At 74.7% G+C, this 55,328-nt stretch carries 51 protein-coding genes (2 of these 51 only partly in view); 20 read left to right on the plus strand and 31 right to left on the minus strand.

Annotated elements, in window-relative coordinates; genetic code table 11:
- Together ACIRD3_RS25140 and ACIRD3_RS25145 are read right to left on the minus strand one after the other, a co-directional pair.
- A protein-coding gene (locus ACIRD3_RS25140; RefSeq protein WP_402220635.1) for a carbohydrate binding domain-containing protein crosses the window boundary here: on the minus strand, positions 1 to 382 show its 5' portion. 1,157 nt of this gene lie to the left of the window's left edge; the window shows 382 of its 1,539 coding nt (coding positions 1-382); its start codon is at positions 380 to 382; its stop codon lies beyond the left edge, outside the window.
- A gap of 230 nt (positions 383 to 612) precedes the next feature.
- Positions 613 to 1,212 (minus strand): choice-of-anchor C family protein, encoded by a 600-nt coding sequence (locus ACIRD3_RS25145; protein ID WP_402220636.1) that lies wholly within the window; start codon positions 1,210 to 1,212, stop codon positions 613 to 615.
- A 277-nt stretch (positions 1,213 to 1,489) separates the two neighbouring features.
- Here ACIRD3_RS25145 and ACIRD3_RS25150 point away from each other — a divergent pair, with 277 nt between their 5' ends.
- A complete protein-coding gene (locus tag ACIRD3_RS25150) occupies positions 1,490 to 2,200 on the plus strand; it encodes a GDSL-type esterase/lipase family protein (protein WP_402220639.1) in 711 nt (236 codons plus the stop codon).
- Between the two features lie 71 nt (positions 2,201 to 2,271).
- A complete protein-coding gene (locus tag ACIRD3_RS25155) occupies positions 2,272 to 3,225 on the plus strand; it encodes an aldo/keto reductase (RefSeq protein WP_402220642.1) in 954 nt (317 codons plus the stop codon).
- Between the two features lie 105 nt (positions 3,226 to 3,330).
- Here ACIRD3_RS25155 and ACIRD3_RS25160 read toward each other — a convergent pair whose 3' ends face one another.
- From ACIRD3_RS25160 to ACIRD3_RS25175, 4 genes are all read right to left on the minus strand, one after another.
- Entirely contained in the window at positions 3,331 to 4,119 is a 789-nt protein-coding gene (locus ACIRD3_RS25160; RefSeq protein ID WP_402220645.1) for a GNAT family N-acetyltransferase, read from the minus strand.
- A gap of 113 nt (positions 4,120 to 4,232) precedes the next feature.
- On the minus strand, positions 4,233 to 4,931 hold the full coding sequence (locus tag ACIRD3_RS25165; protein ID WP_402220646.1) for a nitroreductase family protein: 699 nt from the start codon (positions 4,929 to 4,931) through the stop codon (positions 4,233 to 4,235).
- A 90-nt stretch (positions 4,932 to 5,021) separates the two neighbouring features.
- A complete protein-coding gene (locus ACIRD3_RS25170; protein WP_402220648.1) occupies positions 5,022 to 6,659 on the minus strand; it encodes an ABC-F family ATP-binding cassette domain-containing protein in 1,638 nt (545 codons plus the stop codon).
- Between the two features lie 105 nt (positions 6,660 to 6,764).
- Positions 6,765 to 7,982, minus strand: coding sequence for a hypothetical protein (locus ACIRD3_RS25175; RefSeq protein ID WP_402220650.1), 1,218 nt, complete (start codon positions 7,980 to 7,982; stop codon positions 6,765 to 6,767).
- Between the two features lie 490 nt (positions 7,983 to 8,472).
- On the opposite strand from ACIRD3_RS25175, the gene ACIRD3_RS25180 reads away from it, so the two are divergent.
- Together ACIRD3_RS25180 and ACIRD3_RS25185 are read left to right on the plus strand one after the other, a co-directional pair.
- The gene (locus tag ACIRD3_RS25180; protein ID WP_402220653.1) at positions 8,473 to 10,083 is read left to right on the plus strand and encodes an ABC-F family ATP-binding cassette domain-containing protein; all 1,611 of its coding nucleotides are present in this window, start codon (positions 8,473 to 8,475) and stop codon (positions 10,081 to 10,083) included.
- Between the two features lie 299 nt (positions 10,084 to 10,382).
- On the plus strand, positions 10,383 to 10,595 hold the full coding sequence (locus ACIRD3_RS25185; protein WP_402220655.1) for a hypothetical protein: 213 nt from the start codon (positions 10,383 to 10,385) through the stop codon (positions 10,593 to 10,595).
- Between the two features lie 56 nt (positions 10,596 to 10,651).
- On the opposite strand, the gene ACIRD3_RS25190 is transcribed toward ACIRD3_RS25185, so the two are convergent.
- From ACIRD3_RS25190 to ACIRD3_RS25210, 5 genes are all read right to left on the minus strand, one after another.
- Complete coding sequence (locus ACIRD3_RS25190) at positions 10,652 to 11,302, minus strand: Pr6Pr family membrane protein (protein ID WP_402220657.1); 651 nt, start codon at positions 11,300 to 11,302, stop codon at positions 10,652 to 10,654.
- A gap of 186 nt (positions 11,303 to 11,488) precedes the next feature.
- On the minus strand, positions 11,489 to 12,145 hold the full coding sequence (locus ACIRD3_RS25195; RefSeq protein WP_402220865.1) for a response regulator: 657 nt from the start codon (positions 12,143 to 12,145) through the stop codon (positions 11,489 to 11,491).
- 131 nt (positions 12,146 to 12,276) lie between these two features.
- A complete protein-coding gene (locus ACIRD3_RS25200; RefSeq protein WP_402220659.1) occupies positions 12,277 to 13,548 on the minus strand; it encodes a sensor histidine kinase in 1,272 nt (423 codons plus the stop codon).
- Positions 13,545 to 14,525, minus strand: a complete 981-nt coding sequence (locus ACIRD3_RS25205; RefSeq protein WP_402220662.1) for a hypothetical protein — start codon at positions 14,523 to 14,525, stop codon at positions 13,545 to 13,547. Before ACIRD3_RS25205 ends, ACIRD3_RS25200 begins: the two co-directional genes overlap by 4 nt.
- Positions 14,526 to 14,755: 230 nt before the next feature.
- On the minus strand, positions 14,756 to 15,292 hold the full coding sequence (locus ACIRD3_RS25210; protein WP_402220665.1) for a GNAT family N-acetyltransferase: 537 nt from the start codon (positions 15,290 to 15,292) through the stop codon (positions 14,756 to 14,758).
- A gap of 194 nt (positions 15,293 to 15,486) precedes the next feature.
- Here ACIRD3_RS25210 and ACIRD3_RS25215 point away from each other — a divergent pair, with 194 nt between their 5' ends.
- From ACIRD3_RS25215 to ACIRD3_RS25230, 4 genes are read left to right on the plus strand one after another with little or no spacing between them, the layout of a single operon-like run.
- Positions 15,487 to 16,827, plus strand: a complete 1,341-nt coding sequence (locus ACIRD3_RS25215; protein WP_402220668.1) for a CoA transferase — start codon at positions 15,487 to 15,489, stop codon at positions 16,825 to 16,827.
- Positions 16,828 to 16,829: 2 nt separating this feature from the next.
- Entirely contained in the window at positions 16,830 to 17,972 is a 1,143-nt protein-coding gene (locus ACIRD3_RS25220; protein WP_402220671.1) for an acyl-CoA dehydrogenase family protein, read from the plus strand.
- A 37-nt stretch (positions 17,973 to 18,009) separates the two neighbouring features.
- Positions 18,010 to 19,224: an acetyl-CoA C-acetyltransferase gene (locus tag ACIRD3_RS25225; protein WP_402220673.1), complete on the plus strand. Its 1,215-nt coding sequence runs from the start codon at positions 18,010 to 18,012 to the stop codon at positions 19,222 to 19,224.
- Positions 19,225 to 19,263: 39 nt separating this feature from the next.
- Positions 19,264 to 21,444 carry a 3-hydroxyacyl-CoA dehydrogenase NAD-binding domain-containing protein gene (locus ACIRD3_RS25230; RefSeq protein ID WP_402220676.1) on the plus strand — a complete coding sequence of 727 codons (2,181 nt, stop codon included), beginning with the start codon at positions 19,264 to 19,266 and terminating at the stop codon, positions 21,442 to 21,444.
- A gap of 34 nt (positions 21,445 to 21,478) precedes the next feature.
- Here the strand turns inward: ACIRD3_RS25230 and ACIRD3_RS25235 are convergent, their stop codons facing one another.
- The 4 genes from ACIRD3_RS25235 to ACIRD3_RS25250 all read right to left on the minus strand — a co-directional run bounded on the left by ACIRD3_RS25235 (position 21,479) and on the right by ACIRD3_RS25250 (position 26,263).
- Positions 21,479 to 22,345: a MerR family transcriptional regulator gene (locus tag ACIRD3_RS25235; protein WP_402220678.1), complete on the minus strand. Its 867-nt coding sequence runs from the start codon at positions 22,343 to 22,345 to the stop codon at positions 21,479 to 21,481.
- A 270-nt stretch (positions 22,346 to 22,615) separates the two neighbouring features.
- A complete protein-coding gene (locus ACIRD3_RS25240) occupies positions 22,616 to 23,671 on the minus strand; it encodes an isopenicillin N synthase family dioxygenase (protein WP_402220680.1) in 1,056 nt (351 codons plus the stop codon).
- Positions 23,672 to 24,176: 505 nt separating this feature from the next.
- Entirely contained in the window at positions 24,177 to 24,824 is a 648-nt protein-coding gene (locus tag ACIRD3_RS25245; protein WP_402220682.1) for a response regulator, read from the minus strand.
- Positions 24,776 to 26,263, minus strand: coding sequence for a histidine kinase (locus ACIRD3_RS25250; protein ID WP_402220684.1), 1,488 nt, complete (start codon positions 26,261 to 26,263; stop codon positions 24,776 to 24,778). Before ACIRD3_RS25250 ends, ACIRD3_RS25245 begins: the two co-directional genes overlap by 49 nt.
- Before the next feature lie 276 nt (positions 26,264 to 26,539).
- Between ACIRD3_RS25250 and ACIRD3_RS25255 the strand changes: the two genes are divergently transcribed.
- Both ACIRD3_RS25255 and ACIRD3_RS25260 read left to right on the plus strand, forming a co-directional pair.
- Entirely contained in the window at positions 26,540 to 27,253 is a 714-nt protein-coding gene (locus tag ACIRD3_RS25255; RefSeq protein WP_402220687.1) for an ABC transporter ATP-binding protein, read from the plus strand.
- The gene (locus tag ACIRD3_RS25260; RefSeq protein ID WP_402220690.1) at positions 27,250 to 29,670 is read left to right on the plus strand and encodes an FtsX-like permease family protein; all 2,421 of its coding nucleotides are present in this window, start codon (positions 27,250 to 27,252) and stop codon (positions 29,668 to 29,670) included. Before ACIRD3_RS25255 ends, ACIRD3_RS25260 begins: the two co-directional genes overlap by 4 nt.
- 150 nt (positions 29,671 to 29,820) lie before the next feature.
- Here the strand turns inward: ACIRD3_RS25260 and ACIRD3_RS25265 are convergent, their stop codons facing one another.
- The 4 genes from ACIRD3_RS25265 to ACIRD3_RS25280 all read right to left on the minus strand — a co-directional run bounded on the left by ACIRD3_RS25265 (position 29,821) and on the right by ACIRD3_RS25280 (position 34,246).
- Positions 29,821 to 30,579, minus strand: coding sequence for a MerR family transcriptional regulator (locus ACIRD3_RS25265; RefSeq protein ID WP_402220693.1), 759 nt, complete (start codon positions 30,577 to 30,579; stop codon positions 29,821 to 29,823).
- A 226-nt stretch (positions 30,580 to 30,805) separates the two neighbouring features.
- Positions 30,806 to 31,900: a DUF2332 domain-containing protein gene (locus ACIRD3_RS25270; RefSeq protein ID WP_402220695.1), complete on the minus strand. Its 1,095-nt coding sequence runs from the start codon at positions 31,898 to 31,900 to the stop codon at positions 30,806 to 30,808.
- An 83-nt stretch (positions 31,901 to 31,983) separates the two neighbouring features.
- Positions 31,984 to 33,105, minus strand: coding sequence for an SUKH-4 family immunity protein (locus ACIRD3_RS25275; protein WP_402220698.1), 1,122 nt, complete (start codon positions 33,103 to 33,105; stop codon positions 31,984 to 31,986).
- Positions 33,106 to 33,298: 193 nt separating this feature from the next.
- Positions 33,299 to 34,246 (minus strand): hypothetical protein, encoded by a 948-nt coding sequence (locus ACIRD3_RS25280; protein WP_402220700.1) that lies wholly within the window; start codon positions 34,244 to 34,246, stop codon positions 33,299 to 33,301.
- Between the two features lie 210 nt (positions 34,247 to 34,456).
- Here ACIRD3_RS25280 and ACIRD3_RS25285 point away from each other — a divergent pair, with 210 nt between their 5' ends.
- Complete coding sequence (locus ACIRD3_RS25285; RefSeq protein ID WP_402220703.1) at positions 34,457 to 35,416, plus strand: GNAT family N-acetyltransferase; 960 nt, start codon at positions 34,457 to 34,459, stop codon at positions 35,414 to 35,416.
- Between the two features lie 138 nt (positions 35,417 to 35,554).
- Here the strand turns inward: ACIRD3_RS25285 and ACIRD3_RS25290 are convergent, their stop codons facing one another.
- The 4 genes from ACIRD3_RS25290 to ACIRD3_RS25305 form a co-directional block, all read right to left on the minus strand.
- Positions 35,555 to 36,145 (minus strand): DinB family protein, encoded by a 591-nt coding sequence (locus tag ACIRD3_RS25290; protein WP_402220706.1) that lies wholly within the window; start codon positions 36,143 to 36,145, stop codon positions 35,555 to 35,557.
- Positions 36,146 to 36,319: 174 nt separating this feature from the next.
- On the minus strand, positions 36,320 to 36,892 hold the full coding sequence (locus tag ACIRD3_RS25295; protein WP_402220709.1) for a dihydrofolate reductase family protein: 573 nt from the start codon (positions 36,890 to 36,892) through the stop codon (positions 36,320 to 36,322).
- A gap of 64 nt (positions 36,893 to 36,956) precedes the next feature.
- Positions 36,957 to 37,694, minus strand: a complete 738-nt coding sequence (locus ACIRD3_RS25300) for an SRPBCC domain-containing protein (RefSeq protein ID WP_402220712.1) — start codon at positions 37,692 to 37,694, stop codon at positions 36,957 to 36,959.
- A complete protein-coding gene (locus ACIRD3_RS25305) occupies positions 37,691 to 38,311 on the minus strand; it encodes an ArsR/SmtB family transcription factor (RefSeq protein WP_402220715.1) in 621 nt (206 codons plus the stop codon). Before ACIRD3_RS25305 ends, ACIRD3_RS25300 begins: the two co-directional genes overlap by 4 nt.
- Before the next feature lie 246 nt (positions 38,312 to 38,557).
- Here ACIRD3_RS25305 and ACIRD3_RS25310 point away from each other — a divergent pair, with 246 nt between their 5' ends.
- The 3 genes from ACIRD3_RS25310 to ACIRD3_RS25320 are packed head-to-tail and all read left to right on the plus strand — an operon-like array spanning position 38,558 to position 44,597.
- Positions 38,558 to 39,331 carry a hypothetical protein gene (locus tag ACIRD3_RS25310; protein WP_402220718.1) on the plus strand — a complete coding sequence of 258 codons (774 nt, stop codon included), beginning with the start codon at positions 38,558 to 38,560 and terminating at the stop codon, positions 39,329 to 39,331.
- Between the two features lies 1 nt (position 39,332).
- Positions 39,333 to 41,177 carry a DNA polymerase Y family protein gene (locus ACIRD3_RS25315; protein ID WP_402220719.1) on the plus strand — a complete coding sequence of 615 codons (1,845 nt, stop codon included), beginning with the start codon at positions 39,333 to 39,335 and terminating at the stop codon, positions 41,175 to 41,177.
- Between the two features lie 57 nt (positions 41,178 to 41,234).
- Positions 41,235 to 44,597, plus strand: coding sequence for an error-prone DNA polymerase (locus ACIRD3_RS25320; RefSeq protein WP_402220722.1), 3,363 nt, complete (start codon positions 41,235 to 41,237; stop codon positions 44,595 to 44,597).
- A gap of 30 nt (positions 44,598 to 44,627) precedes the next feature.
- On the opposite strand, the gene ACIRD3_RS25325 is transcribed toward ACIRD3_RS25320, so the two are convergent.
- Entirely contained in the window at positions 44,628 to 45,185 is a 558-nt protein-coding gene (locus tag ACIRD3_RS25325; protein ID WP_402220724.1) for a Uma2 family endonuclease, read from the minus strand.
- A gap of 64 nt (positions 45,186 to 45,249) precedes the next feature.
- Entirely contained in the window at positions 45,250 to 46,098 is an 849-nt protein-coding gene (locus ACIRD3_RS25330) for a TIGR03084 family metal-binding protein (protein ID WP_402220726.1), read from the minus strand.
- A 197-nt stretch (positions 46,099 to 46,295) separates the two neighbouring features.
- On the opposite strand from ACIRD3_RS25330, the gene ACIRD3_RS25335 reads away from it, so the two are divergent.
- Positions 46,296 to 47,147, plus strand: coding sequence for a LuxR C-terminal-related transcriptional regulator (locus tag ACIRD3_RS25335; RefSeq protein ID WP_402220729.1), 852 nt, complete (start codon positions 46,296 to 46,298; stop codon positions 47,145 to 47,147).
- 29 nt (positions 47,148 to 47,176) lie between these two features.
- On the opposite strand, the gene ACIRD3_RS25340 is transcribed toward ACIRD3_RS25335, so the two are convergent.
- The 3 genes from ACIRD3_RS25340 to ACIRD3_RS25350 all read right to left on the minus strand — a co-directional run bounded on the left by ACIRD3_RS25340 (position 47,177) and on the right by ACIRD3_RS25350 (position 49,993).
- A complete protein-coding gene (locus tag ACIRD3_RS25340; RefSeq protein WP_402220732.1) occupies positions 47,177 to 48,712 on the minus strand; it encodes an AMP-binding protein in 1,536 nt (511 codons plus the stop codon).
- 51 nt (positions 48,713 to 48,763) lie between these two features.
- Positions 48,764 to 49,156: a MerR family transcriptional regulator gene (locus tag ACIRD3_RS25345; protein WP_402220868.1), complete on the minus strand. Its 393-nt coding sequence runs from the start codon at positions 49,154 to 49,156 to the stop codon at positions 48,764 to 48,766.
- Positions 49,157 to 49,228: 72 nt separating this feature from the next.
- Positions 49,229 to 49,993 (minus strand): SDR family NAD(P)-dependent oxidoreductase, encoded by a 765-nt coding sequence (locus ACIRD3_RS25350; RefSeq protein ID WP_402220735.1) that lies wholly within the window; start codon positions 49,991 to 49,993, stop codon positions 49,229 to 49,231.
- Between the two features lie 330 nt (positions 49,994 to 50,323).
- Between ACIRD3_RS25350 and ACIRD3_RS25355 the strand changes: the two genes are divergently transcribed.
- The 3 genes from ACIRD3_RS25355 to ACIRD3_RS25365 are packed head-to-tail and all read left to right on the plus strand — an operon-like array spanning position 50,324 to position 51,562.
- Positions 50,324 to 50,785 (plus strand): group II truncated hemoglobin, encoded by a 462-nt coding sequence (locus ACIRD3_RS25355; RefSeq protein ID WP_402220737.1) that lies wholly within the window; start codon positions 50,324 to 50,326, stop codon positions 50,783 to 50,785.
- A gap of 34 nt (positions 50,786 to 50,819) precedes the next feature.
- Positions 50,820 to 51,200 carry a GNAT family N-acetyltransferase gene (locus ACIRD3_RS25360; RefSeq protein WP_402220740.1) on the plus strand — a complete coding sequence of 127 codons (381 nt, stop codon included), beginning with the start codon at positions 50,820 to 50,822 and terminating at the stop codon, positions 51,198 to 51,200.
- Complete coding sequence (locus tag ACIRD3_RS25365) at positions 51,176 to 51,562, plus strand: VOC family protein (RefSeq protein ID WP_402220742.1); 387 nt, start codon at positions 51,176 to 51,178, stop codon at positions 51,560 to 51,562. The genes ACIRD3_RS25360 and ACIRD3_RS25365 overlap by 25 nt, the downstream gene beginning before the upstream one ends.
- A gap of 85 nt (positions 51,563 to 51,647) precedes the next feature.
- On the opposite strand, the gene ACIRD3_RS25370 is transcribed toward ACIRD3_RS25365, so the two are convergent.
- Positions 51,648 to 52,247, minus strand: a complete 600-nt coding sequence (locus ACIRD3_RS25370) for a maleylpyruvate isomerase N-terminal domain-containing protein (RefSeq protein WP_402220745.1) — start codon at positions 52,245 to 52,247, stop codon at positions 51,648 to 51,650.
- A 144-nt stretch (positions 52,248 to 52,391) separates the two neighbouring features.
- Between ACIRD3_RS25370 and ACIRD3_RS25375 the strand changes: the two genes are divergently transcribed.
- Positions 52,392 to 53,048, plus strand: a complete 657-nt coding sequence (locus ACIRD3_RS25375; RefSeq protein WP_402220747.1) for an NAD(P)-dependent oxidoreductase — start codon at positions 52,392 to 52,394, stop codon at positions 53,046 to 53,048.
- 68 nt (positions 53,049 to 53,116) lie between these two features.
- Here the strand turns inward: ACIRD3_RS25375 and ACIRD3_RS25380 are convergent, their stop codons facing one another.
- On the minus strand, positions 53,117 to 53,899 hold the full coding sequence (locus ACIRD3_RS25380; RefSeq protein WP_402220750.1) for a dioxygenase: 783 nt from the start codon (positions 53,897 to 53,899) through the stop codon (positions 53,117 to 53,119).
- Positions 53,900 to 54,031: 132 nt separating this feature from the next.
- On the opposite strand from ACIRD3_RS25380, the gene ACIRD3_RS25385 reads away from it, so the two are divergent.
- The gene (locus tag ACIRD3_RS25385) at positions 54,032 to 54,499 is read left to right on the plus strand and encodes a MarR family winged helix-turn-helix transcriptional regulator (RefSeq protein ID WP_402220871.1); all 468 of its coding nucleotides are present in this window, start codon (positions 54,032 to 54,034) and stop codon (positions 54,497 to 54,499) included.
- A gap of 104 nt (positions 54,500 to 54,603) precedes the next feature.
- Here ACIRD3_RS25385 and ACIRD3_RS25390 read toward each other — a convergent pair whose 3' ends face one another.
- A protein-coding gene (locus ACIRD3_RS25390) for an RNA polymerase sigma factor (protein ID WP_402220752.1) crosses the window boundary here: on the minus strand, positions 54,604 to 55,328 show its 3' portion. It continues 511 nt past the right edge of the window; 725 of the gene's 1,236 nt are visible here — the last part of the coding sequence; its start codon lies off the right edge, out of view; the stop codon is at positions 54,604 to 54,606.

Consider the following 55,328-nt stretch of genomic DNA (forward strand, 5'->3'; position numbering starts at 1 on the left):
TGACACCGCTGCCGGCGGCGCCCAGGTAGACGTACTGGCCCTGGACCCAGGCGCTGAGGCTGTACGTGGTGTCGGGCCGGACGCTGACGGTCTGGCCGCACTGCGCGGTGTCGCTGTTGCCCACCGCGCCCTTCAGGGCGTACGTCCCGCTGTGCGCGCCGGAGTCGACGACGCTGCCGGTGCCGGCGGAACAGCTCCAGGGGCCGAGGGCGCCGCTCTCCAGGCCGGCGTTGGCGAGCAGGTTGCCGTCGGCGGCCCCGGCGTTCCCGGCGAGGGTGGCCAGGCCGCCGGCGGCGAGGGCGGTGGCGGCGGCGAAGCTCAGCAGGGTGGTCCGGCGGGCGGTTCGGCGGTGTGTGGGGGTGTGCTGGGGCGCGCTGGGCATGGGGGTGCCTCTCGGGACGTGGGGGCCGCCCGGCCCGCGAGGGGGAGACGCGGGGCGGGCGGCGGCCTGGGTGGTCCGGTGCGGGGGAGCGCGGTGCTGAGCATCAAACTGGACTAGACCAGCTGTGCACGTCAAGCACTTCCCGGCACCGGACACGTCGCCGGAGGCGGGTGTGAGGAAGGGTCAGGACGGGTGGCCGCTCGCTCGGTGGCGGTGCGGGCTCCGGTCGGTCAGCCGCAGCACGGCTTGCACTCCTTGACCTGCACGTTGTCGAGCACCGGCCCGTACGCGCCCGCCACGGTGCTGGTGAAGGTCAGCGTGGTGGAGGAGTTCTGCGCGACGAAGCTGAACTGACGCCCCACGTACCCCATCGCGGCCTTGGTCTTGCCGGTGGAGTCGAAGGAGAAGTCCTGGAAGTCCTGGCCGTCGATCAGCGCCCGGCCGGTCTTCACGGCGGGCCCGCCCTCGGGGTTGGCGGCGAGCGCGTACGTCACCGAGTAGGTGGTGCCCGGCGCGGTGGTGAAGGTCTGGGCGATGGTGCCGGCGCCGCCGCCGTTGAGGTCCACCGACTGGTCGCCCTCGGCGGCCTGCCAGAAGCCGGCGCCGATCAGGTCGACGCTGCCGGCGGTGACCCGCCACGGGCCGATGGTCTGACCGGCGGCCAGACCCGTGAAGGCGTTCGCCGGGGCCTTGGGCGTCTCGAAGCTGCCGTCGTCGAAGTGGCTGAGCGCACGGTGTCCGCCGGCGGCCTGGGCCGGGACGGCGAGCACGGTGGTGGCGGTGGCCGCGAGCAGGGCGACGACGGCGGCGCGGGTGCGCGAGAGCTGCATGGGGTCCTCCCCGGTGGAATGTCTGAGGGATGAGCCGATGATCGGCTGTGCACAGAGCGTCGACCGTCGCGGCGGGCCCTGCCAAGGCCGGACGTGCGGCGCCCGGTGGTGCGGACGGGCCGTGAGCGGGCCCCCGCACGCCGGTTTGGCAGGGGGCCACCTGTGATGGCCCGGTGAAAGCTCCGAGGACGAACCACGGCGGGTCGACGGCCGGGATCCGGCGGCCCGGTGGTGAAACCGGAAGCGCACGCCCCGCTCTCACCCCTACGGTGGGCCGATGACCATACAAACCAGCTTCGACGGCCCCCGGATCTGCTTCCTCGGCGACTCCTTCACCCAGGGCCTCGGCGACCCGGAGTTCCGCGGCTGGGTCGGCCGGGTGCTGCAGGCCGCCGCCCCGGCCGCCACCGCCTTCAACCTCGGTGTCCGGCGCGACACTTCGGCGCAGGTGCGGCGTCGCTGGCGCAGCGAGGTCGAGGCGCGGACCCTCCCCGGCGCGGACAACCGGCTGGTGCTCTCCGTCGGCGCCAACGACGCGATGCCGGCGGACGGGGCCCCGGGGGAGGGCGGCGCGCCTCGCGTGGCGCACGAGGACACCCTCGCCAACCTCGCCGCCCTGCTCGGCGAGGCCCGCGCACTGGGCCTCGGGGCCCTGGTGGTGGGCCCGCCGCCGGTCGGCTGCGGGGGAGCCGTCCACCGGGAACGGCTGCGCGAGCTGGTCCCCGCCATGGCGGAGACCTGCGCAGCGCTCGGGGTCCCCTTCGTCGACGTCACCGAGGCGCTGGCGGCCGATCCGGTCTGGACGGCCGAGGCGGCGGCCGGGGACGGCGCCCACCCGGGGGCGGGTGGGTACGGGCGGCTGGCCGAGCTGGTCCTGGCGGGCGGGTTCCGGGAGTGGGTCGGTGCGGAGCGGAGTGGATCGGAAGGCAGTGGATCGGAGAGCAGCGGAGCGGACTTGACCTTGAGTGCACTCCAAGGTGAAAGCTGAACGCGTTGATCACGCAGCACCACCGGAACCGCGAAGCGGTCCACGGAACGAACCACGATGGGAGCACCGTCATGCGCAACGCCCCGTTCGGTACCAACGGCCCGGAGATCGGCGTCATCGGTCTGGGCTGCATGGGCATGACCTGGGCCTACGACGTGCAGAACCGGGACGACGAGAACTCCGTCCGGGTGATCCGGCAGGCGCTGGATCTCGGCGTCGAGCTGATCGACACCGCCGACATGTACGGCCCGTACACCAACGAGGAGGTCGTCGGCGCCGCGCTGGCCGGCCCGCACCGGGAGCGCGCCTTCCTGGCCACCAAGGTGGGCATCGTCCCGGGCGGCGGGGGCCAGCAGGAGCGGAACGGGCGGCCCGAGCACGTGCGCCGCTCGATCGACGAGAGCCTGCGCCGCCTGGGCACCGACCACGTCGACCTCTACCAGCTGCACCGGGTCGACCCGGAGGTCCCGATCGAGGAGACCTGGGGCGCGTTCGCCGAGCTCGTCGCGGCCGGCAAGGTCCGCCACATCGGCCTGTCCGAGGTGACGGTCGAGGAGATCAAGCGGGCGCAGTCGGTGCACCCGGTGGCCTCGGTGCAGAACGAGCTCTCGCTGTGGACCCGGGACGCGCTGGCCGAGGTCCTGCCGTACACCGAGGAGCAGGGCATCGCGCTGCTGCCGTTCTCGCCGCTCGGCCGGGGCTTCCTGACCGGCAGCATCTCCTCCTTCGACGAGCTGCCCGCCGACGACTTCCGCCGCCGGCTGCCGCGCTTCCAGCAGGACGCGCTGAAGGCGAACCTGGCGCTGGTCGGGAAGGTGCGGGAGGTCGCCGAGCGGATCGGTGTCACGCCCGCGCAGGTGGCACTGGCCTGGGTGCTGGCGCAGGGCCGGTACGTCTTCCCGATCCCGGGCACCAGGACGCCGCGCTACCTGGTGGACAACGTGGGGGCGGCCGGGGTCGTGCTCTCGGCGGCCGACCTCGCCGAGCTGGACGCGCTGCCGGCGCCGACCGGCGGGCGGTACTGACCGGTCGGCTCGCGGACCGGTGGGCGGTACCGACCGGACGGCGTCGCGGACCGGCGGGTGGTGCCGACCGGACGGCGTCGCCCACCGGCCGGGGCCCGACAGAGCTCAGGCCGCCGGCCGGTCCCGGACCCACACCAGCTGCCGTCCGGTCTCACCCGGGGCCCGGACGGCGACGGCGGTGACCCGCTCCAGCCGGTAGCCGAGCTTGCGCGGGACGGCGGCGCTGGCGGCGTTCGCCCGGTCGCAGCGGATCTCCACCCGGGTGATCCCGGGCAGGGCCAGCGCGGCCTCGGTGAGCGCCCCGGCCGCGGCGGTGGCGATGCCCCGGCCGACGTGCCCGGCCGCGACCCAGTAGCCGATCTCCAGCGCGCCCGGGCCGATCCGCCCGTGCAGGCCGAACGCGCCGATCACGCCGCCGGGTTCGGCGTCCAGGCCGGCCAGGTACATGAAGTCGGTGCCGGCCTCCCAGGCGGCGGAGCCGGCCCGGGTGAGCTCGGCGGTCTGCGCCCGGGTGGGGGCCTCGGCCGCCCACTCCATCCAGGGCCGCAGGTGGTCCAGGTTGGCGCGGACGGCCCGGTTCAGCGCCACCGCGTGGGTGCTGCGGCGGCGGCGCAGCCAGAGGCCGCCGGGCAGCCGCAGCAGTTCGGGCGGCCGCCCGGGGGTCGCCTCCACCGCCGGGTGCGCGGCCGCTGCGTCCTGCGCGGCCCCGGCGTCCTGCGCGGCCCTGGCGTCCTGTGCAGCCTTGGCGTCCTGCGTGGCCCCGGCGTCCTGTGCCGGTGCGCCCGCGCGGTCCCGCCCGGCCGTCCCTTCCCGCCCGGCCGTCCGCTCCCGTGCGGTCGCGGGCTCCCGTCCGACCGGGGCGGGGTCACAGGAGCGTGGCTGTGCATGGCTCATGACGGCGATTATGTCCTTGGCCGGGACCTGTCACCATCCGGACCCCTCCGGCACGCCCGGACGGCGGGCGTGCGGGACCGCCGCCGCCGGCGCCCGCGCACGGGGACGGCGCGTCAGAGCCGGACCATCACCTCGTCGAGCTCCTTGCGCCGCAGGTCCGGCACGCGCGCCCCTTCGGCGGGGTAGCCGACCGGGATCACGTACGCGGCCCGCTCCTCGGCCGGCCGGTCGCAGACCTCGTTGAGGAACTTCATCGGGCTCGGCGTGTGGGTCAGGGTGGCCAGCCCGGCCTGGTGCAGCGAGGCGAGCAGCAGCCCCACCGCGATCCCCACCGACTCCTTGGTGTAGTACGGGCGCGGCGAGTCGGGCCCCTTGTGCACCTCGAACACCACGATCACGGCCGGCGCGTCCTCCAGGAACGGCTTGCGCCAGTCGGTGCCGATCGGCGCCAGCGCGGCCAACCACTCGGCGGACGCCCGGTGGCCGTAGAACTCGCGCTCCTCGGCCTCGGCGGCCTCGCGCAGCCGCCGCTTGCGCTCCGGGTCGGTGATCACCACGAACCGCCAGGGCTGGACGTGGGCCCCGCTGGGGGCGGTGCTCGCGGTCCGGACCGCCCACTCGACCACGCCCTCCGGGATCGGGCGCGTCGAGTAGTCGCGGACGGTCCGGCGGCGGGCCATCACGTCGTGGAAGGACCTGCTGCGGGCCTCGGCCTCGCGGGCCGGGACCGTCATCGGGGCGAGCGGGACGGTCGGGTGGGACGTCCCCGTCACGGCACCGCCCGTGCTGTCAACAGCTGTGTCGTCAACCATGGTCGACAGCACAGCACATGACGCCGGCTCCGGGAAGAGGTAGAGACCAATCCCGGAGCCGGTCGGCCTTCCCGCGTCCCGGAGGCCCGCCTACAGCTCGTGCACCCGCCCGTCCCTGACCTCGATCCGCCGGTTCACCGAGACGGTGTCCAGCATCCGCCGGTCGTGGGTGACCAGCAGCAGGGTGCCGGTGTACGAGCCGAGCGCGGACTCCAACTGCTCGATCGCGGGCAGGTCCAGGTGGTTGGTGGGCTCGTCGAGGACCAGCAGGTTCACCCCGCGGGCCTGCAGCAGCGCCAGCGCGGCCCGGGTGCGCTCGCCGGGGGAGAGGGTCCCGGCCGGGCGCAGCACGTGCACGGCCTTGAGGCCGAACTTGGCCAGCAGGGTGCGCACGTCCTCCGGCGAGAGCTCCGGTACGGCGGCGGAGAAGGCCTCCACCAGCGGCTCCCCGCCGAGGAACAGCCCCCGCGCCTGGTCGACCTCGCCGACCACCACGCCGGAGCCCAGGGCGGCGCTGCCGCCGTCGAGTTCGAGCCGGCCGAGCAGGGCGGCCAGCAGCGTGGACTTGCCCGCGCCGTTGGCGCCGGTGATGGCGACCCGGTCGGCCCAGTCGATCTGCAGGTCCACCGGGCCGAAGGCGAAGTCGCCGCGACGGGCGGTGGCGCCGTTCAGGGTGGCGACCACCGAGCCGGAGCGCGGCGCGGTGGCGATCTCCATCCGCAGCTCCCACTCCTTGCGCGGCTCCTCGACCACCTCCAGCCGCTCGATCATCCGCTGGGTCTGGCGGGCCTTGGAGGCCTGCTTCTCGGTGGACTCGGCGCGCATCGCGCGGCCGATCTTGTCGTTGTCGGAGGACTTGCGGCGGGCGTTGCGCACCCCGTGCTCCATCCAGCCGCGCTGCATCCGCGCGCGGGCCTCCAGCCCGGCCTTGGTGTCGGCGTACTCCTCGAACTCCTCGCGGGCGTGCCGACGGGCCACCGCCCGCTCCTCCAGGTACGCCTCGTAGCCGCCGCCGTACAGGTTGACCTGCTGCTGGTGCAGGTCCAGCTCCAGCACCTTGGTCACGGTGCGGGCCAGGAACTCGCGGTCGTGGCTGATCAGCACGGTGCCGGCGCGCAGGCCCTTGACGAAGGACTCCAGCCGCTCCAGGCCGTCCAGGTCGAGGTCGTTGGTGGGCTCGTCGAGCAGGAAGACGTCGTAGCGGGAGAGCAGCAGCGAGGCGAGGCCGGCCCGGGCGGCCTGGCCGCCGGAGAGCGCGGTCATCGGCAGGTCGAGCGAGATCTTCAGCCCGAGCGAGTCGGCGACCTCCTCGGCCCGCTCCTCCAGGTCGGCGCCGCCGAGGTCGAGCCAGCGGTCCAGGCTCGACGCGTACGCGTCGTCGGCGCCCGCCCGGCCCTCGACCAGGCCCTCGGTGGCCTCGTCCAGCGCGGCCTGGGCGGCGGCCACGCCGGTGCGGCGGGCCAGGAACGCGCGCACCGACTCGCCCTCGCGGCGCTCCGGCTCCTGCGGCAGGTGGCCGACGTTGGCACTGGCCGGGCTCAGCCGCAGCGAGCCGCCCTCGGGGGTGTCCAGGCCCGCCAGCAGCCGCAGCAGGGTCGACTTCCCGGCGCCGTTCACGCCGACCAGGCCGATCACGTCGCCGGGGGCGACGACCAGGTCCAGGCCGGAGAAGAGGGTGCGTTCGCCGTGGCCGGCGCTGAGGTCCTTGACTACGAGTGTCGCGCTCATGATGGGGCCGATTGTAGGAGGAGCGGGGCCGACACCGGAAAAGCCCGGGGGCCGCGGCTGTCGCAGCCGCGGCCCCCGGGGCGGTGGGGGATCATCCCCCGTGGATCACTTGGCCTTCTTCGAGAAGTACTCGAACATGTGCTGGGCCACGTCCTCCAGGTACGGACCGGCCTCGTAGGTGTTCGCGCCGTTGCCGATGGAGGTGTCGCTGACCAGGGCCGGCTTGCCGTCCTTGGTCGCGAACCAGCCGCCGCCGCTGCTGCCGCCGGTCATGTTGCAGCCGATCAGCAGCATCGCCGGGCGGCTCGGGTCGCCGGTCTTCTTGGCCGGCTTGCCGCCGTCGCAGTGCTCCAGCTCGACGCCGTCGAAGGGCTTGCCCTCCGGGAAGCCGTAGTTGGCGACGGAGGCGAGCTGGTCACGCGGGGCGTTGAACCACAGCGGCACCGAGCCGCCGACGGTCTCCTCCAGCGACTTGCCGTTCGGGTCGGGGTTGGCGACCTTGATGATGCCGAAGTCGTACTGGCTCCACGGGCCGCCGTGCTCCGGGTCGGCCTCGCCGGTCCACTGCGGCGAGACCATGCCGGCGGTCGCGCCCCACTCGCCGTACGGCTCGGCGTCCTCCAGCTTGGACTTCTGCTTGTTGCCGTTGCTCAGGACGCCGTTGCTGTTGAAGGCCGGGGCGAAGGTGATGTCGGTGTAGTACTTGTTGCCCTTGCCGCCGTGCAGGCAGTGGCTCGCCGTCCACACCAGGTTGCTCTTGCCCGGGTTGGCCGGGTCGGAGACGACGGTGCCGGAGCACACGTAGTCCTCGTTGCCGTCCTTGAAGAAGATCTTGCCGTTGACGTGCATGTTCTTCGGGAACGGGTGCGCGACGGGCTTCGCCGGGACCATGGCGGGCATCTGGTCCGGGCCGGCCGGCGGCTGCGCGGCGGTGGGCTGGGCCGGGGCGGCGCTGGTCGGCTGGGCCGTCGGCTGGGCGGGCGCCTGCGTCGGGTCCTGGGCGGGCGCCTGCGGCAGCGGCTTCGGCTTGGCGTTCAGCAGCTTCTGCAGGGTCCAGTAGCCCTTGACCGCCGGGGTGACGACGTTCGCCTGGGCCCACTTGTCCCAGTCCTCGAGCTTCCAGCCCTTCAGCTCCTCGAGCGTCGGAAGCTTGATCGGGGCCGCGCCCGGCTTGCCGGAGGCGGTCGCCGCGACCGAGGGGGCCGTGGTCTGCGCCACGCTCGGGTCGCTGTTGTCCGGTCCGCACGCGGTGGCGACCACCATGGTCAGCGCGGCGACGGAGGCGCCCAGGACGGCACGGCTCGGCCGGGATATCGATGACATGAGTTCAAATCCCCCTGTTGACTACCGCCATACGGCCCGTTCCTCGGGTGCGGCCCGCTCGACCGCAGGTATGGCAGGTGAGGAGTCTGCCATGTGGATAAGGAAGTCCTTACATCCACCCCCGACTGGGACGAGGCTGTCACCGGATCGGCACCGGATCGGCACGGGGCCTCCGTCGGGGGCGGGGTGGCGTCGGAGCGGGGCCCGGGAAAATCGGTTGCACGCGTTCCGCGCGGTCCCTAGCGTGGTCGGTGTCGTCAGCCAGACAAGGAGAAGGCCGTTGCTCTACTGAGGTCCCGGGACACCGCCCCGCCGCGCAGGCCCAGTTGCCGCGTGGTGCGCGTGTGTGCGACCTCGGTCACGGCCTCGTGGCGATCCTCTCCGTGACGCCACCCCTTCGGTTCCCTCCGGCCGTCCTCACCGGTTCCGCACCCGCGGTGTCTCCCCGTGTTGCTCCTCACCCCTTCGGCAACCATCCCGGGAGTCCTGCATGGCACAACCCACCACCACCGCCGTCCTCTGCACCGATCTCGCCTTCGAGTGGCCCGACGGCAAGCCCGTCCTGGACGGCTTCCAGCTCGCGGTCGGCCAGGGCCGCACCGGTCTGATCGGGCTCAACGGCGCGGGCAAGTCCACGCTGTTGCGGCTGATCGCCGGCGAGCTCACCCCGACCGGCGGCACCGTCCGGGTCGAGGGTGAACTCGGCTACCTGCCCCAGGGCCTGACGCTCGACACCACCCTGCGGGTGGACGAGGCGCTCGGCGTCCGGGCCGCCCGCGAGGCCCTGCACGCCATCGAGTCGGGCGACACCGACCAGCGGCACTTCGACGCCGTCGGCGACGACTGGGACGTCGAGGAGCGCGCCCGCGCCACGCTCGACCGGCTCGGCCTGCGCCGCCTCGGTCTGGACCGCACCACCGGCGAACTCTCCGGCGGCGAGGCGGTGCTGCTGCGGCTGGCCGCGCTGCTGATGGCCCGCCCCGACGTCCTGCTGCTCGACGAGCCCACCAACAACCTCGACCGGGCCGCCCGCGAGCGGCTCTACGAGACGGTGGCCGGCTGGCACGGCGTGCTGCTGATCGTCAGCCACGACCGCGAACTGCTGCAGCACGTCGACCAGATCGCCGACCTCCGGGACGGCGAGGTCACCTGGTACGGCGGCAACTTCGCGGAGTACGAGCGCACCCTCGCGGCCCAGCAGGAGACGGCCGAACGGCTGCTGCGCAACGCCGAGGCCGACGTCCAGCGCCAGAAGCGGGACTTGGTCGAGGCACGGAGCCGGCTGGAACGCAGCGCCGCGTACGGCAAGAAGCGCTCGGTCACCCGCAACGACCCGCACATCTTCGCCGGCATGCTCAAGCGCAAGGGCCAGGAGACCGCCGGTCGGCTCCAGGGCATGCACACCGAGCGGCTGGAGGAGGCCAAGGCGCGGCTCAGCGCGGCCGAGGAGGCGGTCCGCGACGACGCCGAGATCCGGATCGACCTCCCGCGCACCGCCGTTCCGGCCGGGCGCACCGTGCTCACCCTGGAGCGGGTCCGGCTGCCGCACGGCGTCACCGCCGACCTCGACCTGCGCGGCCCGGAGCGGATCGCCCTGGTCGGACGGAACGGAGCCGGCAAGTCCACCCTGCTGCGCACCATCGCGGGTGAACTCTCGCCGCTGGAAGGGGAGATCACCACTCCGGTGGCGATGCGGCACCTCCCGCAGCGGTTGGACCTGCTGGACGACGAGCGCACCGTCGCGGAGAACGTCAAGCTGTTCGCCCCCGCCGCCGGGGAGAACGCGATCCGCGCCCGGCTCGCCCGCTTCCTCTTCCGCGGCGCCCGGGCCGACCAGCCCGCCGCCACCCTCTCCGGCGGCGAGCGGTTCCGCGCGACGCTGGCCGCCCTGCTGCTGGCCGACCCGCCGCCGCAGCTGCTGCTGCTCGACGAGCCGACCAACAACCTGGACCTCGCCAGCGTCCGCCAGCTCACCCAGGCGCTGGCCGCGTACCGGGGCGCGCTGATCGTGGCCAGCCACGACCTGCCGTTCCTGCGCGGGCTGGGCCTGACCAGGTGGCTGGAGCTGGACGGCGAGCTGAGGGCGGTGGATCCGATGTAGCGGGAGCCGCCCCGGCAGTGGCGGCCGCGGGAGCCGCCCCGGCTGCCGCTACTGTCGGTCGCCCTGGTCGCCCTGGTCGCCCTGGTCGCCCTGGTCGCCCCGGTCGTGCCGGGTGCCCTGGGCGTCCTCGGCGAGCACCCGGTGGGCCGTGCTCAGGGCCGAGTCGCTTCCACCCGCGGGCCGCCCCGGCGCCCGCGCGGAACGCTCCCCGGGAGGATCGACGGCGAAGCGTGTTGACGACGGGTGGAAAACCATCGGCGCCGGTCCCAACTGCCGTGCGCTGCAGTACCATCGGCGCCATGCCTGCGCTCACCATCGAGTACACGGAGCACGAGCTCGCCGCGATCCGCGAGGCCGCCGCCGCGGACGGCAAGAGCGTGAGGGCGTACATCCACGACCTGAGCGTGCGGGAGCAGCGGCGGCGGGTCTTCGTGGACCACGCGGTGGCGTTCTGGAAGGCGCAGCCGGAGTGCGGCGCGGAGTTCCCGGAGGACGCGTCCTGGTCGAGCTGACCCGCGATCCCGCCGAGCGCCCGGCCGCACGCTTGCGGCCGGGCGCTACGGGCCCGCTACGCCTGCGGTGCGGGCCGCAGCTTGCCGGCGATGAGCGTGCCGAGCCGGTCCAGGCCGACGACGAGGGCGGCGAGCACCACGAACTCGACCGTCAGCTGGGCTATTTGGCCCCAGACGTAGCCGTAGCCCCTGCTGGTCGGGTCGAAGAAGAAGTACGGGTACGGCGTGGGGAAGTCGTCGAAGAGCGCGTTGCGGGTGAGCACGATCGCCGCGTAGCCGAGCGGGAAGGCCAGCCAGAGCGGGATGTCCTTCCAGGCCGCCGCGTTGCGCGGCTTCAGCACCAGCCAGTCGACGATCACCATCACCGGCGTCACGTAGTGCAGGAAGAAGGACGACCAGTGCGCCAGCCGGTCCGGCCCGCTGACCAGCCCGGGCAGCGGGTTGGCGCCGTGCTGCAGCAGGATGTGCGAGACCAGCCCGGTGATCAGGATGTACAGCGTGGCGGCGCCGCGCAGCCGGGGCGCGGGCGCGTCCACGGTGCCCCGCTTGAGCATCCAGTACACCGCTCCGATGAAGTAGCCGAGCACGATCACGTTGCTCTGCACGGTGAAGTACACCAGCGAGGCCGTCCCGAGGGTCAGGCCGAGGCCCGCCGAGAGCGCGATCCCCATGCGCCACCACAGCGCGGGGCGGGTCCGGACTGTCATGCGGTCGCCAGTTCGTTTCAGGCGATACGGGAGGTATCGGACGGTCGAGGGGAAGATCGCACTCTACTCGCTGGTACCGGCGAGGTGGAACCCGTGTGCGAGACCCTCGTACGACCCTGATGACCCAGCCGATGACCCAGCCGATGACTCCGCCCGTGACCCCGTTGGCCGCCGCCCGGGTGGGGATCAGCCCGGCAGGACGAAGCCCGACTCGTAGGCGGCGATGACCGCCTGGGTCCGGTCCCGCGCGCCGAGTTTGGCGAGCACACTGCCGACGTGGGTCTTCACCGTCTCCTGGCTGACCACCAACTGCGCGGCGATCTCCCCGTTGTTGAGCCCGGTGGCCATCAGCCGCAGCACCTGCCCCTCCCGTTCGGTCAGCCGGCCGATCGGCCCCCGGCCGACGGCGGCCTCCCGGCGGCGGTCCGCGCCGTGGCGCAGCGCGAGGTCGCGCACGGCCGCCGGGAAGAGCAGCGAGTCCCCGCGCGCGACCAGCCGCACCGCCTGCACCATCTCCTCGGCGCGCGCCCGCTTCAGCAGGAATCCGGCGGCCCCGGCGCGCAGCGCGTCGTACACGTGGTCGTCGTGCTCGAAGGTGGTGACGACCAGGATCCGGGGCGGTTCGGCCATCCCGGCGACCAGCTGTTCGGTGGCCCGGATCCCGTTGATGCCGGGCATCCGGACGTCCATCAGCACCACGTCCGGCCGCCGTTCGCGCACCAGCGGGACGACCTCGGCGCCGTCGGCCGCCTCGCCGACCACGGTGAGGTCGGGTTCGGCGTCGATCACCACCCGCAGGCCCATCCGGACCAGCCGTTCGTCGTCCGCGATCACCACCCGGATGCCGTCCGCGATGCCGTCCGCGGCGCCGTCCCCGAGGTCGTCCCTGTGACCGTCCGCGGTGCCGTCCGCCGGGCCGTCCCTGTGGCGGTCCCCTCGGCCGTCCCCGCCGTTGTCCGGATGAGTTCCCTCGTTCACCGTGCACTCCCTCCCACCGGCAGCCAGACGGCCAGCCGCCACGTCGTTCCGTCCGCGCTGGGCCCCGCCGTGCTGCCGCCCCGCAGGGCGGTGGCGCGTTCCCCGATCCCGCGCAGCCCGCGCCCGCCGCCGGGGCGGCTCGGACGGGCGGGTCCCAGCGGGTTGGTCAGTTCGATCTCCAGTCGGCCCCCGGTCAGGGCGACCCGCAGCCCGGCGGGGGCGGGGCCGGCGTGCCGCAGCACGTTGGTGAGGCCCTCCTGCACGATCCGGTACGCCTCGCGGGAGACCGAGGCGGGCAGGCCGGTCAGGCCGGGGGCGAGCTCGACGTCCACCGTCACGCCGGTGCGGGCGAGTTGGCGCAGCAGGTCGTCCAGCCCGGCGAGGGTGGGCCCGGCCGGTCCGGCGGCCTCCGGGTCCTCTTCGCGCAGCAGGCCGAGCACGGTGTCCAGTTCGGCGACGGCGGCCCGCGCGGTCTCCTCGATGGCCTGCAGCGCCTCGGCGGCGAAGTCCGGGTTGCTGCGGAGCACCCGGGCTGCGGCCGAGGCCTGGATGCCGACCGCGCTGAGCGCGTGTCCGACCGAGTCGTGCAGTTCGCGGGCCAGCCGGTTGCGCTGGGCGAGCACGGTGGCCCGGCGTTCGGCGGCGGCCAGCCGCTCCTCCGGGGTCGGGCCGAGCAGGGCGGGCGCCCAGCGGGCGAGCAGGGCGCCCGAGCCGGCGTTGGTGAGGGCGAGCAGCAGCAGGACGGCGACGCCGAGGGTGGGGCCGGTGAACATCCAGCCGGGGAAGCGGTCCTCCCAGTAGCCGACGAGGTCCTGGGCCCCGCCGAAGTCGAAGATCAGCACCACCGCGAACGGCACCCCGGCCAGCGTGATCCCGGCGACCACCCCGCCGAGGAACAGGTGCAGCGTGAACCAGAGCGCGGTGCGCCACCGGGCCGGCCACGCGCGGGCCGGCCCGGTGGCCAGCTCCTCCGGCCGCGCGACCGTGCACAGCGCCCGCGCGGCCGCGCCCTCCAGCCCCCGGACCGTCGGCACCAGCGCGGTGACGGCGGCCATCGGCAGCGAGGTGAAGAGCGCGAGGACCTGCAGCAGCACCTGCCTGGCGTGCCCCTGCTCGGGGTTGAGCGCTCCGAGCAGCACCACCGACAGCAGCCAGTACGGCATCAGCAGCGCGCCGCCCAGCACCAGGTGCACCCAGCGCAGCCGGGCCCGCCGCCCGAGCACCGCCCCCGTCGCACGCCGCAGCCGCGTGTCCACCCCCGTGATCACGCGGGTGACTCTACGTCAGTGGACGCCGCCCGGACTCCCCGTTCGGTCAGCGCGATCGCCCCGACGGCCAGCACCAGCACCCCGGTCACCACCTGGGCGGCCTGCACCAGTGGCATCAGCCCGGGCACCGCCGTCCGCAGGTCGGTCACCCGGGTCGACGTCACCCCGAAGGCCACCAGCTGCCAGCTGCCCCAGGCGAACAACGAGCCGGCCGCCGTCCAGGCCACCAGCAGGGGCCCGAGCAGCCGGCGCCGCGGCCGGATCCGGAAGACCGGCACCAGCAGGGCCGTCGCCGCCGCCACCGCCATCACGGCGGTCACCCCGTCCATCACCGCCACGCCCCGGTTTCGCTCCTGGGCCAGGGCGACCGGCACCCCGGCGGTGCCGCCCGCCGACCAGTACACCCGGGCCGCCGCGACCCCGGCGGCGAGCAGCGCGGCGACGCAGGCGAGGGCGCGCTGCACGGCCAGCGTGGGGGAGTGCGGCAGATCGCCGATCCGGTCCGCGAGCAGCCCGGCCCAGCGCCGTCGGGCGTACAGGACGAAGGCGGTGATCAGTGCGAGGCCCTGCACCGTGAACCCGCCGTACACGACGAGGAAGACCCAGTCGCCGAGCCCCCCGTCGTCCTGGGCGGTGCCGTGCTCCGGGCCCAGCACCAGGCTGCTCAGCAGGAACAGCGGCAGCGCCACCAGGATGGTGCCGAGCAGCCCGGTCGCCACCCACATCGGGAACGCCACCAGCCCGGCCGGCGCCCGCCGCCCCCACGGCCGCACGAAGGCCAGCGCCAGGGCGACGGCGATCGCGTCCATCCCGAACGTGAGCAGGTTCAGCAGCCAGAGCCGGTCCATCTCGCCGGGGTCGCTCGAACCCACCGGACGGCCGGTCAGCCAGAGCAGTTTGAGCGTCAGGTACGGCCCCGTCGCCGCCACCGCCGTCCACGCGGCCCCGGCCCGGACGGCGGTCTCGTTGATCCTCATGCCCCCACGGTCTCGCCGGGGCCGGACCCGGGTCCTCCGCCCGGGGCACGATCCGGCTCCCCCCGGCGGGGGATCCGGTGCCCGCCGCCGGCCGTCGGCTCGGGCCGGGCGGTTCGGTGCGCGCGGTTCAGGCGGGGGCGGTTCGGAACATCCGGTTCAGGCCGTGAGGCTCAGGGCGTCCGGTTCAGGCCGTGAGCCTCAGGGCGTCCGGTTCAGGCCGGGCGGCGGGCTCAGGCCATCCGGTGGATCAGCCGGTCCTCGTCGTCCACCCGCCCGGCCGGGTCCGCCACCAGGCCGAGGCGTTCGGCGAGCCGGCGGGAGGGCAGGTTGTCGGCCCTGATCAGGGCGACCACCGGGATCCCGGGGAACCGCGGCCGGGCCTCCGCCAGCGCGGCCCGGGCGGCCTCCGCCGCGTACCCCTTGCCCCAGGCGGACGGCCGGAACCGGTAGTAGAGGTTGAAGACCCGCTCCCCGTCCAGCGTGTGCAGGTAGAGCCCGGCGTACCCGATGATCGCCTCCGGCTCCTCGCGCGTCGACACGGCGCAGTACCCCACGCCGTCCCGTACCCAGTCGGCCACGAAGCCGTCCAGCGCCTCCTGCGCCTCCGCGAGGTCGCGCTGCGGCCCGTGCGGGTTGTGGCGGTTGGTCTCCGGATCCCCGTGGACGGCGAACATGGCCTCCACGTCGCCCTGCTGGGGCCGGGTGAGCACCAGTCGCTCGGAGACGGCGACGACCGTGCGGGCGGCGGTCCGGTCGGTGATGGTCATGGCGCTTCCCCCGGGATCCTCTGTCATGGTCGCTCCGCAGGATAGACCATTACACCGACGGGCGTCCGGTCGATTTCCGCGGGTCGGACCGGGGTGGCGCGGACCGGTGCGGAGGTCTTGTTACCGGCGGGTCGCTTGCCTATCATCCCGAGTGTTACAGCTTTACTGTCAAACCCCGAAGGGTTCTGCGGCCAGTGCGTGACACAAGCAGTCCGGTGGGCGAGGGCGCCCGGGGCCCGTTGGCCGGCGTGCGGGTGGTGGAGCTCGCCGGGATCGGGCCGGGGCCGTTCGCGGCGATGCTGCTGGGGGACCTCGGCGCGGACGTGGTGCGGGTGGACCGGCCGGAGCCGTCGCCGCTGGGAACGGACCCGGCGTACGACCTCAGCAACCGCAACAAGCGCTCGGTGCTGGTCGACCTGAAGTCGCCCGAGGGGCCCGGGCAGGTGCTGGACCTGGTCGAACGGGCCGACCTGCTGATCGAGGGCTACCGGCCCGGCGTCGCGGAACGGCTCGGAGTCGGCCCGCAGGCCTGCCTGGAGCGCAACCCGGCACTGGTCTACGGGCGGATGACCGGCTGGGGGCAGCACGGGCCCCGGGCCGCGACCGCCGGGCACGACCTCGGGTACGCGGCGGTGGCCGGGGTGCTGGGGATGGTGGCGACGCCCGGCGGCGCCGACGAACCGCCCGGGATCCCCGCCAACCTGCTCGGCGACTACGCGGGCGGATCGCTGTACCTGGTGGTCGGCCTGCTCGCCGGGCTGCACCACGCCCGGGCCACCGGCGCGGGCCAGGTGGTGGACGCCGCCATCGTGGACGGCTCGGCACACCTCGGCAGCATGCTCTGGGGCCTGCTCGCGGCCGGCCACTGGCAGGACCGCCGGGGCGTCAACCTGCTGGACGGCGGTGCGCCCTTCTACGCCGTCTACCGGGCGGCCGACGGCGGCCACCTGGCCGTCGGCGCGCTGGAGCCGCGCTTCTACGCCGAGTTCGCCCGGCTGCTGGAGCTCGGCCCGGACGCGCCCGGCCAGCACGACCTCGCCCGCTGGCCCGAACTGCGCGCCCTGATCGCCGCCCGCTTCGCCACCCGGACCAGGGCCGAGTGGGAGGCCGTCTTCGCGGGCTCCGACGCCTGCGTGGAACCGGTACTGACGATGCGTCAGGCGGCGGCGGACGGTCACCTCGTGGCGCGCGGCACCTACGTCGAGGTGGACGGCGTCACCCAGCCCGCTCCCGCGCCCCGCTTCTCCGCCACCCCCGGCGCCCTGCGCCGCCCGCCCGCCCGGCCGGGCGCGGACACCGCCGAGGTCGCCCGGGACTGGGCGGTGCCGTCCCTCGGCGCGGCAGGCGGGGCGTCTCCCGGCGTCGCGACCGGGTCGTCCGCGACCGGGCGCGCCGCCGGCGGGCCGTCCGGGGGTGGACGCCCTGCCGCCGGGCCGTCCGCCGCTGGACCGTCCGCCGCTGGGCCGTCCGTGCCCGGGTCGCCCGCGGCCGGCCGGTCCGTAGCCGAGCAACTCGCAGCCGAGCAAGGAGAGTAGCGTTGCAGCGCGAGATCTTCACCGAGCAGCACGACGACTTCCGGGCCACCGTGAAGGCCTTCCTCACCAAGGAGGTGCTGCCGCACTACGACCGCTGGGAGCAGGCCGGCATCGTCGACCGCTCCGCCTGGCTCGCGGCCGGCCGGCAGGGCCTGCTCGGCATCGCGGTGCCCGAGGAGTTCGGCGGTGGCGGCACCCCCGACTTCCGCTACGCCGCCGTGCTGGCCGAGGAGTTCGCCCGGGCGGGTGCCTCCGGCCTGGCGATCGGCCTGCACAACGACATCATCGGCCCCTATCTGACCTCCCTCGCCACCGAGGAGCAGAAGCGCCGCTGGCTGCCCGGCTTCTGCTCCGGCGAGCTGGTCACCGCGATCGCGATGACCGAGCCCGGCACCGGCTCCGACCTGCAGGGCATCCGCACCCAGGCGGTCGACCGGGGCGACCACTTCCTGCTCAACGGCGCCAAGACCTTCATCTCCAACGGCATCCTCGCCGACCTGGTCATCGTGGTCGCCCGCACCACCCCCGAGGGCGGCGCTCACGGCCTGAGCCTGCTGGCCGTCGAGCGCGGCACGCCCGGCTTCGAGCGCGGCCGCAACCTCGACAAGATCGGCCAGAAGGCCCAGGACACCGCCGAGTTGTTCTTCGAGGACGTCCGGGTGCCGAAGCAGAACCTGATCGGCGAGCTCAACGGCGGGTTCGTCCACCTGATGCAGAACCTCGCCCAGGAACGACTCACCATCGCGGCCTCGGCGATCGCCGGCGCCGAGTACCTGGTCGAGATCACCGCCGACTACGTCAGGCAGCGCGAGGCCTTCGGCCGGCCGCTCGCCAAGCTGCAGCACGTCCGCTTCGAGATCGCCGAACTGGCCACCGAGTGCGCCGTCACCCGGACCTTCGTGGACCGCTGCATCACCGAGCACAACCGCTACGCGCTCACCCCGGCCGACGCGTCGATGGCCAAGTGGTGGGCCACCGAACTTCAGAAGCGCACCGCCGATCGGTGCCTCCAACTGCACGGCGGCTACGGGTACATGAGCGAGTTCCCGGTCGCCCGGGCGTTCACCGACGGCCGCATCCAGACGATCTACGGCGGCACCACGGAGATCATGAAGGAGATCGTGGGCCGCTCCATCCTCGGCTGACCCGCCAAGCCCCCCGCCCCGAAAGGCAATTCCCATCGTGACCACCGAAGCGTACGTCTACGACGCGATCCGTACCCCGCGCGGCCGGGGCAAGGCCACCGGCTCGCTGCACGGCACCAAGCCGATCGACCTGGTCGTCGGTCTGATCCACGAACTGCGCCGCCGCTTCCCCGGGTTGGACCCGGCGGCGATCGACGACATCGTGCTCGGCGTGGTCAGCCCGATCGGCGACCAGGGCTCCGACATCGCCCGGATCGCCGCCGTCGCGGCCGGCCTGCCGGACACCGTCGCCGGTGTCCAGGAGAACCGCTTCTGCGCGTCCGGACTGGAAGCCGTCAACATGGCTGCCGCCAAGGTGCGTTCGGGCTGGGAGGACCTGGTCCTGGCCGGCGGCGTGGAATCGATGTCCCGGGTGAAGATGGCCTCCGACGGCGGCGCCTGGTTCGCCGACCCGATGACCGCGTACGAGACCAACTTCGTCCCGCAGGGCATCGGCGCCGACCTGATCGCCACCATCGAGGGCCTCTCCCGCACCGATGTGGACGCCTTCGCGGCCGAGTCCCAGGCCCGCGCCGCCAAGGCCCAGGCGGACGGCCTGTTCGACCGCTCGGTCGTCCCGGTACGCGACCGCAACGGCCTGGTCGTGCTGGAGCGCGACGAGTTCATCCGCCCCGGCACCACCGTCGAGACCCTGGCCGGCCTCAAGCCCTCCTTCGCCGCCATCGGCGAGGCCGGCGGCTTCGACGCCGTCGCCCTGCAGAAGTACCACTGGGTGGAGGCCATCGACCACGTCCACCACGCGGGCAACTCCTCCGGCATCGTGGACGGCGCCGCCCTCGTCGCCATCGGCAACCGGGAGGTCGGCGAGCGGTACGGGCTGCGCCCGCGCGCCCGGATCGTCTCCGCCGCCGTCTCCGGCTCCGAGCCGACCATCATGCTCACCGGCCCCGCCCCGGCCACCCGCAAGGCGCTCGCCAGGGCCGGGCTCACCGCCGCCGACATCGACCTGGTCGAGATCAACGAGGCCTTCGCGGCCGTCGCGCTCCGCTTCATCCGCGAACTCGGCTTCCGTCCGGACCAGGTGAACGTCAACGGCGGTGCGATCGCGCTCGGCCACCCGCTCGGCGCCACCGGCGCGATGCTGCTCGGCACCGTGATCGACGAGCTGGAGCGGCGCGACCTGCGCTACGGCCTGATCACCCTCTGCGTCGGCGGCGGCATGGGCATCGCCACCATCGTCGAGCGCGTCTGACCACCCCGCCCCTCGGATCCCCTCGGAGACCCTGAACTCATGAGCGACACCACCACCATCCGCTGGGAGCAGGACCAGGACGGCGTGGTCACCCTCGTCCTCGACGACCCCACCCAGTCCGTCAACACCATGAACGAGGCCTTCACGGCCGACTTCGAGGCCGTCGTCGAGCGCCTGGCCGGCCTCGGCGACGGGCTGCGCGGCGTCGTCGTCACCTCCGGCAAGAAGACCTTCTTCGCCGGGGGAGACCTGCGGATGCTCTCCGCCGCCCGCCCCGAGGACGCCGAAGCCGTCTTCGAGAAGTCGATGCGGATCAAGCGCTCGCTGCGCACGCTGGAGACCCTCGGCAAGCCCGTCGTCGCCGCCGTCAACGGCAGCGCGCTCGGCGGCGGCCTGGAGATCGCCCTCGCCTGCCACCACCGGATCGCGCTGAACAACCCCGCCGGCCGGATCGGCCTGCCCGAGGTCACCCTCGGCCTGCTGCCGGGCGGCGGCGGAGTGGTCCGCACGGTGCGACTGTTCGGCATCACCGACGCCCTGCTGAAGTTCCTGCTGCAGGGCACCCAGTACCGCCCGGCGCAGGCCCTGGAACACGGACTGGTGCACGAACTGGTCGACACCCCGGAGGAGTTGGCCGCCCGGGCACGCGCCTGGATCGAGGCAAACCCGACCGCCGTCCAGCCCTGGGACGTCAAGGGGTACAAGATCCCCGGAGGCACCCCCGCCACCCCGGCCTTCGCCGCCAACCTGCCCGCCTTCCCGGCCAACCTGCGCAAGCAGCTGAACGGCGCGCCCTACCCGGCCCCGCGCAACGTGCTGGCCGCGGCGGTCGAGAGCGCCCAGGTGGACGTCGACACCGCGATGGCGATCGAGGCCCGCTACTTCACCGAGCTGGCCTGCGGCCAGACCAGCAAGAACATGATCCAGGCGCTGTTCTTCGACATGCAGGCGGTCAACTCCGGCGCCGGACGTCCCAAGGACGTCGAGAAGCGGCCGGTGCGCAAGGTCGCCGTGCTCGGCGCCGGGATGATGGGCGCGGGCATCGCCTACGCCTGCGCCAAGGCCGGCATCGAGGTCGTGCTCAAGGACGTGAGCACCGAGGCCGCCGAGCGCGGCAAGGCCTACTCCGAGGGGCTGCTGAACAAGGCGGTCGCACGCGGCCGCTCCACCGAGGCCAAGCGCGACGCACTGCTCGCCCGGATCACCCCCACCGGCGACGCCGCCGACCTGGCCGGATGCGACGCGGTGATCGAGGCGGTCTTCGAGAACACCGAGCTCAAGCACAAGGTCTTCCAGGAGATCGAGGGCGTCGTCGCCCCCGACGCGCTGCTCTGCTCCAACACCTCCACGCTGCCGATCGGCCTGCTCGCCGAAGGCGTCCGGCGCACCGGCGACTTCATCGGCCTGCACTTCTTCTCGCCGGTCGACAAGATGCGGCTGGTGGAGATCATCCGCGGCCCGCAGACCGGCGACGAGGCGCTGGCCCGCGCCTTCGACCTGGTCCGGCAGATCGACAAGACCCCGATCGTGGTCAACGACTCGCGCGGCTTCTTCACCTCGCGCGTGATCGGTCAGTTCCTCAACGAGGGCGTCGCCATGGTCGGCGAGGGCATCCACCCGTCCAGCATCGAGCAGGCCGCCGCCCAGGCCGGCTACCCCGCCAAGGTGCTCTCCCTGATGGACGAGCTCACCCTCACCCTGCCGCGCAAGATCCGCGACGAGTACCGGCGCTCGGTCGAGGCCGACGGCGGCACCTGGACGCCCCACCCGGCGGACGCCGTGGTCGACCGGATGGTCGACGAGTTCGGCCGCCCGGGACGCAGCGGCGGCGCGGGCTTCTACGAGTACGGCGAGGACGGCAAGCGCGGGCGGCTCTGGCCCGGCCTGCTGGAGCACTTCGGCGCCGCCGGTGACGCGGCCCCCGAAGTGCCGTTCGAGGACCTCAAGGAGCGGATGCTGTTCAGCGAGGCGCTGGACTCGGTGCGCTGCCTGGAGGAGGGCGTGCTGACCTCGGTCGCCGACGCCAACGTCGGCTCCATCCTCGGCATCGGCTTCCCGGCCTGGACGGGCGGCGTGTTCCAGTACATCAACGGGTACGAGGGCGGCCCGGCCGGCTTCGCGGCCCGCGCCCGCGAACTCGCCGCCGCCTACGGCGAGCGGTTCGCGCCGCCGGCACTGCTGGAGCGGATCGCGGCCGAGGGGCGGACCTTCACGGACTGACCGCGGTCCCCGGTCCGGTTCGGGGAGCTTCGGGCTACGGTGCTCCGGGTGGGGCCGTCTCGCGGACGGCCCCACCCGGCTCCTCGGCCGGCTCTGGGGCGGGCTCTGTGGCGGGCTCCGCTGCGCTGAGCTGCTCGCTGAGCTCCGTGCTGAGATCCTCGGCCGGCTCGGCGCTGAGCTCCTCGCCGAGCTCCTCCCGCAGCGAGCGCTGGAACGCCGTCACCAGGGCCTGCGCCACCATCGGCTGGATGTGGTCCGTCAGCGCCTTCATCCGGGCCAGCTCGGCCGGCGCCGGCTCGCTCTCCCGGTACGGCTTCCACACCGTCTCCCGGAACAGCCGCTGCAACTCCCGCGCCGTCGCCCGGCTGTGCTCCACCACGACGGCCCGGGCGGCCAGCAGCGTCTCCAGCGGGATCGGTACGTCCAGGATCCGCACCCCCAGCGGCAGCAGGCCCGGATCCACCCGGAACACCTCCGGGTCGTCGGTGCGCTCCAGCGCGCCCATCGCCGCCAGCCGCTCGACCTGCTCCTCCGACAGCCCCCGCCCGGCCCGCCGCTCCAGCTGCGCCCGGCCCAGCTCCTCGGGGGACTCGGGCGTCCAGGACGCCACCAGCGCCCGGTGGATCGCCAGGTCCAGCGGGGTGCTGTCCTCCGGCAGCCGCGCCAGGTACCGCTCGATCGCCGCCAGCGTCAGCCCCTGCCGCTGCAACTCCTCGATCAGCTCCAGCCGGTCCAGGTGCGCCGCCCCGTACAGCCCGACCCGCCGCGGCCCCAGCTCGGGCGGCGGCAGCAGCCCCTTCGTCCCGTAGAACCGCACCGTCCGCACCGTCACCCCGGCCCGCGCCGCCAACTCGTCCACCGTCAGCCGCACCCCGCCCGCGACGGCGCCGTGCTCCCCCATCTGCTGCCTCCCGCTGGCACACTCCTGCTGTGACAGCAGCAGTGTGACAGTGCGGCCCGTACGGGTCCACCGGTGCCGGTGGCGGGCATGCCGACGCCCCTGTCCTCCGCCGGGACGGCGGCTTCGGACAGGGGCGTCGCGTCACGGTCCACCCGTCGGCGCTGAGGCCGGGGCCGGGCCGGGCCGGGCTCGCGTCGGAGCTCGGGTCTCGGAGCTCGGGTCTCGGAGCTCAGGGCTCGGAGCTCGGCGCCGGGGTGGGTGGGCGGCGGGTCAGGCGAGGGCGGCGTGGTGGCGGCGGGTGACTTCGGGGTGGGCTCGGGTGTAGCCCTTCCACTCGTTGAGGCCGAAGTCGGCGAAGAGCGGGTTGTCCGGGTCCTCGGTGGCGCCGGGGGCGTGGTGGGCGAGCGGGAAGTCCAGCGGCGCGATGTGGGCGTCGAGGCGCGGGTTGTAGAAGAACGGGACGGAGTAGCGCTCGCGGGCCCCGGGCGGGCTGACCACGCGGTGGCTGGTGGCCTTGAGGTAGCCGTCGGTGGCCACCTCCAGCAGCTCCCCGAGGTTGACGACGAAGGCGCCCTCGACCGGCGGGACGTCCAGGAAGGTGCCGTCCTGGCGCTCGACCTGGAGGCCGCCCACGGTGTCCTGGAGCAGCAGGGTGATGAAGCCGTAGTCCTTGTGGGCGCCGACGCCCTGGCCGGCGCCGTCCGGAGCGGTACCGGGGTAGCGGACCAGCTTGAGGCGCAGGTGGGGGTGGCCCGCGAACGCCTCGTCGTAGAAGTCGGGGCGGGCGCCGATCGAGCTGAGGAGTTCGTGCAGCAGTCGCCGGGCGACGGCGCCGAGGCGGTCGATCCAGCCGAGCGCGGCGGTGCGCAGCTCGGGGAGCGCCTGCGGCCACTGGTTGGGGCCCTCCAGCCACCAGTACGGGGGCTCGCCGGTGCCGGGGACGTGCGGGGGCAGCTCGGCGCCGATGTCCAGCTGGTCGCGCCAGTCCTGGCTGCCGCCGGTGCGCTCGTCGCCGGTGCGGGTGTAGCCGCGGTAGTGCGGGGAGTTGAGGTTGCTCACGGCGAGCCGGTCGGCTTCGGGGAGTGCGAAGAAGGCCCGCATGGCCCCGGTGAGCGCGGCCGTTTCCTCCGGGGTGACGCCGTGGCCGACGAGCTGGAAGAAGCCGACGCCGGTGGCCGCGGCGCGCAGGTCGTCGTGCAGGCGGCGGCGGTCCTCGGGGCTGCCGTCGGCCAGCGAGAGGTCGATCACCGGGAGGGCGTCCACGGGGGTGGAACCGGTGCCCGTGCTGGTGCCGGTTTCGGATATGGGCGTGTGCTGCTGCGTCATGTGTGACATCCGCTGGGTCTCGTCCCGGCCTGTCCCGGTGGTCGACCGGGGGCGCCGGAGCATCGCCTGGTGCGGCGGGTGCTCGGGGGCCGGGAGGCGGGGGCGGCCGGGTGGGGCCGCCGTTTGAGGGTGGGTGGAGCGAGGTTCAGCCGGAGCGTCGACAGGACATGGTGGTCACGCGGAGCAGGTCCACGTGACGGCGGCGAACAAGGATGAGCACGCCACCAGCCTAAATGACCGGTTCGGCGGCGAGCGAGCCCCCTGCAGCGGAGGGCCCCTCCTCACTTGTCGGTGGCTGTTCAAATGGTGGCCGGGTGGTGGTCGCCCGCGGTTGCTCACGGGCGTTCCAGGCCGCCTGCGGGAGCTCGCGGGAGCGCACGGGAGCTCGCGGACGCTCGCGGTTGCTGGTGCGCGATGGATCGGCGGTCGGTGATCAGCGGCGGTGGTCGGCGGTGGTGATCGGCGGTGGTCGGTGGTGGTCGGCGGTGGTGAGCGGCGCCTCCCTTCAGGAATTGTTGAGGTAGGCCAGGACGGCCAGGACCCGGCGGTTGTCGTCGTCGGAGGGCTGGAGGTCGAGCCGGACGAAGATCGACGCGGTGTGCTTGGCGACCGCCCGTTCGGTGATCACCAGCTGCTGGGCGATGGCGGCGTTGGAACGGCCCTCCGCCATCAGCGCCAGCACCTGCCGTTCGCGCGGGGAGAGGGTGGAGACCGGGCCGGCCGAGGAGTTGTGGGTGAGCAGCCGGGTGATCACCTCCGGGTCCATCGCGGTACCGCCCTGGGCGACCCGCCGGACGGCGTCGATGAACTGGGCGCCGTCCATCACCCGGTCCTTGAGCAGGTAGCCGATCCCGCCGGTGCTGCCGGCCAGCAGCTCCCGCGCGTACAGCTGCTCCACGAACTGCGACAGGACCAGGACGGGCAGACCCGGGTGGGCCTGACGGGCGGCCAGCGCGGCCCGCAGCCCCTCGTCGGAGAAGCTCGGCGGCAGCCGGACGTCGACCACGGCGATGTCCGGCCGGTCGGCGGCCACCGCGGTGAGCAGTTGCTCGCCGTTCTCGACCGCCGCGGTGACCTTCATGCCGTTGGCCTCCAGCAGCCGGGTCAGCCCGTCCCGGAGGAGGAAGAGGTCTTCGGCGATGACAACGCGCACGGGATCTCCAGGTTCACGATGGTCGGACCACCGGAGGGGCTGCTGATCGCCAGCACCCCGTCGAAGGCGGCCAGTCGGCGTTCGGTTCCGCTGAGGCCGGTGCCCCGGGACGGGGCGGCGCCGCCGCGCCCGTCGTCGGTGACCGATATCCGCAGCAGCCCGCCACTGTGCCCTATCTCGATCCACACGTGCGAGGCGCCCGCGTGCTTCACCACGTTGGCCAGCAGTTCGGTGACCGCGAAGTAGGCCGCCGACTCGACCGGGGCCGGCGCCCGGCCGGGCAGGACACCGGTGAAGGTGACCGGCAGCGGCAGGTCCAGCGCGGTCGCCCGTACGGCGTCGGCCAGCCCGCGGTCGGCCAGCACCGGGGGGTGGATGCCGCGGACCAGGTCCCGCAGCTCGCCCAGGGCCTTCACCGAGGACGTCCGGGCCTCGGCCAGCAGCGGGGCCAGCGCGTCCGGGTCGTCCTTGAGCTGCTCGGCCACGGTCAGCAGCATGCCGAGGGCGACCAGCCGGGCCTGCGCCCCGTCGTGCAGGTCCCGCTCGATCCGGCGCAGCTCGGCCGCCCCGGCGTCGATGGTGTCCGCCCTGGTGCGGGCCAGGTGGCTGACCCGGTGGGCGAGCCGGGCCTGCCGGGAGGGGCCGAGCAGGGCTCGGACGGCCCTCTCGTGGATCCGCAGGACCGGCGGCGCGGCCCACAGCGCGGCCGCCGGGGCGGCGCACAGGCCCGCCCCGTAGACGAGGCCCAGCGGGAAGAACGGCCCGTTCCGGCCGAAGACCTCGAGAGCGATCGGGGTGACCAGGACGAGAGCGGCGGTGAGCAGCACGGCGGAGCCGGAGAGCAGGGCCCAGGCCAGGTCCCGCCAGGTCGCCGGGTCGGTCAGCCAGCCGCCGGTCCGCAGCCGCCGCCAGGCGCCGGCGGTGCCGGACGGGCGGCGGTACGGCACCGGGACCGGCCGCCCGCTCCACGTGCCGACCGTCCGCCTGCTCTCCGTCGCGATCCAGCGCGCGCCGAACAGTCCGAGCACCACCAGTGAGGGCGCCAGCCAGAGCGAGACCGACCGGCCGCCGGGCGCGGCGCCGCCGTAGAGGTGCGTCGCTATCACCGCGAGCGCGCCCGGCGCGAACAGGACCGCCCCGACCGCTCGGCCGCCGCCCCCGGTGGCCCAGCAGAGCGCCCAGACGGCGACCGGCGCCAGCGGCACCAGGAGGAAGAACGGGCCGCCCGGCCCGAACGGTCCGGCCTCGTCCGGTCCGAACAGCGCGGACGCCACCAGGACCGGCCCGGCCAGCAGCGCGATCAGGCCCGTCACGGCCAGCGTCACCGCGTACCAGGCGCGCACGCCGTCCACGCAGGCCCGGCCCACCCGCCGGGCGACCCGGCCCGCCGCTCCCGTGCCCGCCCCGGCGCGCACCGCCGTACTCGTTTCCGCACCCATGAGGCGCCCCCTCGCCGTTCCTGAGCCCCCGTCGGAGGCCTCGGAGCCCGCGGACCCGGAGCCGCCGCGGGCTCCGGTTCCGATCTTCCGCCGGTCAGTCTGCCCGGCCGCGGCCCCGGGCGATCTAGGGCTGGACACCCAGTTCGGGGTGTACCTGGATACACCTCGCAGACACCGTCCAGACGGCTGTCCGCACCCCCGGGCCGGTTCGTAGCGTCGTGTTCCGTCAGCCGGCCCCGGGCTTCCCGGGGCCGGACCCCGAACCGTGGAGGGCCCGTGAACGCGCCGATCATCCGGATCCGCGGCGTCAGCAAGACGTACGACCGGTCCGAGGCCGCGCCGCCCGCGCTGGCCGGACTCGACCTGGAGGTGCGGGCCGGCGAGGCGCTGGCCGTGCTCGGCCGCTCGGGCAGCGGCAAGTCCACCCTGCTGAACCTGATAGCCGGCCTGGACCGCCCGAGCGAGGGCACGGTCGAGGTGGCGGGCGTGGCCGTGCACGAGCTCGGTGAGGCCGCGCTGGCCGAGTACCGGCGGCGGCGGATCGGCATGGTGTTCCAGTTCTTCAACCTGCTGGACGACCTGACCGCCGAGGACAACGTGCTGCTCCCGGCCCAGCTCGCCGGGATGCCACGGGAGCGGGCCCGTGCCCGGGCCGCGGAGCTGCTGGAGCGGCTGGGGGTGGCCCGGCACGCCAAGGCCTTCCCGGGCCGGCTCTCCGGCGGCGAGCGCCAGCGGGTCGCGGTGGCCCGGGCGCTGATGAACCGTCCGCCGGTCCTCCTGGCCGACGAGCCCACCGGGGCGCTGGACACCGCCTCGGCCGCCGACGTCCGCGACCTGCTGCGCGGGCTCCACGCGGAGGGCCAGACGGTCCTGCTGGTCACCCATGACACCGCGCTCGCCGAGGCCTGCGCCGACCGGACGATCGAACTGCTCGACGGCCGGCTGGTCCGGGACACCGCGGCCGTGCCGGCGCCCGGGGCGGCCCGATGAGCGCCCTCGGCACGGTGGTCCGGGCCGGGGTGGGCCGCAGGCGGGTGCAGACCCTGGTCATGGTGCTCACCACGATGGTGTCCGTGACGGCGTGCGTCCTCGCGGTGGGGCTGCTGGTCGCCGCCCGGGGGCCGTACCAGCGCTCCTTCGCGGACCAGCGCGGCGCCCACCTCAACGCGCTGTACGACCAGGCCAAGGCGAGTCCGGCCCAGCTCGCCGCGGCCGCCCACGCGCCCGGCGTGACGGCCTCGGCCGGTCCGTACCCCGCGGTCACCGTCATGCCGCGCTCGGGGGAGGACACCCGGCTCCCGCCGCCCGGCAGCCCGCTCCCGTCGATGACGCTGGTCGGCCGGGCCCAGGACGGCCCGATGGACGGCCTGCGGATCACCAGCGGCCGCTGGGTCGCGGGCCCCGGCGAGGTGGTGTTCCCGGACGGCCGCTCCCCGCTGGCCGTCGGCGACAGCATGCGCTTCCCGGACCTCCCCGGGCAGCCGAAGCTCACGGTGGTCGGCCTGGCCGCCTCCGTCTCCTGGAGCGCGGACGGCTGGGTCGCCCCCGAGCAGGTCGCCGGGCTGACGGCGCCCGGCACCACGCCCGCCGCCCAGTACCTCTACCGCTTCGCCCACGCCGGCACCGACGCCGAGGTGGCGGCCGACCACGCCGCGCTCACCGCCGCGGTGCCGGCGGGAGCCCTCCTGAGGGCGACCTCCTACCGGCCCGCCCAGGCGGAGGCGAACAGGACGGCCTCGGTCTTCGTCCCCTTCGTCACGGCCTTCGGCCTACTCGGCCTCGCCATGTCGGTGCTGATCATCGGCGTCGTGGTCAGCGGCGCCGTCACCGCGGCCACCCGGCGGATCGGCATCCTCAAGGCCCTGGGCTTCACCCCGGCGCAGGTGGCGCGCGCCTACGTCGGCCAGGCACTGATCCCCGCCGGGATCGGCACGGCCCTCGGCGTGCTCGGCGGCAACCTGCTCTCCGTGCCGGTCCTCGGCATCGCCCACAAGGCGCTGCGCGGCGGACTGCTCGGCATCCCGCCCTGGGTGGATGTCGCCGTCCCCGCGGCGGCCCTGGCCGCGGTGGTGGGCACCGCACTGGTGCCGGCGCTGCGGGCCGGGCGGCTGCGCACGGTGGAGGCCCTCGCGATCGGTCGCGCGGCGCCGGGCGCCAGACGGGCCGCCGCCGAGCGCACCCTCTCCGAGCGCGCCGCCGCCGGGCGCACCTCCGGCCGGATCGGGGCCGTGGGCGTCCTGGCCAGGCTCCGGAACGGGATCGCCCGGCTGCCGGTGCCGCGCGCGCTGAGCCTCGGGCTGGCCACCCCGCTCAACCGGCCGGGCCGCTCGGCGACCACCGGGGCCGCCGTGGTGCTCGGCACGGCCGGGGTCGCCCTCTGCGTCGGGTTGACGCTCTCGCTCGGCCTGCTCCAGGACGGACTGGAGGCCGGACGCGGCGGCAAGGCCGTGGTCCGGGCCCCGATGGAGAACGCCCGTGCCGTCGACCACCCGGACGAGGCGGCAGCGGCCCGGGCGATCGACGCCCGCCCGGGCACCCGGGCCTGGTACAGCAGCGTCCCGACCCCGGTGGCCGTGGCCGGGCACACCGGCCGCTCCGAGGTGGTCGCGTTCACCGGCGACGCCTCCTGGGACGGCTACCAGCTGGTCTCCGGCCGCTGGTTCCACGGCCCCGGCGAGGTCGTGGTCGGCGCCGCCTACCTCCGCGCCGCCCGGGCGAAGGTCGGCGACACCCTGACCCTCACCGACCACGGGCGCACCACCCCGGCGAGGATCACCGGCGAGGTCCTGTCCACCGGCGACGTCGTGTACACGGACCGGGCCACCCTGGCCCCGCTCGGCGGCGCCGTCGCCGCCGAGGCCATCGCCTTCCACATCGACCTCACCCCCGGCACCGACCCGGTGGCGTACGCCACCGCGCTCGACGGCGAGGTCCGGGCGCTGGGGCTGGGCGCCGAGCCGGGCGAGCAGCACGTCAACATCGTGGTGCTGGCGATGAACACCCTGGCCGGGACGCTGACGCTGCTGCTCTCCGTGGTCGCGGGGCTCGGGGTACTCAACACGGTGCTGCTGGACACCCGGGAGCGGGTGCACGACCTCGGGGTGCTCAAGGCGCTCGGGATGTCGCCCCGGCAGACCGTCGCCATGGTGCTCACCTCGGTCTGCGGCAGCGGGCTGGTGGCCGGGCTGATCGGGGTACCGCTCGGGATCGCGGTGCACCACCAGGTGATGCCCGCGATGGCTCGCGCCGCCGGGATCGGCGTGCCCGACGCGGACCTCGGGGTGTTCGGCCCCGCGGTCGTGGGACCGCTGATACTCGGCGGCCTGGTCCTGGCCCTGCTCGGTGCCGCCCTCCCCGCCACCTGGGCGGCCCGCACCCGGACGGTCACGGCGCTGCGGACGGAGTGACGGCCGCAGGCCTGCTGCTCCGGCAGGGCCCGTCCCCCGCGGGAGCGGCGGCTCAGGCCCGGGCCTGGGGCGCTGAGCCGACTGCCCTCAGGAAGGCCACGCGCGGGCCGGCCCGCGCCCGGGCCGGCCCGCGCCCAAGCCGGCTCGGGCTCAGGACAGCCGCGCCGCCGCGTACGCCTCCATGGCAGCGCGCTGGTACGCGGCCAGGCCCGGGGCGATGGCCTCGTACGCGGCGTGCCACTGCTCGTTCTCGGTGCAGGAGCGCGCGATCGCGAGGTACTCCTCCGTCGGGACGGACCGGATCGTGCCGAGCAGCCGGTACTCCTCGTCGGTCGCGCTCTGGACGGGCTCGGCGTCGGCGGGGTGGCCGGCCGCCATCAGCTCGGCCAGGCGGATCATGCGCGCGGTCCGCTCGCGCTGCCCGGCCGCGATCTCGTCCGGGCTCATCGCGGCGGTCGCGCGCCGGGCCGCCTCGGCGTGCTCGGGGAAGTCGCGCAGGCTCGTGTCGATGTCGGCGGGCTGGATGCCCTCGAACAGGTTCTCGGGTCGGTTGACGGTCACAGGCGTGCCATCCTTTCGGGATCGTTCCAGGTCGACGATCGTGCGGGAGACGGTGGCGGCCAGGGCGTCCAGCCGGTCGCGTTCGGCGACCAGCCGCCGGTGGTGGCCCCGCAGGGCGTCCAGCTCGTCCACCTGCTCGCCCAGGATCCTGGCGATCTCGGGCAGCCCGACACCCAGGGCCCGCAGCACGAGGATCTGCTGCAGCCGCAGCAACTGCCCTTCCTCGTAGTAGCGGTGGCCGTTGGAGCCGATCCGGGCGGGTGGCAGCAGCCCGATCTCGTCGTAGTGCCGCAGCGTCCGGGCGGTCACTCCGGACATCCGGGCGACCTCCGCAATCGGCCAGGCCATGGCCGCCTCCCTCGCTTCCGCGTCCGCACCTTCGTCGTACCGGGGCCGGTTCCTCCGGCCCTGGTCACGACGGTAGGAGCTGCCGCTGCGGCAACTTCAAGCCCGGACTCGCAGGCCGTCGCCCGAGCGGCCACGACCCCCGCCCGACCGGACACCGCCCAAGCCGGGCCGCGTTCCCTTCGAGCTCGGCCGCGTTCCCTTCGAGCCCGGTCGCGGCCGCGGCCCCCTACACGGCACCGAACCAGTCCAGGGACTGCCCGTGCGGCCCGGTGAAGGCCACCGGCCGCTCGTCCAGGGCGAGCGCGAACAGCCCGGATCCGGGCGGGGCCGGGCGGGGCAGGCGCCGGGCGACGTTCGGCAGCACGGAGACCGCCTCGTTGGAGATCCAGTGCCCGGGCAGCTCGCGCACGGTCACCGCGAACTCCTCCCGCGCCTCCGGCGACAGGTAGGCGAGCACGGCGCTGTGGAACACCACCGGGGTCGCCCCCGCAGGTACCTGCGCCACCAAGTCCCGTACCGTGGCGTTGAGATCACCGCGCACCAGCAGCGGAGGCTCGGCCCGGGCGACCCGGACGGCGCCGCGCAGCCTGTCCAGCCGGTGGGTCTGCTCCGGCCAGACCAGCGACTCCAGCCAACGCACGTCCTCCTCGGCCCGGACGTCCAGCGGGTTGAGGTCGATCCCGGCCCGCCACACCACCTCCGGCAGCCGCTCCCGCAGGCGCGCGGGGAGCGGCACCGGTCCGCTCACCACGCAGTCCAGCGTCACCGGGCTCGCCGCAGCACCGAACTCGGTCACCGTGAAGTCGGTCACCGCGGACTCGGTCACCGCGGACTCGGTCCCCGACTCGGGCACCGAGAACTCGCTCATCGGGGCGCCCCCGCCCCCGCCCCCGTCGCTGACGGACCGGTAGCGGTACCGGTAGCGGTACCTGTCCGGGTACAGGCAGAGACCGGCCGAGGCGCCCACCTCGATCAGCGCGAGCGGCTGCGGAAGCGTCGCCAGCAGCGGCAGCAGGGTGGCGCAGCGGCCCGACTCGTTGGTCTGCGTCCGACGCTCCAGCATGGTGGCCGACGTCTCGTCCCAGTGGGCCGTCACCCAGGCGCGGAAGGCGGGCCAGCCCTCCGTCACCGGGCCGCCCAGGTGGCGGACGGCGCCGAACAGCAGGTTCGGCTGCCGCTTCGCGGCCGGCAGTCCGTCCAGCAGCGCGCGCAACTGCCCGTCCCCCGCGACGCGTTCGGCCAGGTCCTGGTAGATCGCCGAGTTGCCCCGAGCCTCCCTCTCCGCGAAGCCGCGGTAGAGGTCCCCCGTCTCGCTGTGCATCCCCCGTCCGTCCTTCCGGATGATCGAATCGGCCCAGCGTACGCCCGGTCGGTTCCTCGGTCGGCCGCCCGGGTGGCTCGGCGTCACCCCAGCAGACCGCCCATGTGCCCGTCCTCGGCGAGCAGCCGCCAGGAGCAGCCGGGCGAGGCGAAGGCCTCCGGGTCGACGGCCTCGACCAGCCGGTCCACCACCGTGCTCAGCAGCGACTGCGGGTCGAACACCGCCCAGGTGTCCCGGCCCCGGCCGTAGTCCCAACGGTCCCACTCGACACGCAGCCGCTCGTACGTCCAGAGGGCGTAGAGCAAGGCGGACAGGTCGCGGTTCAGGTAGGCCTCGGGCTGGCCGTCGTCGTACCAGTCCGGCAGCTCCAGCCGCCCGGTCGCGCCGTCCAGGGCGATGGTGAGGTCCGTCGGCCAGTCCCCGAGGGCGATGAAGTCCCGCTGGTACGGGCGCTCCTCCTCGCCGTCGAAGTACTCCGGGTACGCCTCGCCCATGGTGACCAGCGGTTCCTCGCACACCCCGAACATCGCCCCGCCCAGCGGCAGCCCGACCTCGGTCAGCAGCCGCCGGGTCGGTTCGTGCACCAGAGCCGCGGGCAGGTGCTCGGGCCGGAAGCGGTGCACCTGGCCGGGGCCGTCGTCCTCGTCGGTCAGCGCCGCGAGTTCGGCGACCAGCTCCGGGCCGACCTCGTACGCGGGCCCGCCCGGTCCGCCCGGCAGCGCTCCCCAGCCCAGCGCGTGCACCAGCAGCGCCGTGCCCCAGTGCGCGGGCGGGGTCGAGCCGCTCGTGAACAGGGCGGGATCGACCTCCCGCATCCGCTGCTCGGCCCGCGCCACGACCTCGGCCACCACCGCCGGGCCGCGCCGCCCGTCCAGCGCCTCCGGCCGCCGGGCCGCCTCGGCGACGGCCTCCACCTCGCGCACCAGCCCGGCCAGCGCGGTCAGGTCGGAGGCCAGCCGGTCCCGTCGCGGGCCGCCGTTGTCGAGGAACACCTCACCGGTCGACCCGTCCAGCAGCACCAGGTTGCCGACCGCGGCGAACGGCGTGCAGTAGTCGGTCTCCCCGAGGACGAACAGCCGCTCCGCGTCCGCCGGGAACGGCCGCACCGCCCCGAACTCCAGGAACGCCCCCGCGCCCGGCAGCCCCTCCCGCGCCAGGAACTCCCGGCTCCCCGCGTGCACCACCCCGCCCGGCGCACCGGCCACCTGCTCACACCCCACGTATCCCCACCCCTCCCCGGCCCTGACCCACAGACCCTAGCGGCCCGGCCCGACAACGCCACGCCGGTTTCGGATGCGGGGGCGGGGGAGGTGGTGCCGCGCCGGGGCGGTTTCGCCACGGAGGGTTCGGCGGCGGAACTCCCGGAGTCCGGAGCCGCTACGACCCCGCGGTCCGCCGCTACGCCCCCACGTCCGCCGCCGCGGTCCGGTCCACGTTCCAGTGCCCGGGCAGGTCCGCGTCGCAGAAGGCGCAGGCGTAGTGCTCCTCGCGGACGAGGTTGTGGCCGGCGCACCGGGGGCAGCGACGGAAGACCACCCCGTAGGTGAAGGCACCGGGGTGCGGCAGACCGACCCGGGTGAGGGCGGCGGTCACGGCGGGCCAGGACGCGAGGTCCGGGCAGTAGCCGGTGGAGTGGTTGTCGACCGTCTCGACCTCCCAGCTCCCGCCCGACCGCCGGAACCCGATCTCCCCGGCGCTCAGCACCGGCTCCCCGCCCGCGCAGGCCACGTGTTCGCTGCGGCGCGGGGCGAGCCGCAGCGCACCGCCCAGGTCGACCACGAAGGTGAACGGTTCCGCGAGCTCCTCGGCCGTCCGGGCGTCCACCCAGGCGGCGAACTCGCCGGGCGTCCGGACGGGTCGACCGCCAGGGCCGCCGGCCTCCCGCAGCTCGGGCGGCCCCACGTAGCGGTACGCCCGGCCGAAGCCGTCCGTCACCTCCGTCGCGACGCCCCGCTCGGCCAGCCGCGCCTGCCAGTACGCCATCTCGACGAACGTCCCGCTCAGTCCGAAGTCCCTCAGCTCGGAGAGCAGTTCACGCGCCTGCCACAGCGAGACCTCCGCGCCCTCCCGGATCGCCCGCAGCGCCGCCACCGGGGTGGCGAGCGGCTCGGCGAGCCGGAGCCGGCCCGGTCCGTGGGTGGTCAGGAACACCTCGCGGACGTCCGCCGGCAGCTCTCCCGGGCCCCAGCCCTCGCACCGGTAGCGGTCGCACCGCGGGCAGGAGAACTCGACGTCCCACCACAACTCCCGCTCGTGCATCAGGAACTGCCCGATGCTCCGGACGGCGGTGCCCCCGCAGCCCTCGCACCGGACGGCTATCTCCACACCCTGCCCCGCCTTGGTCATGCCCGACACCCTACGGCGACCGCCACGCCGACCGGCCACGGCCGAGCGGGCACCCACCGACCGGCCGCCACCGACCGGCCACGACCACCGACCGGCCGCCACCGACCGGCCACGACCACCGACCGGCCGCCACCGACCGGCCACGACCACCGACCCGGGAAGCTCCGCCGTCCCTTGCGCCGGCCGCCCCGTCCGTCCCAGGGTGGGCGGGTGCGACGACGTGAGGGCGCCGGCCCGGTGGAGCCGGCCGGAATGCAGGAGCTGGCGGGCCGGCTGTTCCCGGGCGCCGGCTACCGGCACGTGGGGGAGCAGGCCTGGCGGTGGTGCCTGGCGCTCGACCGGCCGGGCGAGTGCCCGACGGCGGTGTGGGAGGCGGACGGGCGGGTGATGGCCTGGGGGTGGCTGGAGCTGCCGGACGAGCTGGTGCTGCAGGTCGACCCGGCGCATCCGAAGCTCGCCGACGAGGTGCTGGCGTGGGCGGAGCGGCGCGCGTACGGGCCGCTGGTGACGGAGGTCGCGGCGACCGAACCGCACCTGGTCGAGGCGCTGGAGCGCCGGGGCTGGGCGTCGGTGGCCGACGGCGAGCCCTTCCTGGAGTGCCTCCACCGTCCGTTGAACGCCTTGCCCGCCGTCCCGCCGCTGCCGCCCGGCTACCGGATCCACCCGCAGCCGGCCAAGGCCGCCGCCGCCGAAGCCGTCGCTGCCAAGGCCGCCGCCGCCAAAGCCGCTGCCAAAGCCGTCGCCGCCGACGACGCGGCCGAAGCCGTCGACGCCGCCGCCTGGGCGACCGCGCACCGAGCCGCGTCCGGCTCGGCCGGGGTGACCGCCGAGCGGCTCGCCCGCCTGCGCCACACGCCGCCGTACCGGCCGGAGTCGGACCTGGCCGTGAGGGCCCCCGACGGCAGCGTGGCCGCGTACTGCCTGGGCTGGCTGGACGAGGTGAACGACGTGGGCGCGTTCGGGCCGGTGGGCACCCATCCGGCGCACCGCCGCCTCGGCCTCGCCCGGGCGGTCTGCACGGCCGTCCTGCACGGCTTCGCCGCCGCCGGGGCGTACGAGGCGGTGGTCAACGCCAGGGGCGACGCTGCCCACCCGGCACCCCGCAGGCTCTACGCCTCCCTGGGTTTCGGGCCGCACACCCGCACCCACACCTACCGCCGCCACCCCTGACCGCCACCCCTGACCGCCACCCCTGGCCGCCGCGCGCGGCCGTCGCCCACCGGCCGTCGCCCACCGGCCGTCGCCCACCGGCCGGCGCCCACCGGACAACGCCCCCCCGCACGGCGCGGACGCGGTGCCGCCCGTCGGTCAGTCGAGCCCGCCGGCCTTCCGGGCGGCCTGCTCCACGCGGTCGTGGTGGGCGCGCCACCAGTCCGCGTCGCCCTCGGCGGTGTTGATGCCGTCGGGGCGCTGGCCGATGGCGCCGTCCACGAGCTCACGGACCAGGTCGGCGTGGCCGATGTGGCGGTGGCTCTCGGCGATCATGTGGACGAGCACCCGGTGCAGGGTCTGTTCGGGGCGGTCGCCGAACGGCAGCCGGCCGGTCGCGTCCAGCGGCAGGGCCTCGATGGTGGCGTCCGAGTGGGCCCAGACCCGCCGGTAGCGCCCGACGACCTCCTCGGTGCTCTCGTCCGCCCGTACCCAGAGGTCGGCGTTCGGCTCGACGTCCCCGGTGAACCACAGTGGGGTCGGCTCCGGGAAGGGCCGCCCGAAGGCGTCGCCGAAGTACATCGCCTCGGCCCCGGTGAGGTGCTTGACCAGGCCCAGCAGGTTGGTCCCGGTGGGGGTGAGCGGGCGGCGCAGGTCGTACTCGGAGAGACCGTCGAGCTTCCAGAGCAGCGCGTCGCGGGCGTCCTGGAGGTAGATCCGGAGGTCGTTCTTCTCGTCCGTCACAGTCATGCGACCAGTCTGTTGACCGCACCAGACCTGTCCATCGATTTCCGCTCCCGGACGATCGCCGACCCGCTCCATGATTCAAGCCCGTTGACCCCGCCGGTCCGGTCCGCCGAGGCATCTGCCGCACCCCGAAACCAGAAGTGACGACACGTCAATCACTCGCCACAGCGGGAACTTTCAGCGGACCACGTCGAAGACCTGCTTCTGCAGGCCGTTGCCGTAGACCTCGTGCTCGACCAGCTTCAGCTTCTGGGCGTCCTTGTCCGTGGTGCTGAACAGGCGCTTGCCCGCGCCGAGCAGCAGGGGGAAGACGAGCAGGTGGTAGCGGTCGATCAGGCCGGCGTCGGAGAGGGCCCGGTTCAGGGCGGCGCTGCCGTGGACGATGATCGGTCCGCCCTCGGTCTCCTTGAGGGCGGCGACCTCGTCCAGCGAGCGCAGGACGGCGGTCTCGCCCCAGTTCGACACCAGGTCCTCGTCGGTGAGGGTGGTGGAGACGACGTACTTGGGCAGGGTCTTGTAGCGGGCGAAGTCCGCCATGTCCGGCCACACCGGGCTGAACGCCTGGTAGCTGACCCGGCCCAGCAGCATCGCGGTGGCCTCCTCCTGCTCCCGTCCCTTGATCTCGAACGCCTCGGGGAGGAACTCGATGTCCTTGAAGGTCCATCCGGCGTTCCGGTAGCCGGCCTCGCCGCCGGGGGAGTCGACGACGCCGTCGAGGGAGATGAAGGCGGTGCTGATCAGGGTGCGCATCGGTGGTTCCTCAATTCCTTGTTCTCGTGGGTGTTTCGGAGTTGGTGCGGAGCAGGTGGAGCGTTCAGGCGAAGAGCCGGGTCAGCCACTGCTGCCAGGCTGCTTCGGCCGCCTCCGGCGCCGGGCCGAAGAGGTGGTGGAACATCAGCACCGCACCCGAGCCGTGGTGGAAGGTGTGGATCGCGTCGGCGGAGCGGAGCTCGAAGCGCTCGTCGTCCGCCCAGACCACCTCGGCGTCCAGCGGGGGCAGTCCGGCCGGCTCGGCCTGGGCGCGCGCACCGGTGGTGACCGGGAGCGGCAGCGACAGGGCGTGGGCGAGGGCGGCCCGGATCTCCGGCTGCGGGCGGTCTCCTGACGGCGCGGCGGCGAAGACGGGGGCGGCGGTGCGCCCCGGGAAGTGGGTGAGGTACTCGCGGAGCGTGTGCAGGTGGAAGGGCCAGCCGCGGCGCAGCGCGTCGTACTCGTCCTGCCAGTCGTCGCCGAGCAGGCCGCTGTGGACGACGCGGAGCACGGTGGAGCCGCCGTCCCGGCCCTCGACCAGGTACTCGAAGGCCATGAACCGGCCGTCCTCGGCGGTGGTCGTACGGGTGGCCAGGCGCTTGCCGGGTTCGTAGGCGGTGATCACCGCCTCGGCGCGGTGGCCGCCGGTCTCCATGACGGCGGTGCCGCCCTCGCGCGGGTCCAGCTCGTTGCGGCCCATGAACCAGGAGTCGATCCCCGGTCCGGTGGCGATCGCTTCCCAGACCTGTTCCGGGGTCGCCGGCAGGGTGGTCTCCAGCTCGATCTCGAACGGGTGCGTCATCGTGGGTCCTCCTGGGGGGTGGCGGGTGCCGCCTGCGCGGCTGCCGGGATCTGGTGGAGCCCGACGACCACCCGGTGGCTGCGGCCCCCGGGGGCGGACTCGTCGTGGTAGCGGCTGACCAGGGTCGCCACGGCGTGGGCCAGTTCCTCGGCGAAGGCCGTCCGGTCGGCCGCGGAGGCGAACCGCACCTCGGCGTCGATGCCGAAGGTGGCGACCCGCTGCCGGGCCCGGGCGGCGCCGGTCAGCAGGCTCCCGACCTCCTGCACCAGCCGGGAGCCCAGGGCCAGCAGCCAGTGGGCGGAGAGCTGGTCGGGGGAACGGGCCGGGTCGGGGCTGACGGCGGCCAGGACGCTGGGGGAGATCACGTAGGAGGCCGCGGTGGCGCGGTACACCCGTTCGGTGACGTTCCCCTTGCGTCGTTCCTCGACGAGTTCGACGAGTCCGTGCCGCTCCAGCTCCTTGAGGTGGTAGTTGACCTTCTGCCGGGGCAGGTCCAGGCGGCCGGCCAGCATGGCGGCCGAGCCGGGTTCGGCCAGGGCGGCGAGGATGCGGGCCCGGATCGGGTCCAGGGACGCCTCGGCCGCGGCGGGTTCTTCGATCACAGCGACGTCCAGCACCCCTCCAGATTCCATCCGACAGGAAAATTTGTCAAGGAAAAAAGACTTGTCGGTAGGCCGCCCGGCCGAGCGCCATCAACCTTCTGGGGCCGCACCACCCGCGACCTGGCACGGAGAGTGACGGGTGGGGCTACCGGGTCGGACTTGAATCTTTGCGAACGGATGTTCGATCCTGGGGCTGTGCCCGTTTTCGAATCTGTTTTCGAATCCACCGCCGAGCGGCCCACGCGCCCCCCGCTCCGGCCGGTGGCGCTCCCGGCTGCCGAGCCGGGGGAGCCGGGCGGCGGACAGCCGGGTGTGGGGCGCCCGGGCGACGGACAGCCCGGCGGCGGACAGTCGAGGGCCCGGGGCCTGCTGCCGGTGCCGCCCGCACTGCGGGAGGTGCTGCCGGACGGCGGGCTGCGGCGCGGGACCGCGGTGTCGGTGGCGGGTGGGGACACCGGGCTGCTGCTGGCGCTGGCCGCCGGGGTGCGGGAGACCGAGGGCGGCTGGGCGGCGGCGGTCGGGCTGCCGGACCTGGGACTGGCCGCCGCCGAGGGGTACGGGCTGGACCTGCGCCGGCTGCTGGTCGCGGACGACCCGGGCCCGCACTGGGCCGAGGTGGTGTCGGTGCTGGCCGGCGCGGTCGAACTGGTGATGCTGCGCCCGGACGGGCCGGTGCCGCCGAAGCTGGCCGCCCGACTGGCGGCGGTGCTGCGGCGCAGCGGCTGCGTGCTGCTGGTGGCCGGGCCGTGGCCGGGCGCCGCGTTGCGGCTGGGGGTGCGGTCCGGGCGCTGGTTCGGACTGGGCGACGGCTACGGGCAGCTCGCCGGCCGGCAGGTGGAGGTGGTGGCGGAGGGGCGCGGCTCGGCGGTGCGCGGCCGGACGGCCCGGCTCTGGCTGCCGGACGAGTACGGCGAGGTGCGCCCGGTGCGGGAGCAGCCGGCCCGGGTGGGCCTGCCCCAGGAACAGCCGCAGCTCGTGCCGGAGTCGGCGGAACCGGTCGAACCGGCGCAACCACGCGTCGCGGCGGTGGTCTGAGATGCCCGGGAACGAGGTGCCCAGGGGCGAGATGCCCGGGAACGGGATGTCCGGGAACGGGGTGTCCAGCCCGTCCGGAGCCGCGGGGGACCGGACCCCGCGGGTGCTGGTGGTCTGGTGCCCGGACTGGCCGGTGGTGGCCGTCACGGGTGACGACCCGGTGGCGGTGACCGAGGGCGGGAGGATCCTCGCCTGCTCGGCGGGCGCCCGGGCGGCCGGGGTGCGGCAGGGGCAGCGGCTCAAGCTGGCCCAGCGGCTCTGCCCGGAGCTGGAGCTGCGCGACCGCGACCCGGAGGCGGAGACCCGCCGCTTCGAGCCGGTGGTCGCCGCGGTGGAGGCGTTCACACCCCGGGTGGAGGTGATCCGCCCGGGCCTGTGCGCCATCCCGGTGAAGGGCCCGGGCCGCTACTTCGGTGGCGAGGAGGCGCTGGCCGCCAAGGTCCGTACGGCGGTGGCGGACGCCCTCGGGCAGCCGCCCGTCCCGGACGCCGTCCCGGGCGCGGTGAACCCCGAGGCCGCCGACGCTCCGGAGGCGGCTGGAACTCCCGAGCCCGCCGAAGCATCCGGCACCCCCGGCACCCCCGGCACCCCCGGCACCCCCGGCACCCCCGGCGCCCCCCTCACCCCGCACGCCCAAGTCGGCGTCGCCGACGGCCTGTTCGCCGCGGTGCTGGCCGCCCGTGCCGGGGTGCTGGTCCCGGCCGGACGGACGGCGGAGTTCCTCGCCCCCTACCCGGTGAGCGCGCTGGGCGACGAGGCGCTGGCCGAGCTGCTCGGACGGCTCGGCCTGCCCACCGTCGGGTCGTTCGCCGCGCTGCCGCCGGAGGCGGTCGCGGACCGCTTCGGCCCGCCCGGGACGGTCGCGCACCGACTCGCCCGCGGGCTGCAGCCGCGTCCGCTGGTGCCGCGTGAGGAGGAGCCGGACCTCGCCGTCGAGCACCGCTTCGACCCGCCGGAGCCGCTGGCCGAGCCGCTGGTGTTCGTCGCCCGCACGCTGGCCGAGGCGCTGCACCAGCGGCTGTCCGGGGCCGGGCTGACCTGCCGCCGGGTGGCCGTCGAGGTGGCCTGCGCGGACGGCCGGACGGCCTCCCGGCTGTGGCGGCACGAGGGCCGGCTCTCGGCGACGGCACTGGCCGAGCGGGTCCGCTGGCAGCTCCAGGCGTGGCAGGGCGCGGGCACCTTCGGGCCTGCCGGCCAGGGCCCCGGCAAAGGCCCCGGCCAGGGCCCCGACCAGGGTCTCGGCGGGCGGGGCCCCGACCAGGGCCGTGACGAGAGCCCCGACACCGGCTTCGTCCTGCTCCGGCTGGCCCCCGACGGCCTCTCCCCGGACCAGGGCCGCCAGCTGGCGCTGTGGGGCCAGGCCGTCGCGGACGACCGGGTGGAGCGCGCCGTCGCCCGGGTGCAGGCGGTGCTCGGGCACGCCGGGCTGCGCCGGATCGAGCCGGCCGGCGGGCGCGGCCCGGGCGAGCAGGCGGTCAAGGTGCCGTGGGGCGAGCCGTACGAGGCGGCGGTGCCGGCCGACGCGCCCTGGCCGGGGCGGCTGCCGGAGGTGTGGCCGGCCGTGGTGCTGCGGGATCCCGCACCGGTGCGGGTGCTGGACGAGGCCGGGCAGCCGGTCACGGTGGACGGCCGGGCGGGGGTGTCGGCCCGGCCGGCCCTGGTCGTGGTCCGGGGGCGGGAGGAGCCGGTGGACGGCTGGACCGGGCCCTGGCCGGCGGTCGAGTACTGGTGGGACCAGTCGCTCGCCCGCCGCCGGGCGCGGTTCCAGGTCGTGCTGGGCGGCGGCCGGGCGCTGCTGCTCACCGTGGAGGGGGGTGCGTGGTACCTGGAGGCCGGTTACGACTGACCGGCGATCCGACCGGGGGGAGCAGGACGAGCACGAGAGCGACGAAGGCAACCCCCGATGGGCTTCACCAGCCACCCCACCCTCCCCTGGAGCGAGCTGCACCGCCGGCTGACCGGCCCGGCAGGCACGGCAGCGTCAGGCACGGCACCGGACGGTACGGGCCGTACGGACCGTACGGTCGTCCCGCTGCGCCCCCGCCCCGCCCCGGAGGAACCCCCGGCCGCGCCGGAGCACGCCGTCGAACCCTGGGCGGAGCTGCACGTCCACTCCGCCTTCAGCTTCCTGGACGGCGCCAGCGACCCGGAGGACCTGGTCGCCGAGGCGGCCCGGTTGGGCGTGGAGACCCTCGCGATCACCGACCACGACGGCCTGTACGGCGCCGTCCGGCTCGCCGAGGCGGCCCGGGGCACCGGGGTGGCCACCGTGTTCGGCGCCGAGCTGACCATCCGCCACGAGCGGAGCACCGAACACCTGCTGGTCCTCGCCCGGGACCCGGCCGGCTACCGCCGCCTGTCCGCCGCGATCGCCGCCGCCCAGCTGGCGGGCGGGGCGAAGGGCCGCCCGGCGTACGACCTCGCGGCGCTGGCCGAGGCGCACGGCGGCCACTGGGCGGTGCTGACCGGCTGCCGCCTCGGCCGGGTCCCCGCCGCCCTCGCCGAGGCACGCGACCCCCGCAGGCGCAACCACCAGCACGCCCCCGACCTCCATGCCCCCGACCTCCATGCCCCCGACCTCCATGCCCCCGACCCCCATGCCCCCGGCCAGGCCGAGGCCGAGCGCCGACTGCGCACCCTCACCGAGGCGTTCGGCCGCGAGAACGTGCACGTCGAACTGATCGACCAGTGGCTGCCCGGCGACGACCGGCGCAACGACGCCCTCGCCGCCCTCGCGGCCCGGGCGGGCCTGCCCGTCGTCGCCTCCACCAACGCCCACCACGCCGGCCCCGCCCAGGGCCGCCTCGCGCAGAGCCTCGCCGCGCTGCAGGAGCGCCGCACCCTGCAGGACGCGGTCGGCTGGACCAGGGCGGCCGGCACCGCGCACCTGCGCTCGGGCCGCGAGATGGCCGGCCGGCTGGCCCGCTTCCCGGGCGTGCAGCGGGCCACCGTCGACCTCGGCCGGGCCTGCGCCTTCGACTTCGCCAAGCTTGACCCGGAGCTGCCGGGCTATCCCGTCCCCGGGGGCGAGACCGAGATCAGCCACCTGCGCGCCCTGGTCGCGGCCGGCGGCCCGGCCCGCTTCGGGCCCGGCAACGCCGCCGCCCGCCGCCAGCTCGCCAAGGAGCTGGACGTGATCGAGGACCTCGCCCTGGCCGGCTACTTCCTGATCGTGCACGACATCGTGGACTTCTGCCGGAGCCGGGACATCTGGTGCCAGGGCCGCGGCTCGGCCGCCAACTCCGCGGTCTGCTACGCCCTCGGGATCACCGCCGTCGACCCGATCCACTACAAGCTGCTGTTCGAACGCTTCCTCTCCACCGCCCGGGACGGGCCGCCCGACATCGACCTGGACATCGAGAACCGCCGCCGTGAGGAGGTGATCCAGTACGTCTACGGCCGGTACGGGCGCGAGCACGCCGCCCAGGTCGCCAATGTGATCACCTACCGGCCCCGGCTGGCGATCCGCGACGCCGCCCGGGTGCTCGGCTACCCGCAGGGGCAGGTGGACGCGTTCAGCCGGCAGACCGACTTCCGCTCCGCCCCCGGCGCGGACGCCGTCATCCCGGCCGACGTGCTCTCGCTCGCCGGTCAACTCCACGGCCTGCCGCGTCACTTGGGCATCCACTCGGGCGGCATGGTGCTCACCAGGGAGCCGATCGGCGAGATCTGCCCCACCGAGTGGGCCCGGATGCCCGGGCGCTCCGTCCTGCAGTGGGACAAGGAGTCCACCGCCGGCGCCGGACTGGTGAAGATCGACCTGCTCGGCCTCGGCATGCTCGCCGCCCTGCACGACGCCTGCGACCTGGTCGCGCTCCACCACGGCCTGCGCTACGACCTGGCCACCATCCCGGACGACGACGAGGGCGTGTACGCGATGCTGCGCCGGGCCGACACCGTCGGGGTGTTCCAGGTCGAGTCCCGGGCGCAGATGGCGACCCTGCCCCGGCTCAAGCCGGACCACTTCTACGACCTGGTGGTCGAGGTCGCGCTGATCCGCCCCGGGCCGATCCAGGGCGGCTCCGTCCACCCGTACCTGCGCCGCCGCGCCGGGGCCGAACCGCCCGGCTGCCCGCACCCGCTGATGGAGAACGCGCTCGGCAAGACCCTCGGGGTGCCGCTGTTCCAGGAGCAGATGATGCAACTCGCCATCGACTGCGCCGGGTTCACGCCCGCCGAGGCCGACCAGCTGCGACAGGCGATGGGTGCCAAGCGCTCGCACGAGCGGGTCGCCCGGCTGCGCGAGCGGCTGCTGGGCGGGATGGCCGAGCGCGGCATCCCGCCGGAGGTCGCCGAGGACGTCTACGGCAAGATCGAGGCCTTCTCCCATTACGGCTTCCCGGAGAGCCACGCGATCAGCTTCGCCTACCTGGTGTACGCCAGCGCCTGGCTCAAGTACCACTTCCCGGCGGCCTTCACCTGCGCCCTGCTGGCCAACCAGCCGATGGGCTTCTACTCGCCGCTGAGCCTGGTCGCGGACGTCCGGCGGCACGGTGTACGGGTGCGCGGGGTGGACGTCAACGCCAGCGGCGCGCGCCCCACCCTGGAGCCGTACCGGGGGCCGACCCCGAAACCGCCGCTGACCGCCGGGCGCCCGCAGCCGGCCATCCGGCTCGGCCTGGAGACCGTCCGAGGCATCGGCACCCCGCAGGCCGAGGCGATCGTGGCCGGACAGCCGTACGCCGACCTGGAGGACTTCGCCCGCCGCACCGGTCTGCCCGCTCCCGTCCTGGAGGCGCTGGCGACGGCGGGCGCCTTCGACTGCTTCGGACTGACGCGTCGTCAGGCCCTGTGGGCAGCAGGGGCGTTCGCCGGAATCTCGGCCGCGCTGATCCCCGGCACCACGCCCGGCACCGAGGCGCCGGAGCTGCCCGGCATGAGCCCGGTCGAGGAGACCATCGCCGACCTGTGGGCCACCGGCACCTCCGCCACCAGCCACCCGCTGCAGCACCTGCGGGCCCACCTGGAACGCGGCGGCGCGCTCTCCGCGGCCCAACTCCCGGACGTGCCACCGGGAACGGCGGTGGTGGTCGGCGGTCTGGTCACCCACCGGCAGCGGCCGCCGACGGCCGGCGGGGTGCTCTTCCTCAGCCTGGAGGACGAGACCGGCCTGATCAACGTGATCTGCAACCGCCCGGTCTGGGAGTCCCAGCGCCGCACCGCCCTGGACCGCGCCGGACTGCTGGTCCACGGCCACATCGAGCGCGACCGCGGCGCCACCAACCTGATCGCCACCCGGCTCACCCCGCTCCGGATCGGCCTGTGAGGCCTCCGACGCCTCCGAGGCCCGGGCCGCTCAGTCGGGGTAGCGCACCAGCGCGCTCAGGTCCAGGTCGAAGTCGAAGGGGGCCGGGACGCGCATGCTGTCGCCGAACTTCCGGTCGTGCCGTACGTGGTAGCGGTCGTGGTTCGGCTCGGAGAACAGCGTGACCGTGCCCTCCCGCGGATCGAGGATCAGGTAGAGCGGGACGCGCATCACCGCGTAGTCGCGGAGCTTGTCCACCCAGTCGTTCCCCGCATTGGACGGCGACACCACCTCGACCGCGACGAGGGCCTCCTCGGCGGGAGTGCTATTGCCCCCCCGAGCGAGGGAGGCGATCGGAAGGTAGGTCAGATCGGGGGAGCGCTCCTTCGTCACGTCGGGGGTGGTGAGCGCGCTGTTGCCGCTGAAAGCGTAGTCGTCCGGGACGTGGCGCTCGAACTGTCGCTGGACGAGTGCGATGTTCAACTGGTGAATATTGGACGGGGCCGCTTGCATGACCAATGTGTCGCCGGACCACTCGACACGGACACCGTCAGGAGCCGTGCGCAGCACCTCCTCGACGAACTCACGGTGCCGCTCGTAGAAGCTCATGGTGCCTCCTCCGGTAGGTGCATTCGGCAGACCGCAGTCTATGCACAGACCCGTCCCGGGCGGTTCAGGCACCGGAGGCCGGTTGCCGTCCCCCCTCTGCCCCCGCCTCCCGGCCCTTGCCCGGCGCCCCGGCGAAGGCCTGGGCGATCGGGAGCCAGGCGGTGGCGGCCGGGCCGGTGGCGGTGAGGGCGAGGTCGTCGCGGTGGCGGCGCTGGGTCACCAGCAGGCAGAAGTCCAGGGCCGGGCCGGTCACCACGTCCGTGGCGTCGGCCGGGCCGAGGGCCCACAGGCCGCCGTCGGGGGCGGTCAGTTCGAGCCGGACCGGGCGCTCCGGCGCGGGCAGGCCGTGTGCGCCGAAGGCGAAGCCCAGGGTGCGCAGACCCAGGTGGGCGATGTGCCGCAGCCGGGCGGTGGGCTCGCGGGTGACGCCGAGGGCGTCCGCGACGTCCTGGCCGTGCGCCCAGGTCTCCATCAGCCGGGCGGTCGCCATCGACGCGGGCTTCATCGGCGGGCCGAACCAGGGCAGCCGGACGTCGGACGGCGCTGCGGCCAGGGCGGCCAGCGCCTCCTCCCGGCCGGTCCGCCAGCGGGCGAGCAGTGCGCCCGGTTCGGCGGCCGCCCCCTCGCGGGCGCCCTCCTCGACCGGGTCGGCACCGGCCTCCAGCAGGGCGCCGAAGTGGTCGCCGAGCGCCGCGCCGAAGCCCTCCGCGTCGCGCGCGGCCAGGGCCGTCCAGTCGTCGGTCCAGGCCAGGTGGGCGATCTGGTGCGCGATCGTCCAGCCCTCGGCGGGTGTCGGCCGGGCCCAGTCCTCCGCCGGCAGGCCGCTCACCAGGCCGTCGAGCACCGCGCTCTCGGCCCGCAGGTCCGCCAGCAGCCCGTGCAGGACGTCCGTCGGGGTGGTCGGATCGGTCATCGGTCTTCCCCTCTGATCACAACAGTTCCGATCACACCGTCACGGCAGTGGATCACGGCCGGCGGGCGCGGCGACTGCTACCCGCCGGTAGCGTACGGCGGCACCCTACGCCCGCCCCGTCACCGGCGCCCGCCACTCCACGGAACACGCACGTCAGGACTCTCGCCACCGGCCCCACCGCGTGTGACAATCGCGCGATGACAAGGGCTGCGGACCCCCACCTCGCGCACCCCCGCCTCGCGCACCCCGGCAGCGCCGCCGCGCCGCCCGACGACCCCGAAGTCGCCGCGCGCGCCGCCGCGCTGGTGCGGGACGCCGTGCTCGGCGACCTCGCCCGCCGGGTGGTCGCGGAGTGCGGTGCGGACGTCGGACTGGTCGGCGTGCCGGAGCAACTGCCCGGGCACGCGAAGGGCGACGAGGGCATGGTGCTGCGCCACTGGGCGGGCACCCGGGCCGACCTGCTGCACAACGCGGTCGTCCCGGCCGGTCTCGGCCTCGGCGGTCGGGCGCTCGCCGAGCGGGCGCCCGCCTGGGTGCCCGACTACCGCGCCGCGACGACCATCTCGCACCACTACGACGCGGGCGTGGCCGCCGACGACCTGTACGCGATGCTGACCGTCCCCCTGATGGACGGCGGAACCGTGCACGGCGTGGTGTACGCCTCGGTGCGGGCCGTCGTGCCGTTCGGGGACGTCCGGATCTCCGCCGTGGACGCGCTGGCCCGGGCCGCCGCCCGGGCGCTCGCCGGGGCCGCCGCCTGGAGCCGCGGCGCACCCCGCCCGGAGCCCCGCCCGGAGCCCCGCCCGCGGCCGCGCCCTGAGCCGTGCCCGGAGTCCCGACCGGTCGCCCCCGTAAGGCCGTTGACCCCGCGCGAGCACGAGGTGCTGCGCTGGGCGGCGACCGGCCGGACCAACCCGGAGATCGCCGCCCGACTGGGCCTGACCCGCAACACCGTGACCGGCTACCTCAAGTCCGCGATGCACAAGCTCGGCGTCCGCAACCGGACCGAACTCGCTCTCGCGGCCCGGGAGACCGGCCTCGTCGACTGAACCGCACGGCCGACCCGGCGAGCCGGCGCTCAGTTGACCTGGCGCTCCCGCCCGGCCCAGTACGGCTCGCGCAGCCGGAACTTCTGCAGCTTCCCGGTGGCGGTGCGCGGCAGCACGTCCCGGATCTCCACCGAGGTGGGCGACTTGTAGCCGGCCAGCCGCTGCTTGCAGTGCGCGATCAACTCGGCCTCGGTGACCTTCTCGTGGCCGTCCCGGAGGACCACCAGCGCCTTCACCGTCTCGCCCCACTTCTCGTCCGGCACCCCGATCACGGCTGCCTCGGCGACCGCCGGGTGGCCGTACAGGCAGTCCTCCACCTCGATCGAGGAGACGTTCTCCCCGCCGCTGATGATGACGTCCTTCTTCCGGTCCGAGATGCTCAGTTGGCCGTCCACCAGGGTGCCGCCGTCGCCGGTGTGGAACCAGTCGTCCCGCAGTGCCTCGGCGGTGGCCTCCGGCTGCTTCCAGTAGCCGTCCAGCACGGTGTTGGAGCGCACCAGCACCTCGCCCTGCTCGTCGACCCGCAGCCGGGTGCCGAGCGCGGGGGCGCCCGCCTGCACCAGCTTCTCGGCCCGCTCGGCGGCCGGCAGCGCGTCCCACTCGGCCCGCGAGCGGTTCACCGTGACGATCGGCGCGGTCTCGGTCAGACCGTAGAGCTGCATGAACTCCCAGCCCAGCTGCTCCTCGACCTGCTGCACCACCGAGGTCGGCGGCGGTGCGCCGGCCACGATCATCCGCACCCGGTCCCGGCCGGGCACCGGGCCGTCCCAGTCGGCGGCCGCGTCCAGCACCATCTGCACCACGGCGGGCGCACCGGACAGGAAGGTCACCCCGTGCCGTTCGACCCGGCGGAGGATCTCCGCGCCGTCCACCTTGCGCAGCACGATGTGCCGGGCGCCGAGCCCGGTGAGGGAGAACGGCAGGCCCCAGCCGTTGGCGTGGAACATCGGCAGGGTGTGCAGGTAGACGTCCCGGTCGTTCGCGCCGTAGTGCAGGCCCATCAGCGTCGCGTTCAGCCAGACGTTGCGGTGGGTGAGCTGAACGCCCTTGGGGCGGGCGGTGGTTCCGCTGGTGTAGTTGATGGTGGCGGTGTCGTTCTCGGACACGGCGTACGGGCGGGGGGCGTTGTCGAAGTCGTACAGCAGGGCGTCGCTGTCCGCCCCGATGACGAACTTGTGCTCGGCCACCACCCCGTCCAGGGCGTCGGCGAGTTCGGGGTCGACCAGCAGGACGGAGGCGCCGCTCTGCTCGACGATGTACGACACCTCCTCGGCCTTCAGCCGGAAGTTCACCGGGACCAGCACCCGGCCGTAGCCGCTCACCCCGAAGAAGGAGGTGAGCAGTCTCGCGGAGTTGTGCGAGACGACCGCGACCCGTTCGCCGGGCCCGACCCCGAGCCGGTCCAGCCCCGCCGCCTGGGCGCGGGCGAGTTCGGCGACCCGGCGGTAGCTCAGCTCGCCCCAGGATTCGGCCGGTTGCGCCGGTTCGTCGACGATGCCGACCCGGTCGCCGTAGACCAGCTCGGCCCGGTCGAGGAAGTCCATGACGGAGAGTGGAATCTGCATGCGCCCACTGTCCTCTCCCGCCCGCCCCGTGCACACCCCCGATCGGGGGTGTCACCCTTCCGTCGTAGCAGCCGCGGCGTGCGTGGCGGCCGTAGCACTCGCGGCACCGGCGAGGGCCGCCGCGAGCCGGTCGCGCGCCTCGGTCTGGGCGGCGATCCGGCGGTCCAGCACGTCCAGCCGTTCCCGGGCGATCGCCAGCACCCGCTCGGACGGCCGGTTCGCCAGGACGTCCCCGTCCAGACAGCCCAGCAGCGGCCGGACGTCCTCCAGGGTGAGCCCGGTACCCACCAGCGCACGGATGTTGCGCACCCGGACGACCGCCGACTCCCGGTAGTCGCGGTAACCGTTCGGCTCGCGCTCGGAGCCGATCAGCCCGGCCTCCTCGTAGTGCCGCAGCGCCCGGACCGTCGCCCCCGTCGCCCGCGCCAACTCACCGATCCGCACCCGCAGCCACCACCCCACCCGACAACGCCCCAACCGGCGACGCCCCACCCGACGACGCCCGACGACGCACCCCTAGGCCACCAGTGCGCCCCCGTCGACCGACAACACTACGCCGCTCACGAACGAGGCCTGCGGCGAGGCGAGTCGGGTGACCGCCCAGGCCACCTCGGCAGGGCGGCCGATCCGGCCGAGCGGGGTGTGCGCGATCTGCCAGGCCCGCAGCGCCGCCAGTTGCTCGGGGCTGCGCCCGGCGTGCTCGCCGATGGGCGTCTCGACCGCCCCCGGCGCCACCGCCACCACCCGGATCCCGCGCGGCGCCAGCTCCACCGCCCAGCTGCGGGTCACCGTCTCCAGCGCGGCCTTGCTCGCCGCGTACACCGAGTTGGACGGCCAACCGCGCAGGCCGACGGCGGTGCTGATGTTGACGATCACGCCCCGGCTCCCGGTCAGCGCCGGCAGCGCGGCCTGACCCAGCAGGACCGGGGCGACCAGGTTGGTGCCCAGCAGGGCGCCGACGCCCGCCCGGGTGTAGCCGCCGAGCTGTCCGCCACTGCCGGTCACGCCCGCGTTGTTGACCAGGACGTCCAGCCGCCCGAACCGCTCCAGCGCCGCTCCGACGATCGCCTCCGGCGCGTCCGGCCGGGTGATGTCGACGGCCAGCGGTTCGATCAGCCCGGGGCAGGCCGCCGCCGTCTCCGCCAGTGGCTCCGCTCGCCGCCCGACCGCGAGCACCCGGGCGCCCTCGGCCGCGAAGGCCCGTGCGGTCTCCCGCCCGATCCCCGTCCCGGCCCCGGTGACCACCACGGCCCGTTCCGCTACCGCGTTCACAGTGTCCATGGGGCCACCCTCCGACCCTGCCGCCAGCGGCAGGGTCAAGCGGGCCGGTCGGAGACGGGCGGCAGAATGCGGCGCGTGACCGACCACCACCCCGCACCCGCACTCCGGGAGGTCTGCATCCACGGCCTGGCGACCGGCGAGCAGGAGCCCGTCCCTCCGCTTGCTGTGCCCGGCGCGAACACGGGGGTCGTGGCATCGGCGGAGCCGCCGTCCGCCTGCTAGGAAGGTCCCACCGCACGGCCACGACGAACGGCCACGACGAACGGCCACGATGTGCGGCCACGACGTACGGCCTCGACGTACGGTCACGAACCCACGGGGAGAACACCCATGAGCGACCAACGACCCGACACCCTCTACGACGCCGTCGGCGGCATCGACGCCCTGCGGCGTCTCAGCAACACCTTCTACCGGGGTGTCCTCGCCGACCCGCTGCTGGCCCCGGTCTTCGCGGACTTCACCCCCACCCACATCGAGCACGTCGCCGTCTGGCTGGCCGAGATCTTCGGCGGCCCGACCGCCTTCACCGACGAGCACGGCGGCCACCAGGCCCTGCTGCGGGCCCACTTGGGCCTGGCGATCACCGAGGAGCAGCGGCTGCGCTGGATGGAGCTGATGGCCGAGGCGGTCCGCGAGGAGCTGCCCGAGGACGAGCTGCTGCGCCGGCGGGTGCTGGAGTACTTCGACTGGGGCACCAGGATCGCCGAGGACGTCTCCGCCTCCCCGGCCGGCACGGACCTCGGCGACCCCGGCCCCACCCCGCGCTGGAGCTGGGACGGACTGCAGAAGTGACCGCCGGCGGCGCGTCCCGAGGGCCGACGGCCTGGTGCCACGGGCCGATGGCCTGGTGCTGCGCCCCTTCGAGGGCGCCGACGCGCCCGCGCTGATCGCGATCCACCGGGACGCCACGCTGCGCCGCTTCACCCGCAGCCCGGTGGACGACCCGGAGGGGGCGGCGCAGTGGCTCACCGATCGGGCCTTCGCGGCCTTCGCCGGGGACGGCCTGCACCGGATCGACCTGCTGCACGAGGGTGACGACCACGCCTCCTGCCGGGTCGCGGAGAAGAGCGGCTACGCCTTCACGGAGGTCGTCCCGGCCTTCCCGCCGTACCCGGCGGACGGTCACCGGCACTCCCGGAAACGGCTGGACGGATCCGAACCCGCCCGGTCAGAGTGGGCCGCATGGCTTCTCTGGTACGACATGTGACGATCGACTGCGCCGACCCGTACGCCCTGGCCGGCTTCTGGGCCGAGGTCCTGGAGGGGACTCTCGGCGAGGACGACAAGCCGGGTGACCCGGAGGTCCTGGTGGACTCCGCCGGCGCCTCGCTGCTCTTCATCCGGGTGCCCGAGGGCAAGTCGGTGAAGAACCGGGTCCACCTCGACCTGCAGCCGCAGGACCGCAGCCGGGACGAGGAGGTGGAGCGCCTGCTGGCCCTGGGGGCCACCGTGGTGGGTGACCACCGCCGCCCGGACGGCACCGGCTGGGTCACCATGACGGACCTGGAGGGCAACGAGTTCTGCGTCGAGCGCAGCCGCGCCGAGCGCGCCGCCACCGGCGCCGCCTGACCGCCCGTCCCCGGCCGGAATGCCGCGGCCCGGGGCGGGGGCCGGCCCCGCCCCGGGCCGGCCCCCGCGCCCGGCCGGACACGGCCTAGTCCGGCCACTCACCCCGGGCCGCCCGCCAGACCCACGAGGACTGGCGCGGGCGGCCGTCGAGTTCCCCGCGCCCGGTGCACCAGAGCAGGGTCTCCGCCGGGTGGGTGTCCGCCTCCTCCGGTGCGTCCGGGAAGAGCCGGCTGAGCACGAAGCGGCTGGAGACCTCGGGCAGCTGCCAGGTCAGGCCGAGGCCGAGGGCGATGTCGTGGGTGTGCAGCACCAGCTCGGCGACGCCCATCGCCGCGAAGCCGCGCGGCTCGCAGGGCCCGTGGTGGTAGGCGCGCAGGTCGTCGGGGGCGGCGTCGAGGGCGTTGCCGAGCAGTTCGCCGGCGGCGAGGACGACGTCCAGCACCTGGTCCGGGTCGGCGTCGGGGCTGACGGTGAGGTCGAAGGGCAGGTAGCGGGTCCTGGGCCGGGCGGCGAGCTGGCCGGCGTAGGCGAGCAGGTCGTGGGCGATGTGGGCGGCGGTGTCGCGGCAGCTCCACTCCAGCGGCCCGGCGGGGACGCTCCAGTCGCGGTCCCGGGCGTGCGGAGCGAGCACCCGCAGGCACTCGTCGAGGGCGTCCCGTACGGGGTCGCCGTTCCTGTGGGTCATCTCTGCGGCCGGTCCTTCGATCGGGTTTTCGACGGGCCGTCACACGATAGGGCGAAGCCCCGGCCCGCCGCCCGGGGTTTCCGTCCGATAATCGACCCTGTCCGGCGCCGGTGAGGCCACCCCCGAGAACCCAGGCAGGTACCCATGGCCAGGATCGCCGTGATCGGCGCCAACGGAACCATCGGCAGCGCCGTCGTGGCGGAGGCGGTGGCCCGCGGGCACGAGGTCACCGCCGTGGTCCGCGACCCGGCCCGCTACCGGGGCGGGGTGGGCGGGCCGGTCGCCGTGGAACGCGGGGACGTGCTGGACCCGGCGGACGTGGCCCGGGTCGCGGCCGGCCGGGACGTCCTGGTGAGCGCGGTCGGCGGCGGCGACGGCCCGGGCCACCTGGCGCTGATCGAGCCCGCCGCCCGCTCCCTGGTGGAGGGCCTGCGCCGGCTGGACGGCGGGGCGCCCCGGCTGATCGCGGTCGGCGGCGCGGGCAGCCTGGAGACCGCGCCGGGCGTCCGGGTCTGGGACACCCCGGGGTTGCCGGAGGCGGTGCTGCAGATCATGCGCGCGCACGGCGCGGCGCTGGACTACTACCGGACGGTCTCCGACCTGCGCTGGACGGTGCTCAGCCCGGCCGCCGAGATCGGCCCGGGGGAGCGGACCGGCCACTACCGCACCGGCCTGGAGCAGTTGCTCACCGACGCCGGGGGCCGCAGCCGGATCTCGGTGCCGGACTTCGCGGTCGCCCTGGTGGACGAGATCGAGCAGCCCGAGCACATCGGCGAGCGCTTCACCTGCTGCGCGCTCTAGGGATGCCGCGCGCTCTAGGGATGCCGTGCGCTCTGGGGGATGGAGCGTGCTCCAGGGAGCCGGACCCGTCAGCCCAGCTGGATCGAGCGCTTGGCGAGGCCCATCCAGAACCCGTCGATGACGCTGCGCTGGCTGTCCAGGTCGGCCTCGCCCGCGCCGAGGGTGACGAACAGCGGGGCGAAGTGCTCGGTGCGCGGGTGGGCGAGGCGTCCGGCGGGGGCCTTCTGCTCGAAGTCGAGCAGCGCGTCCAGGTCGTGGGCCTCCAGGGCGCGCCGGCCCCAGTCGTCGAACTCGGCCATCACCGAGGTGACCCGGCCGTCGTTGCTGAGCGCCCGCAGGTTGTGGGTGAAGAAGCCGCTGCCGACGATCAGCACGCCCTCGTCGCGCAGCGGGGCGAGCTTGCGGCCGATCTCCAGCAGCCGCTGCGGGTCGAGGGTGGGCAGCGAGACCTGCAGCACCGGGATGTCGGCCTCCGGGTACATCTCCACCAGCGGGACGTAGGCGCCGTGGTCGAGCCCGCGGTCGGGGATGTCCTGGACGGGCGTGCCGGGGGCGCGCAGCAGCTTGCGCACGCGGTCGGCGAGCTGCGGCGCGCCGGGGGCGGCGTAGCGCACCCGGTAGTAGTGCTCGGGGAAGCCCCAGAAGTCGTAGACCAGCGGGACGGTGGTGACGGCCCCGAGGGCCAGCGGCGCCTCCTCCCAGTGGGCGGAGACCATCAGCACGGCCGTGGGCCGGGGCAGGTCGGCGGACCAGGCGGCCAGCTCGCCCGGCCAGACCGGGTCGTCGGCCAGCGGCGGAGCGCCGTGCGACAGGTACAGGGCGGGCATGCGCTCGGGGGCCGCGGCGCTCATGGCGTCCTCCTCGGGACCGGTTCGGTCACCGGACCTCCGCCCGGTGTTAGTTCAAATTTGAACCTCTCTGCCGTCGACGGTACACCTTCGTTCGAATTTGAACAACAGGAGTAGGCTTCACCCATGTCCTCACTGAACGAACCCCGCTGGCTGGACCAGGACGAGATGGCCGCCTGGCGGGGCTTCGTCGTCGCGAGCAACCTGCTGAACCGCCGGCTGGAGCGCCAGCTCAAGGAGGATTCCGGCCTCTCGCACCAGCAGTACGAGATCCTGGTGCACCTGTCCGCCGCCCCCGGCGACTCGCTGCGGATGACCGAACTCGCCGACAAGCTGGTCACCTCCAAGAGCGGCCTGACCTACCAGGTCACCCAGCTGGAGCGGATGGGCCTGGTCGCCCGCCGCTCCTGTCCCAGCGACGTGCGCGGCGTCTTCGCCGAACTCACCGACCAGGGGCGGGAGATGCTGCGCCAGGCCGCGCCCGGGCACGTCGCGCTGGTCCGCGAGCTGCTGATCGACGTGCTCACCCGCGAACAGCTGGCCGTCCTCGCGGACGGCCTCGGCGCGGTCAGCGCCCGCCTGCGCCAGGACGACACCCCCTGAGCGGACCCCCGAGCCGCCACCCCCTGAGCCCACCCCCGGACCCGCCACCCCCTGGGCCCGCCCGACCTCCCCTGAGCGCGCCCCCGAACCCCGAACGGAACCCGCTAGGCGAGCCCCGCCGCCCGCTCCCGCAGCAGCTCCCGCTCCCGCTCGTTGCGGGTCAGCTCCGCTGCCCGCTCGAACTCCGCCCGGGCCTCCGCCGCCCGCCCCAGTCGGGCCAGCAGATCGCCCCGCACGCTCGGCAGCAGGTGGTAGCCCCGCAGTGCCGGCTCCGCCGCCAGGGCGTCCACCAACTCCAGTGCGGCCGCCGGGCCCTGGGCCATCGAGACGGCCACCGCCCGGTTCAGCGCCACCACCGGGGACGGCGCCAGCGCCAGCAGCCGCTCGTACAGCGCGGCGATCGTCGCCCAGTCGGTGTCGGCGTACCGCCGCGCCTTCGCGTGGCAGGCGGCGATCGCGGCCTGCACCGAGTACGGCCCGGTGCCGGCCCGCTGCAGGGCGTCGAAGCCGCGCCGGACCAGCAGCCCGTCCCAGTGCGCCCGGTCCTGGTCCGCCAGCAGCACCGGCCGGCCGTCCGGCCCGGTCCGGGCGGCCGTGCGCGAGGCCTGGAACTCCAGCAGCGCGGCCAGCCCGTGCACCTCCGGCTCGGCCGGCATCAGCGCGGCCAGCACCCGGGCCAGCCGCAACGCGTCCTCGCACAGCCGGGGCCGGAGCAGGTCGTCCCCCGCGGTCGCCGAGTAGCCCTCGTTGAAGACCAGGTAGATGACCTCCAGCACCGACGACAGCCGCTGCGCGCGGTCCTCCCCGTACGGCACCTCGAACGGCACGG

Origin of the sequence: Kitasatospora sp. NPDC093550, assembly GCF_044764985.1 — a bacterium.
Classification (GTDB): Bacteria; Actinomycetota; Actinomycetes; order Streptomycetales; family Streptomycetaceae; genus Kitasatospora.

Coding starts and splice junctions, on each gene's coding strand:
- ACIRD3_RS25145 (WP_402220636.1), bottom strand. CDS start 1,212: ATGCAGCTCTCGCGCACCCGCGCCGCCGTCGTCGCCCTGCTCGCGGCC.
- ACIRD3_RS25150 (WP_402220639.1), top strand. CDS start 1,490: ATGACCATACAAACCAGCTTCGACGGCCCCCGGATCTGCTTCCTCGGC.
- ACIRD3_RS25155 (WP_402220642.1), top strand. CDS start 2,272: ATGCGCAACGCCCCGTTCGGTACCAACGGCCCGGAGATCGGCGTCATC.
- ACIRD3_RS25160 (WP_402220645.1), bottom strand. CDS start 4,119: ATGAGCCATGCACAGCCACGCTCCTGTGACCCCGCCCCGGTCGGACGG.
- ACIRD3_RS25165 (WP_402220646.1), bottom strand. CDS start 4,931: ATGGTTGACGACACAGCTGTTGACAGCACGGGCGGTGCCGTGACGGGG.
- ACIRD3_RS25170 (WP_402220648.1), bottom strand. CDS start 6,659: ATGAGCGCGACACTCGTAGTCAAGGACCTCAGCGCCGGCCACGGCGAA.
- ACIRD3_RS25175 (WP_402220650.1), bottom strand. CDS start 7,982: ATGTCATCGATATCCCGGCCGAGCCGTGCCGTCCTGGGCGCCTCCGTC.
- ACIRD3_RS25180 (WP_402220653.1), top strand. CDS start 8,473: ATGGCACAACCCACCACCACCGCCGTCCTCTGCACCGATCTCGCCTTC.
- ACIRD3_RS25185 (WP_402220655.1), top strand. CDS start 10,383: ATGCCTGCGCTCACCATCGAGTACACGGAGCACGAGCTCGCCGCGATC.
- ACIRD3_RS25190 (WP_402220657.1), bottom strand. CDS start 11,302: ATGACAGTCCGGACCCGCCCCGCGCTGTGGTGGCGCATGGGGATCGCG.
- ACIRD3_RS25205 (WP_402220662.1), bottom strand. CDS start 14,525: ATGAGGATCAACGAGACCGCCGTCCGGGCCGGGGCCGCGTGGACGGCG.
- ACIRD3_RS25210 (WP_402220665.1), bottom strand. CDS start 15,292: ATGACCATCACCGACCGGACCGCCGCCCGCACGGTCGTCGCCGTCTCC.
- ACIRD3_RS25230 (WP_402220676.1), top strand. CDS start 19,264: ATGAGCGACACCACCACCATCCGCTGGGAGCAGGACCAGGACGGCGTG.
- ACIRD3_RS25235 (WP_402220678.1), bottom strand. CDS start 22,345: ATGGGGGAGCACGGCGCCGTCGCGGGCGGGGTGCGGCTGACGGTGGAC.
- ACIRD3_RS25240 (WP_402220680.1), bottom strand. CDS start 23,671: ATGACGCAGCAGCACACGCCCATATCCGAAACCGGCACCAGCACGGGC.
- ACIRD3_RS25250 (WP_402220684.1), bottom strand. CDS start 26,263: ATGGGTGCGGAAACGAGTACGGCGGTGCGCGCCGGGGCGGGCACGGGA.
- ACIRD3_RS25260 (WP_402220690.1), top strand. CDS start 27,250: ATGAGCGCCCTCGGCACGGTGGTCCGGGCCGGGGTGGGCCGCAGGCGG.
- ACIRD3_RS25265 (WP_402220693.1), bottom strand. CDS start 30,579: ATGGCCTGGCCGATTGCGGAGGTCGCCCGGATGTCCGGAGTGACCGCC.
- ACIRD3_RS25270 (WP_402220695.1), bottom strand. CDS start 31,900: ATGCACAGCGAGACGGGGGACCTCTACCGCGGCTTCGCGGAGAGGGAG.
- ACIRD3_RS25280 (WP_402220700.1), bottom strand. CDS start 34,246: ATGACCAAGGCGGGGCAGGGTGTGGAGATAGCCGTCCGGTGCGAGGGC.
- ACIRD3_RS25290 (WP_402220706.1), bottom strand. CDS start 36,145: ATGACTGTGACGGACGAGAAGAACGACCTCCGGATCTACCTCCAGGAC.
- ACIRD3_RS25295 (WP_402220709.1), bottom strand. CDS start 36,892: ATGCGCACCCTGATCAGCACCGCCTTCATCTCCCTCGACGGCGTCGTC.
- ACIRD3_RS25300 (WP_402220712.1), bottom strand. CDS start 37,694: ATGACGCACCCGTTCGAGATCGAGCTGGAGACCACCCTGCCGGCGACC.
- ACIRD3_RS25315 (WP_402220719.1), top strand. CDS start 39,333: ATGCCCGGGAACGAGGTGCCCAGGGGCGAGATGCCCGGGAACGGGATG.
- ACIRD3_RS25320 (WP_402220722.1), top strand. CDS start 41,235: ATGGGCTTCACCAGCCACCCCACCCTCCCCTGGAGCGAGCTGCACCGC.
- ACIRD3_RS25325 (WP_402220724.1), bottom strand. CDS start 45,185: ATGAGCTTCTACGAGCGGCACCGTGAGTTCGTCGAGGAGGTGCTGCGC.
- ACIRD3_RS25330 (WP_402220726.1), bottom strand. CDS start 46,098: ATGACCGATCCGACCACCCCGACGGACGTCCTGCACGGGCTGCTGGCG.
- ACIRD3_RS25335 (WP_402220729.1), top strand. CDS start 46,296: ATGACAAGGGCTGCGGACCCCCACCTCGCGCACCCCCGCCTCGCGCAC.
- ACIRD3_RS25340 (WP_402220732.1), bottom strand. CDS start 48,712: ATGCAGATTCCACTCTCCGTCATGGACTTCCTCGACCGGGCCGAGCTG.
- ACIRD3_RS25350 (WP_402220735.1), bottom strand. CDS start 49,993: ATGGACACTGTGAACGCGGTAGCGGAACGGGCCGTGGTGGTCACCGGG.
- ACIRD3_RS25355 (WP_402220737.1), top strand. CDS start 50,324: ATGAGCGACCAACGACCCGACACCCTCTACGACGCCGTCGGCGGCATC.
- ACIRD3_RS25365 (WP_402220742.1), top strand. CDS start 51,176: ATGGCTTCTCTGGTACGACATGTGACGATCGACTGCGCCGACCCGTAC.
- ACIRD3_RS25370 (WP_402220745.1), bottom strand. CDS start 52,247: ATGACCCACAGGAACGGCGACCCCGTACGGGACGCCCTCGACGAGTGC.
- ACIRD3_RS25375 (WP_402220747.1), top strand. CDS start 52,392: ATGGCCAGGATCGCCGTGATCGGCGCCAACGGAACCATCGGCAGCGCC.
- ACIRD3_RS25380 (WP_402220750.1), bottom strand. CDS start 53,899: ATGAGCGCCGCGGCCCCCGAGCGCATGCCCGCCCTGTACCTGTCGCAC.